The 57,671-nt window shown below is 40.0% G+C and carries 58 protein-coding genes, 1 pseudogene and 1 other annotated feature (1 of these 60 running past the window's edge); of the genes and pseudogenes, 19 read left to right on the top strand and 40 right to left on the bottom strand.

Annotation, left to right across the window (positions count from 1 at the left end; genetic code table 11):
* Positions 1-70 precede the first annotated feature (70 nt).
* Together CVD28_RS10550 and CVD28_RS10555 are read right to left on the bottom strand one after the other, a co-directional pair.
* Complete coding sequence (locus tag CVD28_RS10550) at positions 71-2,791, bottom strand: dynamin family protein (RefSeq protein ID WP_101592344.1); 2,721 nt, start codon at positions 2,789-2,791, stop codon at positions 71-73.
* 263 nt (positions 2,792-3,054) lie between these two features.
* Positions 3,055-3,669, bottom strand: coding sequence for a CGNR zinc finger domain-containing protein (locus CVD28_RS10555; protein ID WP_101592345.1), 615 nt, complete (start codon positions 3,667-3,669; stop codon positions 3,055-3,057).
* A 459-nt stretch (positions 3,670-4,128) separates the two neighbouring features.
* Between CVD28_RS10555 and CVD28_RS10560 the strand changes: the two genes are divergently transcribed.
* On the top strand, positions 4,129-4,482 hold the full coding sequence (locus tag CVD28_RS10560) for a hypothetical protein (RefSeq protein ID WP_374702519.1): 354 nt from the start codon (positions 4,129-4,131) through the stop codon (positions 4,480-4,482).
* A 159-nt stretch (positions 4,483-4,641) separates the two neighbouring features.
* Here the strand turns inward: CVD28_RS10560 and CVD28_RS10565 are convergent, their stop codons facing one another.
* Positions 4,642-5,199: a CotY/CotZ family spore coat protein gene (locus CVD28_RS10565; RefSeq protein WP_101592346.1), complete on the bottom strand. Its 558-nt coding sequence runs from the start codon at positions 5,197-5,199 to the stop codon at positions 4,642-4,644.
* 357 nt (positions 5,200-5,556) lie between these two features.
* On the opposite strand from CVD28_RS10565, the gene CVD28_RS10570 reads away from it, so the two are divergent.
* The 3 genes from CVD28_RS10570 (at position 5,557) to CVD28_RS10580 (ending at position 9,432) form a co-directional block, all read left to right on the top strand.
* Positions 5,557-6,519 (top strand): D-2-hydroxyacid dehydrogenase, encoded by a 963-nt coding sequence (locus CVD28_RS10570; RefSeq protein WP_101592347.1) that lies wholly within the window; start codon positions 5,557-5,559, stop codon positions 6,517-6,519.
* A gap of 76 nt (positions 6,520-6,595) precedes the next feature.
* Positions 6,596-6,844, top strand: a binding site (T-box leader).
* A gap of 50 nt (positions 6,845-6,894) precedes the next feature.
* Positions 6,895-8,220: a branched-chain amino acid transport system II carrier protein gene (gene brnQ / locus CVD28_RS10575; protein WP_101592348.1), complete on the top strand. Its 1,326-nt coding sequence runs from the start codon at positions 6,895-6,897 to the stop codon at positions 8,218-8,220.
* Between the two features lie 327 nt (positions 8,221-8,547).
* Positions 8,548-9,432, top strand: coding sequence for a glycerophosphodiester phosphodiesterase (locus tag CVD28_RS10580; RefSeq protein ID WP_101592349.1), 885 nt, complete (start codon positions 8,548-8,550; stop codon positions 9,430-9,432).
* Positions 9,433-9,471: 39 nt separating this feature from the next.
* Here CVD28_RS10580 and CVD28_RS10585 read toward each other — a convergent pair whose 3' ends face one another.
* The gene (locus CVD28_RS10585; protein ID WP_101592350.1) at positions 9,472-11,697 is read right to left on the bottom strand and encodes a sensor domain-containing protein; all 2,226 of its coding nucleotides are present in this window, start codon (positions 11,695-11,697) and stop codon (positions 9,472-9,474) included.
* Positions 11,698-12,109: 412 nt separating this feature from the next.
* Entirely contained in the window at positions 12,110-12,919 is an 810-nt protein-coding gene (locus CVD28_RS10590; RefSeq protein ID WP_101592351.1) for a uroporphyrinogen-III synthase, read from the bottom strand.
* Between the two features lie 216 nt (positions 12,920-13,135).
* On the opposite strand from CVD28_RS10590, the gene CVD28_RS10595 reads away from it, so the two are divergent.
* Positions 13,136-13,321: a hypothetical protein gene (locus CVD28_RS10595; RefSeq protein ID WP_101592352.1), complete on the top strand. Its 186-nt coding sequence runs from the start codon at positions 13,136-13,138 to the stop codon at positions 13,319-13,321.
* Between the two features lie 420 nt (positions 13,322-13,741).
* On the opposite strand, the gene CVD28_RS10605 is transcribed toward CVD28_RS10595, so the two are convergent.
* Both CVD28_RS10605 and CVD28_RS10610 read right to left on the bottom strand, forming a co-directional pair.
* Entirely contained in the window at positions 13,742-15,424 is a 1,683-nt protein-coding gene (locus CVD28_RS10605) for a glycoside hydrolase family 13 protein (RefSeq protein WP_101592354.1), read from the bottom strand.
* Between the two features lie 151 nt (positions 15,425-15,575).
* Positions 15,576-16,589 carry a LacI family DNA-binding transcriptional regulator gene (locus tag CVD28_RS10610; protein WP_101592355.1) on the bottom strand — a complete coding sequence of 338 codons (1,014 nt, stop codon included), beginning with the start codon at positions 16,587-16,589 and terminating at the stop codon, positions 15,576-15,578.
* Between the two features lie 420 nt (positions 16,590-17,009).
* On the opposite strand from CVD28_RS10610, the gene CVD28_RS27505 reads away from it, so the two are divergent.
* Positions 17,010-17,666: a hypothetical protein gene (locus CVD28_RS27505; RefSeq protein WP_142384758.1), complete on the top strand. Its 657-nt coding sequence runs from the start codon at positions 17,010-17,012 to the stop codon at positions 17,664-17,666.
* 106 nt (positions 17,667-17,772) lie between these two features.
* On the opposite strand, the gene CVD28_RS10615 is transcribed toward CVD28_RS27505, so the two are convergent.
* The 6 genes from CVD28_RS10615 to CVD28_RS10635 all read right to left on the bottom strand — a co-directional run bounded on the left by CVD28_RS10615 (position 17,773) and on the right by CVD28_RS10635 (position 22,098).
* Entirely contained in the window at positions 17,773-18,540 is a 768-nt protein-coding gene (locus CVD28_RS10615; RefSeq protein ID WP_101592356.1) for a VOC family protein, read from the bottom strand.
* 308 nt (positions 18,541-18,848) lie between these two features.
* Positions 18,849-19,016, bottom strand: a complete 168-nt coding sequence (locus CVD28_RS28030) for a hypothetical protein (RefSeq protein ID WP_180954108.1) — start codon at positions 19,014-19,016, stop codon at positions 18,849-18,851.
* A 43-nt stretch (positions 19,017-19,059) separates the two neighbouring features.
* Positions 19,060-19,974, bottom strand: coding sequence for an ABC transporter permease (locus tag CVD28_RS10620; RefSeq protein ID WP_101592357.1), 915 nt, complete (start codon positions 19,972-19,974; stop codon positions 19,060-19,062).
* The gene (locus CVD28_RS10625) at positions 19,971-20,717 is read right to left on the bottom strand and encodes an ABC transporter permease subunit (protein ID WP_142384759.1); all 747 of its coding nucleotides are present in this window, start codon (positions 20,715-20,717) and stop codon (positions 19,971-19,973) included. The genes CVD28_RS10620 and CVD28_RS10625 overlap by 4 nt, the downstream gene beginning before the upstream one ends.
* Before the next feature lie 198 nt (positions 20,718-20,915).
* Complete coding sequence (locus tag CVD28_RS10630; protein WP_101592359.1) at positions 20,916-21,566, bottom strand: hypothetical protein; 651 nt, start codon at positions 21,564-21,566, stop codon at positions 20,916-20,918.
* Positions 21,559-22,098: a sigma-70 family RNA polymerase sigma factor gene (locus CVD28_RS10635; RefSeq protein WP_101592360.1), complete on the bottom strand. Its 540-nt coding sequence runs from the start codon at positions 22,096-22,098 to the stop codon at positions 21,559-21,561. Before CVD28_RS10635 ends, CVD28_RS10630 begins: the two co-directional genes overlap by 8 nt.
* Before the next feature lie 166 nt (positions 22,099-22,264).
* On the opposite strand from CVD28_RS10635, the gene CVD28_RS10640 reads away from it, so the two are divergent.
* The 3 genes from CVD28_RS10640 to pepT all read left to right on the top strand — a co-directional run bounded on the left by CVD28_RS10640 (position 22,265) and on the right by pepT (position 26,128).
* Entirely contained in the window at positions 22,265-22,573 is a 309-nt protein-coding gene (locus CVD28_RS10640) for a hypothetical protein (RefSeq protein ID WP_101592361.1), read from the top strand.
* Between the two features lie 612 nt (positions 22,574-23,185).
* Positions 23,186-24,811, top strand: coding sequence for a PAS domain S-box protein (locus tag CVD28_RS10645; protein ID WP_101592362.1), 1,626 nt, complete (start codon positions 23,186-23,188; stop codon positions 24,809-24,811).
* 84 nt (positions 24,812-24,895) lie between these two features.
* Complete coding sequence (gene pepT, locus CVD28_RS10650) at positions 24,896-26,128, top strand: peptidase T (protein ID WP_101592363.1); 1,233 nt, start codon at positions 24,896-24,898, stop codon at positions 26,126-26,128.
* 226 nt (positions 26,129-26,354) lie between these two features.
* Here the strand turns inward: pepT and CVD28_RS10655 are convergent, their stop codons facing one another.
* Positions 26,355-26,783, bottom strand: a complete 429-nt coding sequence (locus CVD28_RS10655; RefSeq protein ID WP_101592364.1) for a VOC family protein — start codon at positions 26,781-26,783, stop codon at positions 26,355-26,357.
* 893 nt (positions 26,784-27,676) lie between these two features.
* Positions 27,677-28,465, bottom strand: coding sequence for a potassium channel family protein (locus tag CVD28_RS10660; protein ID WP_180954109.1), 789 nt, complete (start codon positions 28,463-28,465; stop codon positions 27,677-27,679).
* Between the two features lie 313 nt (positions 28,466-28,778).
* Here CVD28_RS10660 and CVD28_RS10665 point away from each other — a divergent pair, with 313 nt between their 5' ends.
* The 4 genes from CVD28_RS10665 (at position 28,779) to CVD28_RS10675 (ending at position 31,865) form a co-directional block, all read left to right on the top strand.
* Positions 28,779-29,624 (top strand): STAS domain-containing protein, encoded by an 846-nt coding sequence (locus CVD28_RS10665; RefSeq protein WP_101592366.1) that lies wholly within the window; start codon positions 28,779-28,781, stop codon positions 29,622-29,624.
* Between the two features lie 144 nt (positions 29,625-29,768).
* The gene (locus CVD28_RS10670; RefSeq protein WP_101592367.1) at positions 29,769-30,164 is read left to right on the top strand and encodes a (deoxy)nucleoside triphosphate pyrophosphohydrolase; all 396 of its coding nucleotides are present in this window, start codon (positions 29,769-29,771) and stop codon (positions 30,162-30,164) included.
* A 182-nt stretch (positions 30,165-30,346) separates the two neighbouring features.
* A complete protein-coding gene (locus CVD28_RS28735) occupies positions 30,347-30,478 on the top strand; it encodes a hypothetical protein (RefSeq protein WP_257985830.1) in 132 nt (43 codons plus the stop codon).
* A gap of 325 nt (positions 30,479-30,803) precedes the next feature.
* Positions 30,804-31,865, top strand: coding sequence for a M14 family zinc carboxypeptidase (locus CVD28_RS10675; RefSeq protein ID WP_101592368.1), 1,062 nt, complete (start codon positions 30,804-30,806; stop codon positions 31,863-31,865).
* Between the two features lie 115 nt (positions 31,866-31,980).
* Here the strand turns inward: CVD28_RS10675 and CVD28_RS10680 are convergent, their stop codons facing one another.
* From CVD28_RS10680 to CVD28_RS10700, 5 genes are all read right to left on the bottom strand, one after another.
* Entirely contained in the window at positions 31,981-32,661 is a 681-nt protein-coding gene (locus CVD28_RS10680) for an LrgB family protein (protein WP_101592369.1), read from the bottom strand.
* A complete protein-coding gene (locus tag CVD28_RS10685) occupies positions 32,658-33,026 on the bottom strand; it encodes a CidA/LrgA family protein (protein ID WP_101592370.1) in 369 nt (122 codons plus the stop codon). The genes CVD28_RS10680 and CVD28_RS10685 overlap by 4 nt, the downstream gene beginning before the upstream one ends.
* A gap of 146 nt (positions 33,027-33,172) precedes the next feature.
* Positions 33,173-34,048: a LysR family transcriptional regulator gene (locus CVD28_RS10690; protein ID WP_101592371.1), complete on the bottom strand. Its 876-nt coding sequence runs from the start codon at positions 34,046-34,048 to the stop codon at positions 33,173-33,175.
* Positions 34,049-34,519: 471 nt separating this feature from the next.
* The gene (locus CVD28_RS10695) at positions 34,520-36,034 is read right to left on the bottom strand and encodes an acetyl-CoA hydrolase/transferase family protein (RefSeq protein WP_101592372.1); all 1,515 of its coding nucleotides are present in this window, start codon (positions 36,032-36,034) and stop codon (positions 34,520-34,522) included.
* Between the two features lie 127 nt (positions 36,035-36,161).
* Positions 36,162-36,806, bottom strand: coding sequence for a LytTR family DNA-binding domain-containing protein (locus tag CVD28_RS10700; RefSeq protein WP_101592373.1), 645 nt, complete (start codon positions 36,804-36,806; stop codon positions 36,162-36,164).
* 195 nt (positions 36,807-37,001) lie between these two features.
* On the opposite strand from CVD28_RS10700, the gene CVD28_RS10705 reads away from it, so the two are divergent.
* On the top strand, positions 37,002-37,154 hold the full coding sequence (locus CVD28_RS10705; RefSeq protein WP_101592374.1) for a YpzG family protein: 153 nt from the start codon (positions 37,002-37,004) through the stop codon (positions 37,152-37,154).
* A 167-nt stretch (positions 37,155-37,321) separates the two neighbouring features.
* Positions 37,322-37,660 (top strand): YrdB family protein, encoded by a 339-nt coding sequence (locus CVD28_RS10710; RefSeq protein ID WP_101592375.1) that lies wholly within the window; start codon positions 37,322-37,324, stop codon positions 37,658-37,660.
* Here the strand turns inward: CVD28_RS10710 and pdxR are convergent, their stop codons facing one another.
* Positions 37,661-39,073, bottom strand: coding sequence for a MocR-like pyridoxine biosynthesis transcription factor PdxR (gene pdxR / locus CVD28_RS10715; RefSeq protein WP_374702518.1), 1,413 nt, complete (start codon positions 39,071-39,073; stop codon positions 37,661-37,663).
* 100 nt (positions 39,074-39,173) lie between these two features.
* Between pdxR and CVD28_RS10720 the strand changes: the two genes are divergently transcribed.
* Entirely contained in the window at positions 39,174-39,710 is a 537-nt protein-coding gene (locus tag CVD28_RS10720; protein ID WP_101592376.1) for a pyridoxamine 5'-phosphate oxidase family protein, read from the top strand.
* A 311-nt stretch (positions 39,711-40,021) separates the two neighbouring features.
* Here CVD28_RS10720 and CVD28_RS10725 read toward each other — a convergent pair whose 3' ends face one another.
* On the bottom strand, positions 40,022-40,537 hold the full coding sequence (locus CVD28_RS10725) for a hypothetical protein (RefSeq protein ID WP_101592377.1): 516 nt from the start codon (positions 40,535-40,537) through the stop codon (positions 40,022-40,024).
* A 160-nt stretch (positions 40,538-40,697) separates the two neighbouring features.
* Entirely contained in the window at positions 40,698-40,862 is a 165-nt protein-coding gene (locus CVD28_RS28035; protein ID WP_180954110.1) for a hypothetical protein, read from the bottom strand.
* Between the two features lie 132 nt (positions 40,863-40,994).
* Here CVD28_RS28035 and CVD28_RS28040 point away from each other — a divergent pair, with 132 nt between their 5' ends.
* A complete protein-coding gene (locus CVD28_RS28040; protein WP_180954111.1) occupies positions 40,995-41,162 on the top strand; it encodes a hypothetical protein in 168 nt (55 codons plus the stop codon).
* 144 nt (positions 41,163-41,306) lie between these two features.
* On the opposite strand, the gene CVD28_RS10730 is transcribed toward CVD28_RS28040, so the two are convergent.
* The 8 genes and pseudogenes from CVD28_RS10730 to CVD28_RS10765 form a co-directional block, all read right to left on the bottom strand.
* The gene (locus CVD28_RS10730) at positions 41,307-41,852 is read right to left on the bottom strand and encodes a response regulator (protein ID WP_101592378.1); all 546 of its coding nucleotides are present in this window, start codon (positions 41,850-41,852) and stop codon (positions 41,307-41,309) included.
* A 92-nt stretch (positions 41,853-41,944) separates the two neighbouring features.
* Positions 41,945-42,976 carry a fatty acid desaturase gene (locus tag CVD28_RS10735; protein ID WP_101592379.1) on the bottom strand — a complete coding sequence of 344 codons (1,032 nt, stop codon included), beginning with the start codon at positions 42,974-42,976 and terminating at the stop codon, positions 41,945-41,947.
* A 461-nt stretch (positions 42,977-43,437) separates the two neighbouring features.
* A pseudogene (locus tag CVD28_RS10740) lies at positions 43,438-44,845 on the bottom strand (LysM peptidoglycan-binding domain-containing protein).
* Between the two features lie 226 nt (positions 44,846-45,071).
* A complete protein-coding gene (locus CVD28_RS10745) occupies positions 45,072-46,385 on the bottom strand; it encodes a uracil/xanthine transporter (protein WP_257985832.1) in 1,314 nt (437 codons plus the stop codon).
* Positions 46,386-46,613: 228 nt separating this feature from the next.
* Positions 46,614-47,399 (bottom strand): TerC family protein, encoded by a 786-nt coding sequence (locus CVD28_RS10750; protein ID WP_101592380.1) that lies wholly within the window; start codon positions 47,397-47,399, stop codon positions 46,614-46,616.
* A 26-nt stretch (positions 47,400-47,425) separates the two neighbouring features.
* A complete protein-coding gene (locus tag CVD28_RS29085; protein ID WP_308315077.1) occupies positions 47,426-47,581 on the bottom strand; it encodes a YkvA family protein in 156 nt (51 codons plus the stop codon).
* A gap of 133 nt (positions 47,582-47,714) precedes the next feature.
* On the bottom strand, positions 47,715-48,104 hold the full coding sequence (locus CVD28_RS10760; RefSeq protein WP_101592382.1) for a sporulation protein: 390 nt from the start codon (positions 48,102-48,104) through the stop codon (positions 47,715-47,717).
* Positions 48,105-48,161: 57 nt separating this feature from the next.
* A complete protein-coding gene (locus tag CVD28_RS10765; RefSeq protein ID WP_308315078.1) occupies positions 48,162-48,281 on the bottom strand; it encodes an FbpB family small basic protein in 120 nt (39 codons plus the stop codon).
* 371 nt (positions 48,282-48,652) lie between these two features.
* On the opposite strand from CVD28_RS10765, the gene CVD28_RS10770 reads away from it, so the two are divergent.
* Complete coding sequence (locus CVD28_RS10770) at positions 48,653-48,892, top strand: YkuS family protein (RefSeq protein WP_101592384.1); 240 nt, start codon at positions 48,653-48,655, stop codon at positions 48,890-48,892.
* 213 nt (positions 48,893-49,105) lie between these two features.
* A complete protein-coding gene (locus tag CVD28_RS10775) occupies positions 49,106-49,351 on the top strand; it encodes a hypothetical protein (RefSeq protein WP_101592385.1) in 246 nt (81 codons plus the stop codon).
* A 61-nt stretch (positions 49,352-49,412) separates the two neighbouring features.
* Here the strand turns inward: CVD28_RS10775 and CVD28_RS10780 are convergent, their stop codons facing one another.
* From CVD28_RS10780 to hxlB, 9 genes are all read right to left on the bottom strand, one after another.
* The gene (locus CVD28_RS10780) at positions 49,413-50,924 is read right to left on the bottom strand and encodes a UxaA family hydrolase (protein WP_101592386.1); all 1,512 of its coding nucleotides are present in this window, start codon (positions 50,922-50,924) and stop codon (positions 49,413-49,415) included.
* Positions 50,925-51,025: 101 nt separating this feature from the next.
* Positions 51,026-51,934, bottom strand: coding sequence for a dihydrodipicolinate synthase family protein (locus CVD28_RS10785; protein ID WP_101592387.1), 909 nt, complete (start codon positions 51,932-51,934; stop codon positions 51,026-51,028).
* Positions 51,935-51,946: 12 nt separating this feature from the next.
* Entirely contained in the window at positions 51,947-53,221 is a 1,275-nt protein-coding gene (locus CVD28_RS10790) for a TRAP transporter large permease (protein ID WP_101592388.1), read from the bottom strand.
* Positions 53,218-53,736: a TRAP transporter small permease gene (locus tag CVD28_RS10795; RefSeq protein ID WP_101592389.1), complete on the bottom strand. Its 519-nt coding sequence runs from the start codon at positions 53,734-53,736 to the stop codon at positions 53,218-53,220. Before CVD28_RS10795 ends, CVD28_RS10790 begins: the two co-directional genes overlap by 4 nt.
* A gap of 76 nt (positions 53,737-53,812) precedes the next feature.
* The gene (locus CVD28_RS10800; protein WP_101592390.1) at positions 53,813-54,826 is read right to left on the bottom strand and encodes a TRAP transporter substrate-binding protein; all 1,014 of its coding nucleotides are present in this window, start codon (positions 54,824-54,826) and stop codon (positions 53,813-53,815) included.
* Between the two features lie 63 nt (positions 54,827-54,889).
* Positions 54,890-55,531, bottom strand: coding sequence for a bifunctional 4-hydroxy-2-oxoglutarate aldolase/2-dehydro-3-deoxy-phosphogluconate aldolase (locus CVD28_RS10805; RefSeq protein ID WP_101592391.1), 642 nt, complete (start codon positions 55,529-55,531; stop codon positions 54,890-54,892).
* A 15-nt stretch (positions 55,532-55,546) separates the two neighbouring features.
* Positions 55,547-56,497 carry a sugar kinase gene (locus tag CVD28_RS10810; protein ID WP_101592416.1) on the bottom strand — a complete coding sequence of 317 codons (951 nt, stop codon included), beginning with the start codon at positions 56,495-56,497 and terminating at the stop codon, positions 55,547-55,549.
* Positions 56,498-56,512: 15 nt separating this feature from the next.
* Complete coding sequence (allD, locus tag CVD28_RS10815; RefSeq protein WP_101592392.1) at positions 56,513-57,526, bottom strand: ureidoglycolate dehydrogenase; 1,014 nt, start codon at positions 57,524-57,526, stop codon at positions 56,513-56,515.
* 32 nt (positions 57,527-57,558) lie between these two features.
* Positions 57,559-57,671: the 3' end of a 6-phospho-3-hexuloisomerase gene (gene hxlB, locus CVD28_RS10820; RefSeq protein ID WP_101592393.1), read on the bottom strand. 439 nt of this gene lie beyond the right edge of the window; only the last 113 of its 552 coding nucleotides appear in the window; its start codon lies beyond the right edge, outside the window; its stop codon occupies positions 57,559-57,561.

A 57,671-nucleotide genomic window follows, 5' to 3' on the forward strand; every position in this document is an offset into this window, starting at 1 on the left:
AAAAAAAAAAAAAAAAAAATCAGGTATCGGCGGGTTCCCGATAGCCTGATCTTTACTAAAAGATTGTATTCTATTGGACGTTCATCCATTCAAATTGTCGCAGCCTTACCTCAAACAATGTTAATGGATCCCGGTAGCTCTCAGGGTTAACATTCATTTCACGCAGGGCTTCTTTGCCCTCCATGATTTGCTGCCCGGCCTGCTGAAGTGTCTTATCCAGTTCGATTTCCGGATTTCTGAAAAACATGGCTACATCTCGTTCGATAGCTTTTTCAAACATTTCAAATTGGCGCAGGAACTTTGTCGTAAACGAGATAGCCTGCTCCTGATAATCCTCGTTTTCCAAAAACTTTTTATAGCTGTTATAAAGCATTGTATTATTTTGCGGTAGCACTCCAAGCAGCTTTCCGGCACCCTTTAAGAGCAGCTGGGCTGGGGTATGGCGGAGAAGGATATTCATTTCTTCTATATGGACACCATTTGCCATTCTGTCTGCATCCCGGCGCCAATCATCTAAAACTTTGAAATCGCAATCAAGAGTCATCTTTTCTTCCCCGAAAAGATTGTTAAATCCTTCAGCCATATCCCACAAAAATTGCTGGCTATGCTTGAATTCTTCATGAGATGCATCAATCCAACTCTGTAATGAGCGGTAAAGCTTTGGCAAAATCGTGACCTTTACATATTCCTGAATTCTCACATTCATTTCTTTATTTAGCTGAAGATGGATGTTTCTAAAATCACTGTCCTCTGTCACCAGCTCTGTACAGCTTCGCAAAATCTCAGGTATTTTCGAGGTTAGTTCATATTTAATTTCCTCTGTACTTTCTGCGAAGCCTGTTTTAATCGACTTTGCCTTTTCCTTCACCAAATCTTCCAGTTGGTGATTCGCTCCATTCAGCTTTGTTGACAGTTGTTCATTCCATTCAATTAAGTTAGTCAAATTGTTTTCCGCATCAATTCTGCGCTGGAATAATTCTGAAACAATCTTACGGATAAAATAAAGCAGCTTATCCGTACGTGACGACTTGATATCCCTGTTTACAAACACATTATTCAGGAATTCAGAGAAGTCACCAAGCTGTTCCATGCTCCTGCGAGTTGCAGAAAATGGGAAAACTCGTGCACTCGGGAAGTATTCCCGTACTACTGAAGAAGTCTCATCGGCAACCTTCTGAACTTCTGTGCCGCTATATAAAGCATCCATTTTATTTATAAGGAAATGGATGGGCAGATTCGGCGCTTGTTTTTGGATCTGAAGCAGGGCGTCACACTCTGTTTCAGTGAACGGTTTCGTGGCATCAAGGATAAACAGCAAACCGTCCGCACCATGTATGTAGCTGAAAAGTTCATTCTTTGCGGAGCTGCCTATCAAACCGGGTGTATCAATAAACGCAAGTCTATTCCTTTGCAGAAAATCAGATGGCAGTTTTACCTCCAGGCAGGTTTCCCTCTGCCCGCGAATGACCGGCATCTCTTCCTGCAGGAACTCCTCCCGGGCTCTTACGTCTGTTTCGCTTATTTCCCGAACTTCAAAAACATCCCCATCCTTAACCATTACAGCCCCTGTAGCTGCTTCACCAAGAATCTGCTCCTGCAGAACTGAATGAATAACGGACGTTTTTCCGCTTTTTTCAGAACCAGCTATCAATAATTTGCGTTCTTTCAAATCAGCGAGCTGACTGACAAACCATTCCAGCCTCCGATCAACATCAAGACCATGGCTGCCAGCCCATTCCGCGACCATCTTAAACAATTGAATTCTTTCTTCAAACCCAGCTTCTGCTTCAACGGCATTCATTATTTTAAATTCCGCATCTTGTACGGCAAGTGCTTCAATCGTCCCCGCGAAATGTTCGTTCCATGATAAAACAGCTGCCGCAGCAGCCAATTCATGCTTTTCGTCAGCAACCTTAAGCCATTGGATCAAAACAGGCGGTACCATGCCCTGGATCTCTTTCACAAAATACTTTCCGCTTATTAGATCAAGATAGGCTTGTTGATAGCATCGTGACAATTCCTGCGATGTAAGCAGAGTGTCAGCTTCTGTGTTCATAAATAGGCTGTTGATAGTGTGAAGCCAGGAAAAATAAGAATCAGTTTCTTTGTAACTCTGCCATAAGGCAACAGCCAGCTTTTCAAAACGGTTAATATCCAGATGGTATAAAGAAAACAGTACGCTTGAAAAATACTCAGGTGCAATTCCGACTGTCAAGCCTCGATCAATATAGCTGGTTAACAATTCAAACCAATGGAAGGATTCTGATCTGACTCCTTCTTTAGCTGCCAGTTCTACAGCATTTACCCAATCCTTCTGATCTTCAAAGAAAGTTTGGGCTATTTCTGCAGCATTAGGGTAATCCGGATTTACTTCCATAATTCTTTTAATTACATCTGTTGCATGTTCCATCCGGTTTTCTTCTATGTAAAGTGAAAATAACTGCAATGATGCTTCTGTATGCAGAGCAGGAATTTCGGAATCTATACTTTTGTAAATCTCTTCTGCAGCAGATAAAAGACCTAGCTCGTAATAGGCATCCGCTGAATTCTTCTTGGCCCACATCATCTTTTCATCAAGGATATTTTCCCACTTAAAAATAGCTGTTTCATAATCCCGGCAGTGAAAGTAAATTTCACCCTGGGCATAACGGATTGACGACAGCTCCGCCATTTCCTTTTTTTGCTCAGAAGCATACATTTCACCCAATATCTGTACAGGATGGCCGGCATCTTCTTCACTTAATAACGTTTCATAGAAACGTTTCTCAATCATTGTTTTATCTAAAGTCATTATGCTCCCCCAATTACTCTTTTTCTATTTCTCTTCCCTTTTTTCATTTATATGTAACCCACCAATCATTATTTTAACAAACAAGCAATCTGCAAAGATTTCAGTTTGCTTACAAATGAAAGACAAGAATTTACTAAACTGTAATGATAATTTCCTTTATGTGGTAGTTAATGTAGTAATAGTATTCCTATAGAGGCAAAACAAAGGAAAAAAATCGTGGACTTGGTATACCGTGCGCTTAAAGGCAACCCATCACAAAATAGTTATCTTATCTTTTTATAATGTCGTCTTGCTTTCGCCCTGTTGCCGCAATCATCCATAGAGCACCATCTGCGGCTGCGGTTTTTGCTTGTATCTAAAAACAGCCAGCCGCATCCTCCGCCTTCACATTGTTTTAATTTCGATAAATCCAAGCTTGTAAGCAACGTGGAAACTGACTGAACAAGCGGACACAAGACTGAATCTAATTCAATTGATTCTTGAAAGGACAATTCAAAAGCAGATCCGCGTTTCTGCAGCTTCAAGCGGCTGAATGCTTTGCCAATATATTGATTCAATCTATCCATATCAGCTTGTTCAGCCGAAGTGCCATTGATAATGCTTACGTAAAGCCGGTAGATAACTTCTCGAAGAGCAATCGCATTCCTGTATACATCCATAGCTTCCTCTTTTTTGCTGAGCGCTTCTTGAATTAGCATTTCTCCATTATCAACTGGAATAATCTTCGCCAGGATGGACCACCTTACTAAAGTTTCATAGTTATGAAGCCATTCCTTCGGATCATCTGTGGCATGCCAGCCGACTGTATTGCAGAAGTCGAGGCTTAGGTTCTGGCCAATAAAACTTATTTGATTTATATCACGTCTCGTACTATTCACATTTGTCCCTCCTTTATAGAAACATTATAACTCTGCTGTCCGCCTGATGCTAATGACGTCCGTTCTGACATTAAAGCAGAGTTTCAAGGAATGGAAAACCTCCTCATAAATTTAAGCCGGGTTGTCACTGGGCATATGCCGTGTCGGCTATCTCCTTCCAACATATTTTATAGGGTATTTAACCTGAGAGAAAAAAAGGAGTGTATCCCTATGAATATGAATTCATTTGGTTATCAGCAAGGATATTTCCCGCAGCAGTCGCAATTCAATTTATCACAGCCACAAAGACAATTTGACCCGATGATGCATCAACAAAGACAATTAGAGCCGATGATGGAACAGCAGCAATTCAATCCAATAATGGAACAGGAGCAATTCGAGCCGATGATGCAGCACCCTTTTGAGCAGCAAAATTCATTTGAGATGAGACAGCCAAATTATCTCCCTATGGAAAACCATATGGATCAGCAGCAAATGTTCATGCCTCAACATGATGATGCTTACAGCATGCCTGTTCAATCCGAACATCATGATTACTATAATATGGTTCAACAGCAGCAAGACGAAAGACAGCCACAGCTTGAAAGAAGAATTAGAGAACTTGAACGGCAAAATGAACAACAAACACGGGAACTAACTCGGCTAAGCCAGGAAATTAACCGCATCAACAGGGAAATAAACAGGATTAATCAGGAAATCTCCCGCCTTAACCGGAACGACGAACAGCATACACGCCGCATCCAGCGTTTAAACCAGCGGCTTCGAGCTGTTGAAAATAGGCTGAATATCCCTTATGTTGGCACTGATTTCTAAAAACAATATCTTAATCTGAAAGAGGCAAATGGCTACCCGTTCTGCCTCTTTCTGCTGGAGCTAGAGATAGATACACTTCTTCCGTTATCGGCACCCTGGATTTTTTATTCCTTAACAACAAGAAAAGGGCAGCCCTCCGAAGGAAGAACTGCCATTAGCTTATTTCTTTTCAGCAACTAGGTCAGGATCGAAGCATTGGAATGCACATAAACAATTGCCGTCAACATGGATAAATTTATTAGTTTTCAGCAGGATTAGTTCATTCTTTGCTAATGTTCTAACAACACTTTTAATTTCAATGCAGCACTCATCGTCATTAAAATCGCGAATTGTAGTACTGCTGCCTTCTTCTACCTTTACTGGCCTTAAAAGCTCCAATCTGATGATGCCTTCTTTTTCATTGACTTTGTTAATAACAAAGAACGGAGTTGCAAAGGATTTAAATTCGTCTTCGCCATTACTATGTTTTATGTGTCTACGGCCAAAAGCGAACAATAAAGTATTTGCCTTCGTAGTAAAAATTAACGGAACGGACTTACTGCGTCTTTCTTGATATACAGGCTGAGTGAGAGCTTTTATACAATTATCAACACTTCCATGCTTTTCTTCTTTTAATTCCTCCTGGATCTTTGCAATTTCGGCAAGTTGTCTTAAAATCCCCCCCAATTCATGCTTATTATGTTCATGCTCCTTGTCTTCGTAAAAAACTTCTGACATAATGTTGTTCCTCCTTGTTTATATAAAGTCAATGTATGAAAATTTACCGATTTCGCTTGTACAAGTTCATTACTTTTTAAAAAAATACCTTATCCAATAAGGAAGATAACTATGCCGTCTGTTCAATATTCTGTTGTTGTCCAATAAAACCAGATAATCGGGACTTTCAAATAAAACAATGCTGCGTGGTAATGGCTCATTAGCTGGTAATACGCTATATTTAAAGAAAAGCCTATGTAAAAGCTCATTGTTTGATTTTGCCTATGTTGCTGTCTGGCTGCAGCACCCGAACCGCCACTAGAGCGGACATCAACTGCCAAGTTTAACAGAGCCAAAGAAAAAGAAGGGGGGATTTATATGAAAAGAAGAAAATTAATTATCACCCATGACATCAGTCAAAAGCATATGGACGAAATAAAAGGGATTGTTCCTGAGTGGGATATTATTGCTGGCAAGGATAGCAGCAGCTGGCAAAACCACTTAATGGATGCTGAAATTATAGCAGGATGGAAAAAAGGAATTGACCAGCAGTGCCTTCTTAGTGACTCCCCTTTACGCTGGGTACAGTCATGGAGCGCAGGAGTTAACAGTCTCCCGCTAAAGGAATTGGCTGCAAGAAATATTTACTTAACAAACGCCAGTGGTGTTCACGCTTATCCAATATCCGAAACAATTTTTGCCCTAATGCTATCCTTAACAAGAAAAATTCATGCATATGTAAGAAATCAGCAATCCAAAACCTGGAACCATTCAGGTATGAAACTTGAGATTCATGAAAAAACAATTGGAATTATTGGAGTCGGGGCGATTGGCAGGGAAACAGCGAAGATTGCAAAAGCGTTTGGAATGAATGTTATTGGAATCCGCCACTCAGGACAAAGCGAACAAAACGTAGACGAAATGTATAATGTCCAAGAACTTGACGCTATTCTTCCTAGGTGTGACTATGTGGTAATCACATTGCCTCTTACGGATGAAACCCGCCATCTGATTGGAGAAAAGCAATTTAATATAATGAAGCCCTCTTCGTTCCTTATCAATATAGGCCGCGGTGAAATTGTAGTGGAGAAAGATCTCATTGAGGCATTAAGTGAGGGACAAATTGCAGGAGCTGGACTCGATGTGTTTACTGTTGAGCCATTAGAACAGGACAGTCCGCTATGGGAAATGGAAAATGCGATTATTACTCCTCACACAGCAGGCTCAACCGAGCATTATAACAAACGGGTAATTGAAAATATATTTATTCCTAATTTAAAAAGGTATATACAAGGAGAATCACTTACGATAAATTTGGTCGATTATTTAAAGGGGTATTAATAACAAGTGCTGAATTATTAAAAATATCAAAAAATATTGACATGTCTAATTTCTTCTGATAAATTATTTTTAAATAATAAAATCAATGACGAGAACGAGTAAGATGGGAACCCTGTTCTACAGAGAACCGGCGGTTGGTGGAAGCCGGTGTCCAGGCCTTGTCCGAAAATCATCTCTGAGATGCAAAGCTGAAAGATGCAAGTAAGCTTTGACGGGTTATCCGCCGTTACAATGGAACACGTATGATTGTACGTTGACTGAGAGCCGTATGCTTTTTTGATATGCGGAATAAGGGTGGTAACGCGAGCACAAACTCGTCCCTATTTTAGGGACGGGTTTTTTTGATTTTATTAAAACAATAAAGGAGAGATTACTTTGAGAAAGCTAGACACCTTATTTATTGGATTAATGTTATTTTCTATGTTCTTTGGAGCCGGAAACCTGATCTTTCCTCCTTTCCTGGGAGCTGAATCCGGAACCTCATATTGGGTTGCAATGGCAGGCTTCATTGTAACTGGAGTTGGACTTCCCTTTGCCGTCCTGCTTGCCGTTTCCCTTGTAAACGGAGGTGCTCAGGCAATCGGGAACCGGGTCCATCCTCTTTTTAGTACAGTTTTTATGGTGATTGTTTATTTATCCATCGGGCCCTTCCTCGCCATCCCAAGAAATGCCAATGTAGCTTTCGAGATGGGGGTAAAGCCTTTCCTTAATGAATCTGGGAATGTTTCAGTTGCCTTACTTATCTTTTCTGTCGTATTTTTTGCCCTGTCTTACGCAGTAAGCTTAAATCCATCAAAAATGGAAAAATACATGGGCCGCTGGATTACTCCTGCGCTGCTGCTGTCAATGGTGGTGCTGTGCGTTGTTGGATTTGCCAAATTAGACGGCCAGCTTCCATTTCCTTCAGAGGCCTATCAGTCCGGCGCCTTTTTCAAAGGCTTCCTTGAAGGCTACAACACAATGGATGCCCTTGCTTCATTAGCCTTTGGTATCGTCATCCTTTCTGCTATCCAGCAAAAAGGAGTAAGTGACAGAAAACAATTAACTAACTATACATTTAAAGCTGCTTTGATTGCTGGCGTATTGCTTTCAGCAGTATATGTAAGTCTGGGGCTGATCGGCGGAAAAATGGCCGCAGCTGGAACGTTTGCCGATGGCACTCAAATTCTTTCGGCTGCTTCTACACAATTATTAGGAAAAGGCGGAGTAACTCTCCTAGGGTTTATTTTCACTCTTGCTTGTTTCACTACAGTAGTTGGTTTAACAACTGCTTGCGGCCAATATTTTTCAAAGCTCATGCCTAAAGCGAACTATAAGATGATCGTTTTAACAGTAACTGTTATCGGATTTACACTGACCAACATGGGACTTGCTCAAATCCTGAAAGTTTCTGTACCATTCTTAGTTACAGCGTACCCGCTAACAATTGTGCTAGTTGTACTTACTTTCTTCAATCGATTTTCCAAAGATTCGAAAAAAGTATATGGCAGTGCCATTCTTTTTACCGCTGTATTTGCCGTGATGGATGGATTAAATACCTTCGGCCTTGATTTAGGGCCACTGCAAAACCTTAAAGAAATATTGCCGCTTTCTTCAGTAGGCCTGCAATGGATTGTACCTGCTCTCGCCGGAACAGGAATTGGCCTTCTGCTCAGCAGCATGGGCAAGAAAGCTCCTGTAACAGAACAGGTAAAAGCATAAAAATGTTTCCACAGGATGGCTGGCTCTGATATACCTGAATAAAATGGATATGTACGTAACCAAGCAATGATGATTAAATTTTAATTAGCCAAATCGCTAATAGTATTAAGACACATATTAATAGCAGAAGCAGGAAATATTATGATTCCTGCTTCTTTTTTATTGTACCTAAGAAAGTAATTAGCGACCAAAGGACTAAATAAAAGGAAGCAGATAAATAGAAATACTTTACGATTTTGTAATTCTACTTTAATGGTTTATTTAAGTTAACTTTACATTGGCCTTTTATAATAAAGTTGATTTTAATATGAAAGGGGAAGCAGGAAATTGAGAGGACTGTTACGAAATGTTTTCTTGTCGGCTGCACTAATAGGAATCGGATCAGGTGTGGTTGCCCATGCAGAGGCGGCTGAACCTGCTGACCCATCGCAGAATAAACACAAAGTGTTAAATATTTCACACCGTGGAGCTTCAGGTCATGCCCCCGAGCACACCCTATTAGCATATGAGCTAGGGGAAAAGATGAAAGGCGATTACATAGAAGTCGATCTTCAAATGACCAAAGACGGTGAACTAATCGCTATGCATGATGAAACTTTGGACCGTACCACAAATGGAACAGGACTTGTAAAAGACTACACATTAGAAGAAATTAAGCAGCTGGACGCCGGTTCTTGGTTTAATGAGAAATATCCGGAATTAGCTAAAGAAGAATATGTGGGCCTAAAGGTTCCTACTCTTGACGAAGTAATTGAAACCTTCGGGCAAGGCGACCGATACTATATTGAAACGAAATCACCTGAAGTGTACCCCGGAATGGAGAAAAAGCTTCTAGAAGTGTTAAAAAAGTATAATTTAACAGGAAAAAAAGCTTCCGATAAAGTACTTATCCAATCGTTCAGTTCGGACAGCTTAAGGATTGTACATGAATTAGATCCCAAGATCCCGCTTGTGCAATTATTATGGTACGATCAACCCGCAACTATTACTGATGCTGAGTTAAACGGATATAAAGAGTACAGCATTGGGGTTGGGATGAACTCCGATATGATCGATAAAGCATACGTACAAAAGGTACGGCAGCATGGGCTGGAAATCCACCCATATACGATCAATGAAAAAGAAGATATGCGCAAACTGATTGATTGGGGAGTAACTGGTCTGTTTACCAACTTCCCTGACCGCTTACAAGAGGTATTAAAAGAGAAATAAAAAATGGTGCCTGCCCTGCAATCTGCTGGGGACCGGCACCTATTTTATTAAAAACTCCGAAAAAATGGTCTCAATCTGTTCAGGAGGCACAGGTTTACTAAAGAAATATCCCTGTCCGATTCTGCAGGCATTTTCAATTAAAAATGTTACTTGTTCCTTTGTTTCAATTCCCTCAGCAACCACTTGAAAGTTTAGATTATGTCCCATATCAATAATTGTTTTTACAATTGCACCTTGTGTATTATCCTGTGTAATGCCATCGACGAATGACTTATCAATTTTAAGAATATTGATCGGCAAATGGTTTAAATAACTAAGAGATGAATATCCTGTTCCAAAATCATCAATAGACAATTTCACTCCCAAATCTTTTAACTGATTCAAAATCATGCTGGATTTTTCTATATTTTGCATAATACTTTCAGTTATTTCTAGTTCTAAAAGATTCGGTTCTAGCCCGGAATATGCTAGTTCCCCTTTTACCGATTCGACAAACTGATCATCCTGAAATTGGCGGACGGAAATATTCACGCCAACTGGGACTTGCATTAGGCCAGTATTTTGCCAGGTTTTGTTTTGCTTACAGGCCGTTTGTAAAACCCATTTTCCTATAGGTATAATTAGCCCTGTTTCCTCTGCCAGAGGAATAAACTCAGAAGGCGATATCCATCCCAGCTCAGGGTGCTTCCAACGGATTAATGCTTCAATCCCTACTATTTCTCCTGTGGTTAACTCCACTTGAGGCTGATAAAACAGCTTTAATTGGTTCAATTCTACTGCCTTTCGCAAACCATTCTCCAATTCCATCTTTCGGGAAGCAAGCATATTTAAATGCGATGAATAAAATTTGAAGTTATTTTTACCGTGTTCTTTAGCAAGATACATGGCTGTATCGGCCAGTTTTATCAACGTTTCCTCATCATTTCCGTCATCCGGGTATATGCTGATTCCAATGCTTGGTGTTACATAAAACTCCTGTCCGCCAAGTTCTATTGGATGGACAAACTGATCTACAATACACCCGGCAATCTGGGCTGCTTTTTCTTTATCTGCGTTTTCCAGCATAATGATGAACTCATCGCCGCCTTGTCTCGATACCATACCGGCTTGGAATACAGCCTTTGACAAACGCTCCGCTACTTTTTTTAATATAAGATCTCCGATAGTATGACCCTTTGTATCATTGATGATTTTAAACCGGTCCAGATCGAGGAAAAGTACCGCTAATTTATGGCTGTCCGGCTGATTTAAAACTTTAGTCAAGTGTTTCCTGAACATGTTTCGATTGGGCAGGCCAGTTAATGTATCATGATAGGCCATAAACTGAATTGTTTTTTCTGCCCTTTTACGCTGTGAAATATCCCTGCCTACTACCTGGTTGACAACCCTGCCTTCATAAAAGATAGGCATAGCCGACGCTTCGATATCAATAGCTGTTCCGTCGAGCTTTATTGCCTGGAATTGCCCCCCAAAAATTCCTTTCTCGCTAGATTCTATTCCAAGTTCGTTGTCCTTAATTTTTTGGAATATATCCGGCGAAATAAATCTTGAGATAGGCTGCCCCACAATTTCATCTATTCTTTTTGCCCCAAAAAGCCGGCATCCCGCTTCATTTATATAGTCGATTTTCCCCTTGCTGAAAACGGCAATAATATCAGGTGACATTTCGACCAAGCTTCGGTAGCGGCCCTCACTTTCTTTACGGTCGGTAATATCAAATAATACGCTATTAAAATCACTAAATTGGCCCTGTTCATTTATTGTCGGTATTCCTCTGTCCTGTATCCAGCGCACTTCCCCGTCAGGACGGATAATCCGATATATACTGGTTATGATTTCACCTCTTAAAAACTGCTCATTTCGTTCTGCGATAACAGGTAAATCCTCTGGATGAATAACCTTTTTCCAAAGCTCATGATCTTTGTAGAAATCGATGAGCGGATATCCATACAGCTTCTCTATGCCCGGCGTTATCATTAAAGTATCGGCTTTCAAATCATGGGACCATATAGCGACATCAAGGGTATCAAAAATACTATCCAATCTTTGTTTATCCTTCTGCAGATCAATTACTGTTCTATCCATCCCTCTAAAAAAAAGGAACAAAACAAACAAGCTGCATAGAAAGCAAAATACGGAAGCTCCTTTGATATAGGCTGCATTAGGAAAAAGAACATCTCCTGCCACAATCAAACACTCTGTCAAAATAATTAATCCTAAAATTAGAAACCACATACGTTTGTATACATTTTTTTCAGTTCTCATTTAAATTTTCCCTCGAAAAATGTTCTAAAAAATTCTATTATTTTACAAACAATTCTATCATAAACAAGATAATTACAGATATAATAATTAGCTTAAATTATCATAGTGTTTAGACATAAAACGGGCCGTTCTTAACCTGACTTCTTTAATCAAGCGATTGATTAAAGGGAAAATCATAGGTAGTAATGAAAAAAAGAGTGAACCGCAACGGGTTCACCCGCAAAAGCAATTATTTGTTATTTGTCTGGAAAAGAGACCAATCTGCACCAATTTGTTCGGCATAAGAAAGATAATTAACTTAAATGCAAAATAGAAAGTTGTATCCTTTAGCTTCGCTGACACCGCCTTTATTATGTTAGCATGTGGTAACTAATTATTCTTATTTCCATGTATGTTGCGGGTGTATAAACTCCTAATTGTTTTTCTGATAGTACTGGCCTAAAGCCATTACCGCACTTCCCATCCGTTCATTTTCGGGTACAACCACCCGTTCAATTCCTTCTTCTTTTAAAGCCTGGGCTGTCACTTTTCCCACGGCAACGGCAACTACACGGGAAGAGAAGAGTTTCTGTATTTCTTGCTCCACTCCTTTCTCCCTTGCAAAGCTCATAAGAAATCGGCCTTGAGGTGTACTGGTAAAATTCACCGCATCAATTTCTCCATTCAGTAATTCAGAAATTAGTTGATCCATCACTTCAGGCTGCGGCGGAACATGTTTGTAAGGAAGTATCTCTCTGTAGTCACAGCCTTGTTCATCCAGCCAAGCGATTAATTTTGGTGCTGGATCTCCATGTAATTGCAGTGCGACTTTGCCCCCCCTTAAGCTATGGGCAGCAAGTTCACGAACCAAACCCGCTGTGCTCCCATCATCATCTCGCACAACTGGTGTGATCCCCAGCTTTTTAAGGAAATTAACCGTTTTATAGCCCCGTGCTGCTATATTGGCATTTTTTAGTGAATGAATAAATTCCTTATCCTTTCCCAGCTTACCCGCCAGATTATACAGAGTCTCCATACCAAGTCCGGTCGTACAAATAATCCAGTCAAAATTCCCTTCCACTAATGCCGCTATATCTGACTCGATATTTGTTTCATCTAGAAAAACGGTTCCCTGGGCCGGACGAAGAACCGGTGTCCCTCCCAAATTTTCAACTAGCTTACTAAGCTCCTCAGTTTTGCGCTGGCTTACTAAAGCAATTTTTTTACCTTCTAAGCTTTTCAAATTACTTCCCCCGTCCTGCTTTTTAAGATAGTATACATCATCATTTAGGTATTCCTCTATAAATCTTTGACAGGGCAGCCGGTTCTATTTGCAAACAAAACCAATTTTCCAAAAAAACATGAAGCATTTCTCTCCATTCTGAGTATTATAATACTTCCGATTCATATCACACTATATCGATGATGCATATAATGACATTGAAGGAGGGGAAAAATAATGGATCGAACCATCCTGACATTATTAGCGGGTGTTTTAGCCGGATTTTCACTTTTAAAGGTTTCTTTCGCAGACACCTTCTTATACAGCTTCCAGCCAGTTTTCACGATTGTAGGAGTATTGGCTGTTACAGTATTTTCATTAGTCCTAATATATAAAGGCGTTATGGTGCTATTTAATAAATAGCATTAGGGACTCAGTTTCACACTGAGTCCCTTCTCTTTAATAAAGCTTATTAAATATTACTGTTGAATATTGTCGGAATTTTCTATACAAAAGCAGCAGGTTAAGTAAGTATTTACGGAGAATAATTATTTTAAACACGAAAAGGAGGAGATATAAATGAAACGGATTAAATCCCTTATCTGCTTTTTTAAGGGCAATCACAAGCTTAACATTTATAATCGGACATGCCTTCGTTGTGGATGTAAGAGTGTAATGCAGTAGCCGCAATACATATTTATTTTCCAATTTTTAATGGCAGGTTCCCCTGCTGGAAATAGCCTGTCGATTAACTGCGGCAGGCTTGCTTATTTTCCATGCAGGCTTTTGAAAAAACTTGTATCTGCCGCAAACCTAACCGAAATATCCTAAAACAGCACCTTCTCACTTTAAGCGGTAAACCCTAGCCTCATAAGGTTTAAGAACGATATTTTTTATCGATTGCTCTGCATCGGCCTCATAGTTTGAGACTAACAATTCTTTTTCAGAGAATTGTATGGTTGCCGGAAGAGTAAATTCAGGGTATTCCTGGCTGAAATTACAGATAACCAACAACTTTTCATTTCCTAGCGTTCTTGTGAAGGCATATATCTGCTCATCATTTTCCATTAGCAAATCGTAGCTTCCATATACAATGATCTCATTTTCTTTTCTTAGCTGTATCAGTTTTTTATAATAATGGAAAATTGAATTTCCATCTTTCAATACAGCTTCAGCATTGATAGTTTTATAATTTGGATTTACGCTGATCCACGGAGTACCTGTTGTGAAGCCTGCGTTTGGGCTTGCATTCCACTGAACCGGAGTTCGGGCGTTATCACGGCTCCGTTCATGAATCCCCTTAAAAGTTTCTTCATGCGACAGAGAGCCATCTGTTAAATCGCGGTAAGCGTTAAGTGTTTCTATATCACGGTATTCACTTATATTTTCAAATTTAACATTCGTCATTCCTATTTCTTCACCCTGATAAATATAAGGAGAACCTTGGAGCATATGGAGGCATGTGGCAATCATTTTTCCTGAAATCTCCCTGTATTGTTCGGAATCGTTCCCCCACCTGGATATGGCCCTTGGCTGATCATGGTTACTCCAGTACAAGCTGTTCCAGCCGTCTTTTTCTAGTCCCTTTTGCCATTTAGTGAATATTTCTTTAAGCTCAGTCAGCTTCCATGGGTTTGGATCCCATTTTCCAAACTTGCCATCCCCCAAACCCACGTGTTCAAAATGGAATACCATGTTTAACTCATTTCTATTTTCCCCTGTGTACAATTTCCCTTCCTCAACGGTTACTCCCGGCATTTCACCAACCGTTATTGTGTCATAATTGCTCAAGGCTTCCTTGTTCATTTCCCGTAAAAACTCATGAATTCGCGGGCCATTCCTAAAGTACTTGCTGCCATTGCCGTATTTTAACCCTTCAGTCACTTTTCCCTGCGGGTAGCTTGTATCCTTTGATATAAAGTTGATTACATCCATACGGAATCCATCGATGCCCTTTTCCAGCCAAAAACGCATCATCTCGTACACTTCTTCTCTAAGTGTTGGGTTCTCCCAATTTAAATCTGGCTGTTTTTTACTGAACAGATGCAAATAATATTCTTCTGTTTGCTCATCGAATTCCCAGACGCTTCCCCCAAACGCCGCCCCCCAATTCGTTGGCGGTTCTCCGTTTACAGATTCCTTCCATATATAGTAGTCCCTATATGGGTTATCCTTTGATTTACGAGATTCCTTAAACCATTGATGCTCGTCGCTTGAGTGGTTGACAACTAAATCCATCATGATTTTGATTCCATGCTGGTGGGCCGTTTCAAGCATTCTGTCAAAATCCTTCATTGTTCCAAACTCATCCATGATATCCCTGTAATCTGAAATATCGTAGCCATTATCATCGTTTGGCGATTTGAAAACCGGCGATAACCAGATTACGTCTATTCCTAATTCCTTGAGATATGACAGCTTTGCCGTAATACCATTTAGATCGCCAATTCCGTCACCATTGCTGTCATGAAAACTTCTTGGGTAAACCTGATAAATGACACTTTCCTTCCACCATGCTTTGTTCATCTTCTGCTCGCTCCGTTCCATATTCTCTTTTTTTCAAAAACCAGTATTATTAACCAAAATTCCCCTTAATAGCAGTTGCAGCACATAGCAAAAAAAACTGTTTAAAAAGCAGATTTTGCAAAAACGTTTACTTAAAAGCTGATAAAAGAGGCTATTCCTTTTCTTTTACGCTTTGCCTTTCAATTATTTGGTGCTCTACTAAACGGCTTTCCGCTATTTCTCCGGTTTCCAGCATTTCAAATAACATCTTTGCCGCCCTTTCACCCATTTCACTTAACGGCTGTCCAACAGTAGTTAACGGTGGGACCAGCATTTCAGCCAAGCTTAAGTTGTCGTACCCTATTATAGAAAGTTCTTCGGGAACCTTTATTCCGAGCTGATACGCCGATGATAAAGCTCCTGCTGCAAGTTCATCGCTGGCAGCGAATACAGCAGTTATTTCTGAAGCCTGTTTCAGCAGAATTGGCAAGCTTTCCACACCATCATAAAAAGTAAACCCGCCCTTACTGCTGCATACAACGTTCTTTTCACTATACGGGAGGTTATGATCCATCATTGCTTTTGCGAAGCCGTTAATTCTCGGTTTTCCCGCAATCGGATCAACCTTGCTGCCGCTTATCATCCCGATCAAGCTATGGTCCTTCTCGATTAAATATTTTGTTGCTGCATAAGCCGCATGAAAATCGTCCACCTTTACAAAAGGAACAGGAAAAGATTCAGATTCCGTTGCTAATAAAACTAGCGGAACTTTCATTTTATTGATGTATTCATAATATGATTCTTTTAGTATTTCACTGGTGAAAATAAGTCCATCAATTCGTTTTTCATTTAATAACTGAAGGTACTTCATCGTTTTCTCACCGGTTGATTCCGTATGGCAAACGATAACACTGGAGCCTGCTTCATGGGCTGCCTTTTCAATTCCATTTAAGAGAGCTGCTACTAACATACTTGACAGTTCTGGAAACAACACTCCAATTGTATGCACTCTCTTGTTAATCAATCCCCTTGCAACTGCATTAGGGTGATATCCCAATTCGTCAATAACCTTTTGAACCTTCTCTTTTGTCTTTTCCGAATATCCAGGCTGGCCATTAAGGATCCTGGACACAGTTGCAATAGATACATTCGCTTTTTTTGCTACATCCTTGATCGTATATGCCATATCCCGCCTGCTTTCATGATATAGTTCCGAAAATAAGATTTTTTAGTCCCAATTTTTACTATAAGTTACGAACTCCCTCTAAAAAGGCATTTCTGTTCTGCCGGGAGCTCTATATTGCTATAAAAGAATTTTCTGCCTTCCTGCGCTGGACAATAGTTAACAATTTACAATAAATTCCATTAGTGTGCATTTTAACGAAAACGTTTACGTTGTGATTTTAACATATTACCATTATCCCCACCAACAGCTAACACTCCTGCTGGAATCATCTTTCCAATGAACACTTTGGTTTCTGCTAATCTTCCTTTCAATTCTGCCAACAAGTACCATAACATTCGCTTTATAACATTGCTATAATTTTACTTGGATTAAATCCGCATTACTTTTTTATCAAAAATATTACAGGTAAAGGATGAGAAAATGTTGCAAAAAGTTTTATCATTTGCGAAAAGAAGATGGAAATACATATTAATTGCTATAATTGCATTAATTATCGGAGCGAACTCCGGCCCTTCTCAGGCTGAAGTAGACGCAGCCGTTGATAAAAATATCGAACTCAATGGAGAATTGGATAAAAAGCAAGAAGACATTGCTGAATATAAAAAATCTATAAAAGAACTTAAAGCAGAGGTTAAGAAGGCTGAACCTTTCCTAAAGCTATCAGCTGCTGAACTCGAAAATGCCCAAAAGGAAGCTGAAGCTAAAGCTGCTGAATTAAAAAGAAAAGAAGAAGCAAAAAAAGCTGAAGAAGAAAGAATAGCTGCCGAGAAAGCCGAAGAAGAAGAACGAAAAGCACAAGCTGAGGCAGCAGCGGCATTAGAGGCTAAAACAAAGACTCTTGCTGCAGGTAAATATGTAGTTGGCCGTGATATTGACGCTGGCCTTTATGATACAAAAGCCATTTCGGGGCAGGGTAACTTTGTTGTTACTGGCGGGCTAACCGGATTGAAAGTAAATGAAATGTTCGGTACCGGCGGCGGGTTCTACAATGATTCCTTTAATAATGTGGAACTTGAAGATGGCGATGAAATTGAAATTAACAATGATTTGAAAGTAAAGTTCCTGCCAAAAGAATAGTTATAATAAAAAGCAGACGGGTTCCATCTTGCCTTCAGTTTGATGGATCTGTCTGCTTTTTTTGTTTTCTATATTCATAGATTGTGTGAAACTCTGCATAAAACCATTATTTAAAAACGTAATCAGCTTCCCCTATCGTAATTGTTGTTCCTTTCAGAACCCGCGCTTCAGTCCGAAAGGTGAGTTGCGTCAACCGGTTTTCTTTGCCTTGTTTAAATATAAAAGACTTGCCTTTAATGTCCAGTTTGGCGGAGGAATCAGCGACTCCTGCTGGCATAAATCTAAATAACTCCTGCCAATGGGCAGCTACAGCGCCGGGATTTGGAACAGTGAAGACTGCAGCCTCTATTGTTACATCGCCAGCCGGGTGGGACTGGATCAGCCCGGAAGCTGTTAATTTGTCCAAACGCTCTTGGTCATTGCCTTTCCACTGGATTACAAAGGGATATGCAAGTCCGTGAAATTCACCTGCAATAGTCAACATCCGCCATTCAATTAATTCCCCAAGAGAGTTGAGACGCTTTCCATCCATAATGGGGGAAAGTTTCAGGCCCCTTGTCTTTAGGGAAGCAGCAGTTTCCTCAATATCATCCGAGCGGAGTGCAACACGGCTAATCGCTTCTTTTGCAGGCAGCATAGCGACAGCATCCTTTACAAAACAAACCGATCCATCAGTGTTCTCAGCCAGCTTTCGGTCCTCAATCCCTAAAAATTCAAGATATGTCAATCCAAAATAACTCAGGGCATTATGTGTGCCCCACTGTTTATGCGATCCGCCTTTAAATGCACTCAAACCATTCTCCTTAAATCTGGATATCACATCTTCTAAATGATTAACATTATGTACCGTATGGTCCCATTGTATTGTCGTCATTTTTCTCCTCAGTTCCTATATAGTTTTTCTTTAATATCACTAAAAATCAGAAACAGTAACCTACTTCTGAAAGTCATCCAACATAATAAAGAAGTCTTTAAGAAACTCATAAAATAACTTTTCTGTCGCAGCAAATGGCGTTATGCGGGAATAACGGGCTAATGGAACCCCGCATGCGCAAAGCGCCGAGGAGGCTCCCGAACCGCCACTAGAGCGGAAATCAACAGCCCCAAAAAAAGAGCCTATATATTAAAAGCTTCTTATTTCAGAGAAAATATAAAGGGAATCCAAAAAGGGATTCCCCAACTTTATCTTCCCCTGGTATCACCGCTTCCGAGGCCTGCTGGACCTGCTGCATTCCTGTCATCGAACCTGCTTTTACCTTGATTCTGGCCTTGGCGGGATGTGTTTTCATATTTTACATCCTGATCCATGTCTCTTGCTTTTTTTAGTAGCTCATCATTTCCATTACTCATGGGATTTTCACCTCCGCCTATATTTTGCCCCGTTATTAGTATGCTAAGCTTTTTCCCTTTCAAAAGCTTTTTTTACCGATGCAAGAATGAGCGAGAGGGCAAGGATGGTGAGCGAAAAAAAGATGATCGGGGTCATGGCTATCCATGGATAGCCAACTAAATAGCGGAAGGCCACACCTATTTGCCCTGACCATTCATAAGTAACCGAAGTCATATCTTGAGTTTTTGTACCCCCCAAAAACAGTGAAAGCACTCCAAGGTGTGCCATTAGCCCAAGCACTTGAATGAATTGCTGAAGAAACAGCAGGATAGCACTATCTCTCATATTTGGGATGATATGCTTGATTAGAATATGAAATTTGCTTCCCCCAAGAACTCTTGAACTTTCAATAAACTCCTGGTCCCACTGCTTTTTCATCAAGCTCGCAAATTGGCTTGTCAAAACAGGCAAAGATACCAGACTCATAACTGCAGTTTGGAAACCGAGTCTGGCCCCCAACGAATGGGAGAACTCACTGGTAAAACTATCATTAAAAAGCACGCTTACAAGCAAGAAATACACTATAATTGTTTGCGGAACAATTGTAAAGGGCTCTGCAATCATTTTTCCAATAGGTATAAGTCTGGGTGTATATGCAGAAATAAACGAGCCCAATAAAAAACTCAGGCTAATCCTCAAAAGCGTGATAAGCAGTCCGAACCCGATAGTATATTTCGACCCCTGGATGATTATGTGAAGCATATCATATCCATTCTTATCCGTACCAAAAGGATGATTCCAGGATGGCGGGAAAGGAGGAGAACCAATAATGTCCCGTGTTTTTTCATCAATTAATAATCTTGTAACCCATATCTCCCCATCGTTAAAAAACGAATTCAAAACGCTTAATATCAGCAACAATGACAAAAAACCTATGCTGAAAACAAACGCTCTATCTTTCCATAATAACCGCATCATGCTCTCTCCCCCCTGACCATTCTTGGCACCAGGAGTTCATATAGCTTATACACGAGAAATACAGGAATAAAAAACGCTGTGGCACCCAGGAAAAACATTTCGGGAGTTGGATATTCGTAGATTAACATGGTTATTCCATGGATGTTATATAGCCTTTCGATAATGAAAAGGGTAGAAAGCATCGTCCAAACCACCGTTTTCGAATTAATGACCAGTTCATCAACAATATTCCTTAAAATATGCCTATTTAAGATATACCAATCTGAAAAACCTACTGCTTTTGCAAATTGGGCATAATGTTTTTCTTCCTCATGCAACACACCGAACATAAATGATTTGATAAAATAAAAGCTGGCCGGCAGGCTCAGGCTTAACACTGGCAGAAGAAGGCTTCGCTCTTGTCCGAATGACACAACCTGAAATAGATGAATTCCTAATTTTTTATAGAGATAGATTACCGCAAGCTGAAGCAGGCAAATAACAAGGATATCCGGAACAGCTTCCATCAAATTGAATAAGCTGCTCAGTTGCGGCACCCATTTTCTTAACAGAAGAAAACAAATATAAACGACTATGGCCGAAAACAGAAAAGCAGTTAAAAAGGAATACCCCAAAATGTAAAAGCTTTCCTTAATATTTAATAAAACCCGTGGAAAAACGGCAGAAGCTTCCCAATAACTCTCATTATCAAAGAAAATAATCTTCCTTAACAGTTCATAAGCAGAAGCGAAATAAAGCTTCATATTAAGTGATAAGTCCCTTATCAGGACAGGAAAAGTGCTTATGCAAACAATTATAAAAAGCGAAAAAATAAGTTGAAGCAGGATTATAATAAAACGCTTGAGAAACAGCATAATTTTCACCTCATCCGCAGAACTGTTTCCTTCATTTTCTGTATAATTTTTTCTGATTCTAACCGTGTAATTAAAGCTAGAACCCTATTACTCTTTTGAAACCAGGCTGACAGATTGGCCAGTATGAAAGACTGTAACCGGTGATGGATTATGAAGAAAACCGTATAACTCAATCGTTGCATTATCAACATTAACTTTTGTACTGTCAAAAATGGCACTAGGAACGATTGCTTCATATTCTGCTGTTTCCATTGCAGGAAGATCTTTTTGCATTTTTATCTCTACTTTAAAAGGGTTTCCCGTGTAGCCATCGTGAACCTTGAGATCGTGACTAAGATAAAGAACTCCTTCTTTAATTGGATCCCTCGTACCATTTTTTACTTCAATGATGTATTTAATATTTTCTTTATCTATTGGTGCTACTTGTTTAATACATAGTTCGATTTTACTTACTTCACTTGCCAGTTCCTTGTTCGCTTCCCCGCCATTAGATTGAATAGCAGGTTCCGGATCTATTGCATTACTTTTATGAGTCAGTTCGCCTATAAATGGAAAGCTCAACATTAGTGCAATAAGTCCTGCAAAGGACAAGATTGTCCAGTACACCAGATTAAACCTGGGAGTTTTGTTTTTATGAATTTTTCTATGGATAGTATTACGCTCATGATCAGTAAAACCCACATTATTATGTAAATATATACTCAAATCTTTCTTCATTCGTTTATCAAAACTATCCAACCGTATGACCCCTTTCCAGTTTATTTTGAAGAAGCTTCTTACCTCGAAGCAGCCTTGATTTTACTGTGTTTATGCTGATATTCAGAATTTTGCTGATTTCATTCATATTCATATCCTGGTAATAATATAGAATTAACACCTCTTTATATTTTCCTGATAGTCCGGAAATTTTCTCTGCTATTTCTTTTCCGGTTTCCTTATGGAAAAATCGATCTTCCGCTGATCTATCAGTTTTTATTAAATTTATCACCGGTTTGTAAATCAGGTTTTTAATGCTCCAACGTTTTCTATAATCCTTGCATTTATTGATTGTCACGCGGATCAGCCATGTCTTGTAGCTTGCTTCTTGTCGAAAGCTGGACAAGTTCAGATAACAGGTTAGAAAAACTTCCTGGATGATATCCTCGCATTCATCTATGTCATTTACATATAAAAACGCAATCCGTTTTAAATCCGAACCGTATTCGTTCATTAACTGGTTCATCAGAAATTCCTTGGTGATTTCAGATTCTTTAAGTGCACTGTTTAACACAATTCGCCTCTCCCTTCTTAAATTAGACGAATGTCAAAACGGTTTTGACCCATCTTTTAAAAAATAATTTATTTTCCAGTTTTCCATAAATTAAGTTTACTCCTCCTTGGTTAAGTGAAAAAACATTATATAAAAACCAAAAATTACTGGATATGGAGGAGACATCATGAAACTTCAAATGAAATCCAAATTTCTTACAACCGGGCTGGCTGCAGGTTTAGCATTAGGATTAGCTGCATGCGGAGAAGGTCAAGATCCTTCACCTGAAGAACCAAAAAGTAAACAAGAAGACCAAAAGCTTCAAAAAAGTGAAAAAAAAGAGTGGAAAGAAGACCAAAAAATGATCGAAAAAGAGGAAGAGAGCTTACACAAAGAACATAATGATTCAGATACTAAAAACCCAAATGTGCCAAACGACCCAGCTGAGCCAGAAGAAAAGCAGGAGATGGAGGAGAAGGAGGGTTATGCTGGCTAACAAATCTTATTTTTGCTTATGATAAATCAATATAGTTATTAGGATAATGAATAGTCATATACCGGTGGTAAACCCTGCCCAATAATTTCAGAAAGACCCTAGTTTTGGTAAACAAACTTGGGTCTTTTTTCTGTATACAACCGGAGCCGTATACCAAAACTCTATTATGTTTTTCCGGTTTAATTGTTTTACCAATAAAAACTATGAGCAATTCCAGGGAATAAGATACCCGTCCTTCACTTGCTCCGGATTATCACCCCCCTAATTTTTTCCACCAAAATTCTCCCCAGCTAATTCTCTATAACATTTGTATTTTTAAAATTAGCCAGAAGCAATGCTGCTTTAACATCTAAACCGTTTTTATGTTTAAACAATGTTTTCCACAGCTTAATTAAATTAGTGCAGATACATTATTCTCATGGCCTTAAACATAGAAACAAATTTCATATATGTTATGACGATTTTTTGATATAATTGTACATTGGCATGTCTTTAATCAAAAAGCTGTTTTATACCGATTTGGCTGAACTCATAACTCTCTGACAATCATTTTGAAGATTAATACAAGCTCTTTTAAAGAAATTTTAATCCTATATCAATGAGGGAGAACTGATGTCTAAAGAAAAGATTATATTAATATACATTTGTTTTGGGATTGTCTGGGTTTTTGGCACAGATTTTCTTATGGATAAATTATTTGCAAACCATAAATACTTTTTGATTGTTCAGGAATTAAAAGGATTATCTTTTATTCTCCTTACTGGGTTGCTGCTTAATTTATATCTTACTAAAAGCGAGAAACTGTCGAAATTAAAGGAAGAGGAACGCCGGCTTAATACTTTGATAAATTCCATGGTTGACTTTGTCAATTTTAAAGATGGAGAGGGAAAATGGATTGAAGCAAATGAATTTGGCCTTAACCTATTCCAATTAGAAAATGTTGATTATAAAGGAAAAAAGGATTCCGAGCTTGCCAAATACTCTGAATTTTACCAAGAAACCCTAAGTTTTTGTGAGATTTCAGATGAAGAGACATGGCAAAAGAAAAGGATAACCCGGTGTGAAGAGAATGTACCTCTGCCAAATGGCGATATAAAAACATTCGATACAATCAAGGTTCCCTTGTTTCACCCAAATGGATCCAGAAAGGGACTAGTAGTAATGGGCCGCGATATTACCGAAAGAGTGGCGGCGGAGAAAAAATTATCCGAGAAGCAGCAGAAATATCAATCACTGTTTAAATATAATCCGGATCCAGTTTTTATGATGGATTTAAAAGGGTTCATTACAAACATTAATCCGCAATTTGAATCCATATTTGCCCTTCCGCATGACCAGTTGGTCGGAACATCTATTTCAGATTATATTTTCCACTCTGAGGAAGAAAAAGAAAAGCTAATGGAATCATTCCTATATGTAATAGATAATAAAACAGGAATAAATACCGGTGATATTTACCTCCAAACCAAAAAAGGACCTGCGATATTTTCCTGCACATTCGTACCAATGATGATAGATGGTCAATTAGCAGGTATAATCAGTTATGCTAAGAACGTTACACAAATCCGGGAGACGCAAGAGGTTCTTCGAAAAACAGAAAAGCTTTCTGTAGTGGGGGAGCTTGCCGCCAGTGTGGCTCATGAAGTGAGAAATCCGTTGACCTCCCTCAAAGGCTTTGTGCAATTACTTAAAACAAGTGAAGATGAGTACCAGCATTATTACTCGATCATGCTGAGCGAGCTTGACCGGATAAACTTGATCGTAAGTGAACTGCTGGTATTGGCAAAACCTCAGGATCTCCAATATAAAAAACATAGTTTAATACCTCTCATGACAGAGGTAAAGATACTGCTTGAGCCCCAAGCCAACTTTGACGGAGCAAGGATATCCATGGACATTAAAGACCCGCTTCCACTGATATCCTGTGAGGCAAATCAATTAAAGCAAGTGTTTATAAATATTATAAAAAACTCTATAGAAGCCTCCAGCAAGAATATCGATATTACTTTTGAACAGGATGAAGAATGGATTGCCGTTAATATTAAGGATGACGGCTGTGGAATGGAAGCAGGCAGGATAAAGCATTTAGGCGAACCCTTCTATTCATCAAAAGAAAAAGGCACTGGTCTCGGCTTAACTGTCACCTACCGTATTATTGAAGCCCATCACGGAAAGATTACCTTTAATAGCGAACTTGATCAAGGCACGGAAGTGAAGATTTTATTGCCAATCTGCTGAACATTTCTAACAGTGCGTCCACACATTCTGTATCGTGTGGACGCTTATTTTTCATGATAAAATATAGAAAAGGAGTTGAGATAAGTGAAAAATGAAATGATTGAAAGATTTATTTCTTATGTAAAAGTAGATACGCAATCAGATGAAAATAGTGAAACAACCCCTTCTACCCCAGGGCAGCTTACTTTAGCACGTAAGTTGGTTGATGAATTAAAAGCGATTGGAATGCAGGAAGTAACGATTGACGATAACGGGTATGTCATGGCTACTCTTCCTGCCAATACGGAAAAGCAGGTTCCTTCAATTGGATTTTTGGCACACTTGGATACTGCTACAGATTTTACAGGAGCAAACGTAAATCCTCAGGTCATTGAAAAGTATACCGGAGAGGATCTCACTTTAAACGAATCACTACATATTGTCCTTTCTCCAAAGGACTTCCCTGAACTGACAAATTATAAGGGCCATACATTGATTACAACAGATGGTACGACACTGCTCGGCGCTGACAACAAGGCCGGCATTGCTGAAATAATGACAGCGATGGCATATTTAATTAATCACCCGGAAATCAAACACGGCAAGGTAAGAGTTGGGTTTACACCGGATGAAGAGATTGGCCGCGGCCCACATAAATTTGATGTCTCCTCATTCGCGGCCCAATTTGCATATACAGTGGATGGCGGTCCGCTCGGCGAATTGGAATATGAGAGCTTTAACGCTGCTGCAGCGAAAATTACTATTAAAGGCAACAACGTTCATCCAGGAACAGCGAAAGGAAAAATGGTGAACTCTGCAAAAATAGCTATGGAATTCAATAGAAAGCTCCCTGCTGAAGAAGCTCCGGAATTGACCGAAGGCTATGAAGGATTTTATCATCTTAGTTCAATAAACGGGGATGTGGAGCAAACAAAGCTTAACTACATCATTAGGGATTTTGATAGAGATAAGTTCAATGACCGCAAAGAGACTATAGAACGAATTGTGGATGAACTGCGCGAACTGTATGGAAAAGACAGCATTACTCTAGACATGAAGGATCAGTATTACAATATGAGGGAAAAAATTGAACCGGTAAAGGAAATCGTCGACATCGCTTATGAGGCAATGGAGAAACTTGATATCACGCCCGACGTCAAGCCTATCCGCGGCGGCACCGACGGTTCCCAGCTATCCTATATGGGACTTCCAACACCGAATATTTTCACAGGCGGCGAAAACTTTCATGGCAAATACGAATATATTTCTGTCGAAAATATGATTAAAGCCACCAATGTAATAGTGGAAATTGTTAAGTTATTTGAACAAAGAGCATAACCATGAGGTTTCAGGTACCCGGCGGCTAATGAGACGGCAGGTACCTGTCGCCCATTCACATTTTCATTTCCCTTGCAAGAAAACTCTTTGCTTAATTTCGGATCAGCAGCATGTAAGTCATTTTTTACAAACGCCTCCCTCAAATTTAATCAAACGTTTGATTAAGACTTATCCCTATATTATTAGAGTAATTATAGACACACTTGATTTAAAAGCTCCTTTGCAGTTACTTTTCAGCAGCTTCTGTGGAAACTTGCCAGGTTATCCCGAATTTGTCTGTAACTTGCCCATATGCTGGACTCCAAAACGTTTCCTGAAGCGGCATGTTAACTTTTCCGCCTTCTTGCAGTTTCCCGAATACTTCTTTTGATTTTTCTGCATCGTCTATTGTGATAGCTATCGTTACTTGAGAGCCAAGCTGATACGGGTTACCCGGGAATGTATAGGAAAGCATGAGATCAGTATTGCCAACCTTTAAATGGGCATTTAACACACGGTTCCTAGCTTCAACTGGAGTAGGGAATTCCGGATTTTCAGGCATATCGCCAAAAGTTTGAACCCCAAGTACTTTTGCATCCAATGAATCTTCATAAAATTTAATAGCTTCATGTCCATTACCGTTTAAAATTAAATAAGGATAAATCCCTAAAATCATACTGCACACCCCTTATAATTTGATTTACTAGTGAAATTTCTCAGTTTTAAAAGAACAAATGTTCTTATTGATATTACCATTTTCTTCTTATTTATGCAACAACCTGGCTTATCTTGTTATGGCGGAAACTAACTACTCTACACTGTTATGTTGAATTTCAAAAATTTTGAATCAGGCGGAATAGAGAACGCAAATCTCTAGTAAAGTTGAATCTTCTGTTGCTTTATCTCATTAGTCTAACCAGCATATTCAATTCCTGCTTATAATGGCTAAAGACGGATTTTTGATTTTTTTATTATTTTAAATTAAATGGTTTTATTTATGGAAACGCGGGGTAAATAAAGAATGTAGCGATACAAAATAGAAAATACTGAGATGCCAAAGTGTTGCAGTGAAAATTCCTAAGGAAACACTGAAAAAACTTGCTGGAGGATCAGTAATTTCACGTATTTGCTACTTTGGGGAAAGATTTGCTTTCCCGACGTACGAAGGAAACTTCGTCCATCATATATTTAGTGGTTTCTGCTAAGTATAGGCAGAGTAGACTGCTAAATAGAGCAGGTCTTGCTCCATAGTTCCCTTAGATGGGAAGAGGAAAGCCTATACCAAGCCGGTACAGGCTTTTTTCTTATCCGCGGCTGTTACTCCAATGTTAATTCATTCTACTATTTAATTCCCTCATTTATCATAGTGCCCCCGAAGAATTCCAAAATAAAAACGCCTGCAAATAGATAGACGCTAACTATATAAGGATGGATTCAAGCGATTCTTTTCTTTCCAGTAACGTAAGATATTATTTGCTCTTAATTTTAAAATTTTCAACTCACAATTTACTCACTGAGTTATAAACTTGTATTTTCACTTCGTCATTTTCCTGGTTGTGAGTTTTGATTCTACATTTCAAATTCAGGAACAATTTTATTGATCAAACTTTTAACCATTAATTCACTAGCGAACCTATTTGTCTGAATAATACCATCGGCGCCTGCCCTTAAAGCATTGGGGATGTATTCCTTTGTTAGTATTTCCACAAGGCAGAAAATATCCGGGTTACAGCCCTTTACTGCTAATAGGACTGTAATGGAAAACATATCTGTTTGAAATTCATCCTGGTTTAAATCCGCTGTAATCAAAACCTTTTCAGCGTTCTTTATGTTAGCCTTAACAAGGATTTCATCCAAGTTGGCATGTCCGCGGATAAAATGAACTTTCTCTGGAAGCGGATGCCTGCCCAACGTTTCATCAATCAAGACAATGGGGGTTTTTGGCTGTAAGATTTTCAGCTCTCTAATTATTTCTTTAGCCCGTTCATTCCATCCAACAATAATTATATGTCTATCTTGTTTAAAATTCATTTTTCCCTCCATATAATTATGTTCGGATGACACAGCCATTGCTGCGATGGTAGCAAAGTAAGAACTGACAAGACCGGCACCAGAAAAAATCAACAAAATCCCAATGGTTTTTCCCAGCATCGTGGAAGGGGCAAAATCTCCATAACCAACAGTAGATATCGTCACTACCGCCCACCAAATCCCATCAAATACATTTTCAAAAGTTTTAGGTTCGGCCAGGTGTATAATCACCCCAAAAGACATGAAAAAAATGAATATCATAATTAACAGTCTCATAAGTCTTTCATATCGCTGAAAACCTCTGCTCATTCTCCTAACTCTTAACATAGGATCACTCCTGGTATTTGAAACGTGTATAAATCCATTTTTTATTATTTTACTTACAGTCTGTATCCATGTGTAGTTAATGCTGGAAAAGAAACCCCTCATTTCATTTCCCCGTATTCTGCCGTTCTTAGCTATGCAGGATGATCAAAATGACTCAGCTGATTTAATAATCCGTATGCCCCTTTATACGAAAGCAGATCATCGGTGCACAAATCCATTTCACGCCAAATCTCAAATACTAATTTCGAGATACTTTATTTTGAACCTTTAAAAAAGATATAATTGATTTATCACATTTGTCGGAGGTAAAGAAATGACTGATAAAGATAAAGCATTGTATGAATATATAATAGACAATTCGGCAAATATTAGTTCGCAGTGGTTTAGTGAAAGAACCGTTATCGAAGGATCGATATATTCGAAAGACGCTGATTTATCAGTTGAGCAAAAACTGAAAGAGCAGCATAAATACACTGTTGACTTGATAGCAAGCGGTTTCTTGGAAAATAAGAGCGTATTTAAGGATAAAATGAAAGAATGGGCTAAAGTTGTTGTAACAAGCAGGATAGAGTATGATACGCCCATATTTGAAGTGCTGCAAGCTCTAAGCAAGACAAGAAGAATCATTTGGGGATTTGTAGAGGAATATATCAAAAAAAATGATGAAATTGACAGACAGGATGTACTAAGGTGGAGTTTTCTTTATAACACTACCATGGACACGTTAATCAATGAATTTTCAAGGACTTATTATAATGCCACAAGAGAAAAATTAAAGGTTCAGCAGGAACTGATAGATGAAATTAATAGTCCGGTAATTCCCGTAGTTGACGGTGTAGCGGTTTTGCCTCTGATTGGCCTTATCGACGAGTCACGAGCGGAATCTATCCTTCAATCAATACCAGTTAAATGCGTGAGAAAAAATGTAGCCCATCTGGTTATCGATGTATCAGGAGCAAATTATTTAGATACGGCGGTAGCACACAAGCTATATCAATTAACAAATGTCATTAGTTTATTGGGCATAAATTCTATTATTGCGGGCGTCCGTCCCGATATGGCTAGAACTGCCATAAAATTAGGCGCAGACTTTACCCACTTAAAAACCTTTGGAGACTTGAAACAAGCACTGCGGCATTTTGGGGTAAAAAGAAGTTAATGTATGGTTTGTATAAATGCAGTTGAAAAATGAGCTGTTCAAGCTCTTTTTACTTTCTGAAAAATTGATACAATTACTAACTAAAGATTATGGCTTTTAAAACACTTGGGTTAAGGACAATGGAGTTATTAACTGGAGGATTACATGAAAAAGACCGTTAAAGTAGTGGCAGCTATCATAGAAAACGAACAGAATGAGATTCTCTGTGCGTTAAGGTCCTCCAACATGCTGATCCCGAATAGGTGGGAGTTTCCGGGCGGCAAGGTTGAAAAGGACGAGGATATTTACACTGCAGTAGTGAGAGAAATTAAAGAAGAACTGTGCTGTGTGGTGGAAGCAAAAAAACTATTCCATGAACATACCCATGAATACGATACATTTATCATTAATCTGCATGTAATTACCTGCAATCTTATTGAAGAAACTCCTGTTGCAACTGAGCATTCAAAACTGACATGGCTAAAGCGGGAAAATCTCAGTTCATTAGAATGGGCTCCTGCAGATATTCCAGCTGTGGAAAAATTGATGGCTGGAAAATAACGATTCCTCCAGACGGAATATTGGATTGAAAGTCGACACATGATTGGAAGTCCTTTAGCAGTTTTTTCCGCCTCAATTATTTAATTTACAGGTATTCAAATTAGCCTCCCCCTTTTTACGTGCTCTAGCATTTGAACATAAACAAAGCTTGAGGAGGACAAAATAAGACAGGAGGTGAAATAATGAAAACAAAAGATAATTTTTCTGAGGGAGCTAAAGTTACAAAGGATAATCAAACCTTTGCTCCTGATAGCGGAAATGAGAAAAATAAAAGTAATCGACCCGCTGGCGGTTCCACAGAGAGGCGGCACTAATATCTCCCTGTTAAACAAAGGCTAGATTGAAATGAAGTCTATCATTGGATAGACTTCAAAAAATTCTCTTCATATCTAGTATTTTTATCTTATAAGCCGTATGCTGACTCTTGGATTTGGCACAGCTAAAATAACCAAAAAGACCCGTTTTCCCGCTTCCCTCCCGCTCTTCTTAATTCAAACCACGTATATCTTCCTGTTTTCACACCGCGAAGAATGTCAAAACAATAGATATTTGTTTCTATTAACCCCTTCAAAAAAATAGAATAAGATATATTCAATAGTCCGTTTATTCAGACTACTAATATTTTATTGGAGGGATATTATGAATTTAAAGAAAAAAGTTATTGCCTTTTCATTATCAGGGATAATGGCATTTGGCGGATTAACAGGAGTTTCAATGCCGGTCAGCGCCGTTGGCGAGGGTCCGGGCCCAGGTCATGGTTCCATCCAAACATCCATTCTACATACTTATGACAGCATGGTCGACTATCTTAAGACCCAAGATAACAAACAAGATGCAATGAAGCTTGAGGTGATTGGGAAGACGGAAAAAGGCCGTGATATTTACCTCGCCAAATACATTTCAAATCCGGAGAATCCTACCATTCTCTTCTTAACCCAGCAGCACGGAAATGAACAGCTTACAACAGAGGGCGCTCTTGAGTTTATTAAGCACCTTGGCACAAGTAAAACTAAAGGCTTGCTCGATAAAGTAAACGTTCTTGTAATCCCTATGCTAAATGCCGATGGTGCGATGGGTGACGTCAACTTCCCTCTTGATAATTATCACGCTGACGGCGATCGTCACTTAACCCGATATAATGCAAACAATGTCGATTTAAACCGAGAGCATGATAAAGAAACCAGCGAGATGGAAATTGAAGTTAAATCTTTGCATGAGAATGTTTTTGCAAAATACAATATCGATTATATGATCGATTTACATCATCAAGGTTCATTAAGTGAAACGGACGGTGAGCTAGTTTCGGGTTCCATCCTTTATCCAACAAACGCAAATGTTAAGCCTGAAGTTTTAGAACGGTCCAAAAAACTTGGATCTGTCGTCTATCACTCCATTGAAAATACTGGCTGGGGCCATATCGGAAAATATGTTGGCGGTTCCGAAAAGAAAATTGGCCGCAATGGGGCAGCAGTACGCTACGGTATCTCAACTCTTCTATTTGAAATGCGCGGAATGTCCGACCACTATATCGAGAGTTATGCTCTGGGTCAAAAGAGCAATGGCTATTTAATAAAGCAAACAATTACGACACTAGATTCTACCGTGAGAGCAATTGCGGATGGATCAATCGAAACAGCTGATACAGGCTTTTGGGATACTCTTCCTGAGCAAAAAAGCCGGCCAAGTGAAGAATCCGAATAAAAAGGTTTATTACCCATTCTCACGTCTGTGCGGATGGGTAATTTTATATATAAAAAAACTCACTGAATTGTCAGTGAGGTACCTTAAATTATATTAACACTCGATACTAAAGTTGTTATATATGAATTAAAACAGGAATGAGAGAAAATCCCCATAGCAAAGTAATCCACGCTGCAAAAATCATGGCCAAAGAAGAAAATGTAGCTTCTTGTTCCCCATAATCCAGCGCTTTATTTGTTCCTGCTCCATGCGCTCCCATCCCAAGCGCAAGCCCTTTGGCTATTGGAGTTTTAATTGATAGCCACTTAATCACCATTGGACCGACAACAGCTCCAATTACCCCGGTCAGGATTACAAAGACAGTCGTCAATGTCGGCAAACCGCCAATCTCCTTAGAAACTTCAATTGCAAATGGAGTTGTAATGGATCTAGGTAGAATGCTTGTAGTAAAATCGTATTTTAAATGAACCAATTTGGACAAACCGTAGGTAGAAAATATTGCGACAAGTGTTCCCGCCGTAATGCTGATAAGGATCGTTCCTATATACTTTTTAATGATAGGAAGATGTTTATAGATTGGAATGGCGAAAGCTACCGTTGCGGGAGCCAGCATATGAGTAAGCCATTTAGAGGCTTCCAGATATTGATTTGCCGATACGTGCAGCAGGCTAATAAGACCAATTAACACAATAGGAGCAAGCAATAATGGCTGAAACATTGGAAACGCCCATCTGGAATACGCTTTTTTGCAAATACGGTAGACTAGGTAGGTAACAATCGTAAATAACAGCATCATAAAGCATCACTTCTTTTCCGGGCAGAAATTTTTTCTGCGGTAAGGGAAGTTACACCCATCACAATAATGGTGCTGACTCCAATCAGCAAAACGATTCCGATTCCCTGTATGCTTAAAATATCATCATAATTTACAATTCCAACTGCTGAAGGAATGAAGAACAGCAATAATTCTGCCATTAGCCAGTTTGCACCTTGTTCAACCCATTCCAGTTTAATCAGTTTCAATTGCAGGGCCAGGAAGAGAAAAATCAGCCCAAACATGGAGGCTGGAATAGGAAGCGGAACTAGGTGTTTAAATAGAGCGCCAACAAAAAGAAAAACATGTATAAATAATACCTGAATGATAATAGCTCCCAATTTCATCGTTTCTGTCCTTTCTGCAAATAGGAAAAACTACTGCATTTTTCCCAATTCGAAATTTGAATAGAACATAATAGTACGATGATTATTACCATTCGTAAAATACATATTCAGAATAAAAGGCATAACCACTAGTTATAATGGGAACACTACTTTTCATTCAAAATAAAGTCGATGAATGTTCTTGCTGCATAGGAAAGGTACCGCTTCTTTTTTGTAATCACTGCCAATTTCCAAAGTACAGATGGTTCAAGGCTAATAATACTTAACTCCTTGTTAAATACCCTGTTACATATAGGTTCAGGAAGAATCGTGATCCCCAAATTGGCAGCCGCCATTTCGGACATGAAGTCCCATTGAGAACTTTTAAATAAAACCTTCGGCTCAAAACCCTCTGAGATAAACAAATTTCTCATAATATCATGTAAGGCAAATTCTTCACTGTAGAAAATAAATTCTTCGTTAACCAAGTCCTTAATCTCAACTTTCTTCCGGGAAGAAAAGCGATGCTCCCTATGAACAAGCAGCTTCATTTCCTCTTCGACAATCGGATAGACATCGAACTCCAGTTCATCAATCGGCATTACTGCAACTCCAAGCTCAATCTCGCCTTCCTCCACACTCTTTACTAATCGGGCACCGCCATACTCAGTGATATTCATTTCTATATTTGGAAATTCGTGGTGAAATTTTGCCAATACCTTAGGAAAAAATAAACTGCCGATAAAAGGCGGCAGCCCTATATTTATCTTGCCTCTTGTTAAGTTTGTCATATCATTCAGTGTTGTAGACATTTCATCAAGGAGAGCTGACATTTTCAATGCATACTCCATCACAACCAATCCAGCATCTGTAATATCACTTGTTTTATTGGTTCGGATGATTAATGTCATCCCCAGCTCTTCCTCAAGAGCCATTATCATTTTACTTAAGGCAGGCTGTGAAATATGCAGGGATTCTGCGGCTTTTGTAATACTCTTATGCCTCGCCACTTCAAGAAAGTATTTTAGCTGTCTTAATTCCAAGTCAGCACCTCCGTTGATTTCAATTTGCTTAAATCATCTCACAATTTTACGCATAAATGATACAGAACTCATCTTCTTTTAAAATCTCAAAAACTGCTCATTCGGAAAGAACATTATGCACTTCAGTAGGGAGATTGATCCTTGCCCTTCTTAACCAAGATTACTCTCTTCTACTGCCTTTTTATTGCTTGTTAATTTGCTCGTATCACTGATGGAATATGTAAATTATTGCATAACCCCTGGCAATCCGTCAGTAATCCATATTTAATCAAACGTTTGATTAAATAAAATTAACAGGCCTAGTTAGGTTTTACCAATATTAAAGAATGAAGGGAAATCTAATTCTCCTCTGGTAAGGAAGCAGCTGCTCCTTTTTTCATGTTTTCCCTTTCTAATAACTAAAAAATACCCTGCTGCACTGCTGCAACAGGGTACCTACACATTTTACCTTCAATTCTGTCTGCGATATTATTAAACAGATTGGACCGCTTTTTCTAGCATGGTTCCATTCTTTGCAAAATTGGTATGCCAGGAAAGAGCTTTTTCCAGGATATGCGGGGTTTGGCCGCCTCTTGTGAGGGCTTCTTGATAATAGTCCCATAATTGCCTGCGGTACATTGGGTGAGCACAATTTTCAATAATTAATTCTGCGCGCTGCCTCGGCGCAAGGCCACGAAGATCTGCATAGCCTTGCTCGGTGACTATAATGTCGACATCATGTTCTGTGTGGTCCACGTGGGAAACAAACGGAACGATGCTGGAAATTTTGCCATCCTTGGCAATGGATTTTGTAACGAAAATGGCGAGCCGTGCATTACGGGCAAAATCCCCAGATCCACCGATTCCATTCATCATTTTTGTCCCCGAAACATGCGTTGAGTTTACGTTTCCGTAAATATCTAACTCAAGAGCTGTATTAATGGAAATCAAGCCGAGGCGGCGGATGATTTCAGGATGATTGGAGATTTCCTGAGGCCTCATGATTAATTTATCCCGATACTTTTCGAAATTGGAAAAAACCTGTTCCATTTTTGATTCTGAAAGTGTGATTGAACAGCATGACGCAAAGCTTACTTTACCCGCATCGATTAAATCAAAGACTGCATCCTGCAATACTTCGGAATACACCTCTAACCCTTCAAACTCTGAATCCAGCATCCCATGCAGAACCGCATTAGCTACCGAACCTATGCCTGATTGAAGCGGAGCCAGCCGTTCTGTTAATCTGCCAGTACTTATTTCGCTGCGAAGGAACTCAAGCAAATGCTGAGCCATTATTTTTGTTTCCTCATCAGGAGCCACAATTGTTGATGGAGAATCCAGCTGGTTCGTAAACACGATCCCTTTAACCTTCTTAATATCGATTGGAATTCCTGCTGTTCCTATACGGTCGTCTGCTTTCGTGAGCGGAATCGGTGAACGGTCCCCTTGTTTGCCGGGCTCATATAAATCGTGCAGCCCTTCTAACATCTCGGGCTGTGCCGTATTAATCTCGATGATTACTGATTTTGCATGCTGAGCAAACACCATCGAGTTGCCAATCGATGTAGTCGGAATTAGCATTCCATCTTCCGTTATAGAAACCGCTTCCAAAATGGCGTAATCAATCGGCTCTAACACTTCAGCACGTACCATTTCCGCCGTATGAGAAAGATGATGGTCAACGAATAGCATGTCTCCCCCGTTAATCTTTTTTCTCATAGTAGCATCTGCCTGGAACGGCAATCGTTTATTAATAATTCCAACTTCTGCAAAAAGCTTATCAACATCTGATCCCAAAGAGGCTCCGGTAAAAACATTTACCTTAAATTCTTCTTGTTCTGCCCGTTTTACAAGTGCGAATGGAACCGCTTTCACATCTCCAGCACGAGTAAAGCCGCTTAATCCTAATGTCATGCCATCCTGAATCCATGACGCCGCCTCATCCGGTGAAACTACACGTTCCCTTAGGCGAGGATCCCTAATCCGTTCAATTCTCTTTTCCATGTGATTACCTCTTTTATAATATTTAGAATTATTTTACCCTTCAGACATATCTAAGTAGAGATAAAAGGATACGTTTATGTAAAATTAGGATAAAGCAGCATTTTTCATGTCTCAGCCAGCATTTCGCTTAGAAACCCAACAATTTCCGAAAATAACTTGAGTAGGACTGGCTGACCGGGATTCTTGCTTCATTTTTCATTGCCAACAGGAACGTGGAGTGTGTGTCAGGGAAGATCTCTTTAATATAATTTACATTGATGATGAACGAGCGATGGCACCTGATAAAGGAATCCTTTGGCAGAAGATGTTCAAACTCCTGCAGTGAATTTTTATGTGTACCTGATAATTTTTGTGTACAGACATGTGTTTTGCGGTCTTTTGCTTCCAAATATATTACCTCCTGAAACGGAACAGGAGTCCAGCCATCATTTGTTTTTACGGTTACAACTGCCTTTCCATCCGTAAGTGCTGGATAAATCGCTGTAACGCAGCCTTGAATAGTGCCATCGTTCAGAAGAGGAACAGCCATGCCATGATACGGAACTCCAAATAAGTCCCGGTTAATGAATTCCGAAACTTTTTGTTCACTGAGTATTGCCTTATGGGCAATGGTACCTTCCTTAATCGGGTCACCGGGCCTGATCTTTAAATCAATCCGTTTACTGGGCCGATAATAGATATATTCCTTTGTATTACATACAGCAATAGATATTTCATCTGAAAACAACTCACCGATAACCTCTAGAAGAGATGCCTCTGTTATTTTTTCCATTCAATAAAACATCCTTTATAATATGTCTAGGGCAAGTGTACAACTTTTTCCGGAGGGTTTCTAGCCGCAAATATTACTCCTTCGCCTTCTGGCCGTTCAGGTATTTTTTTACACAATTCATCAAATACTTTAAAAGATATTCCTGCAATATCATCTTCTCAGAGTATCTTATCCTAACTATGAGGTGATTCCATAATGAGTTATCGCGGTCAGTTAGATCAAAATTCTCTGCTGTTTCACCATAACTGGACAAGACCTAAGCGTTTTAATTCTCAGGTAAATGGTCATACCGAAATGTCGAGATCAAATATTATCTTAAGAAGAAATGCAAAGGCTCACAGGTGGTAAAAGGTAATTCTGAGAACAAACGGAGGAAGGCTTTCACTGGCCTTCCTCCGTTTTTGATGTGAATCAGATAGAGGTTTTGGAAAATTAGTTATATGAATCATTATGTTTACTAAATGTAATTATATGGACTATATTTAGAATAACATTGCTAAAAAGGAGTATAAAAAATGGCGATTATTAAAAACGCAAATTTATTATTACGTCTCATCCTGGAGCTGTGTGTGCTTCTGTCAGCCGGTTATTGGGGTTTCACGGCACATAAACAGGCGATTGCTAAATTCGGATTGGGAATTGGCGCCCCTCTCCTGCTGGCGACTATATGGGGAACTTTTGTCGCTCCGAAATCTGCCTATCTGCTGCCTATTCCTTATCGGCTGATTTTGGAGTTTATCATTTTCGGGCTGGCTGCCGCTGCGTTATGGAAGTCGGGATTTCCGCTATTAGGCAAACTATTTATTGCGGCAGTGGCAATTAATATCTTTTTGCTGCTGTTGTGGAAGCAATAATTATATTAAGAACTTCCAGATGATGGCCAGCTGTTTAATTCCTTTATGAATTTTTTCTTTAGTAAGCCCGCCAAACCCAAGCATCACATAACAATCCGGTGCCTGATCTTGTTTTAGCCAATTCTTGGCGGGTGAGTATACGTGTATCCTATGTTCGGATGCAATATTTATCAGATTGCCAGCATTTCCATTCCTTAGCATTATCAGCAAATGCAGTCCGGCCCGCTGACCAATGACCTTCACATGATCACCCATAAACTCATCGATCGCCTGCAAAAGCACCTGATGCTTTTGCTGATAGACAGTCCTCATTCTGCGGATATGCCTTTCAAAATATCCTTCCTTTATGAAAATTGCCAAGGCTTTTTGTAAAATCGGCGAGGCTGACTGACTGTATGCCTTGATTCCCTGAATGCCATTTTCTACAAGGGAAGGAGGCAAAATCACATAGCTAATACGCGCAGCTGGTAAAAAGCATTTGGAAAAGGTTCCGCAGTAAACGACCCTTTCTTCCTTATCCAGAGATTTGAGAGAAGGAATTGGCTTCCCAATATATCGAAATTCACCATCATAATCATCCTCAATGATGTAAGAGTTTGCTTCATTTGCCCAATGCAGAAGCTGGTTCCGTTTCCCGACAGAGAGCACCATGCCCATTGGAAATTGATGGGACGGGGTAACATATAGGGCCCGTGCAGAAACATCTTCCAGCTTATAGGTGCAAATACCATCTTTTTCAAGTGAAATGGGGATAATATGGCTGCCCTCATCAAGAAATACAGAGCGCACACCTTCATATCCAGGGTTTTCCATGGCTACGTTTTCGCCGCGCAAATTCAGCAGCCTCGAAAGAAACCCTATGGATTGCTGGGTACCGCCGAATATAAAAATTTGCTCGGTTGAACATGAAATTCCTCGAGCTTTACGTACATACTTTCTAATTTCTTCCCTCAATTCAGCGCTACCTTGATGCGGCCCGTACAGGAGAATATCTTCTGCAGCACCATCCATAGCTGCATTGATACATTGCTTCCAAATCTTCTTCGGAAAAAGCTCCAGTTCTATATCTCCATACTTAAAATCATATTCAAACTTAGGAGCTGCTTCTGGCCGCGGGGAATCTTCGGGTGAAATATGAGCCTGAGCGACCGCTTGTTCCTCAATCGGCAGCACAATAAAACCGCTTTTAGGACGGCTTTCCACATAACCTTCCGAAGCCAGCTGCTGATATGCATTTTCTATCGTTTGTTTACTCACATGGAGTTCCTTTGATAAAAAGCGGATGGATGGCAGCTTTTCTCCTGCATGGATCCTGCCTGACTCTATTTCCGTCTTTATGTAATCATATAATTGAACATATAAAGGCTTGGTTGCATCTTTATTTAAAAAATAGGTAAATATCAAATTGAGCACCCCTTAATCTGACCAGGTTAAAATTCCTTGAACTGCACCTTTTTAGCAGGACAGAAAAGGAATAAGATAATTTTAACACATCAACTTGGAGGATTTATATATGAGACAAGAAGCATTAGCTTGCAATGATCAAGAAAAAATAGAATCTTTTCTAACTAATGCCCAAACAGGATTCTTAGGTTTGTCCGATGGGCAGTTGCCATATGTCGTTCCAATGAATTTTATCTGGCATAATGGGGCAGCTTTCTTTCATGGGGCAGGTGAAGGAAGAAAAGTTGAAGTAATGAAACAAAATCCAAATGCAAGCTTAGTAGTATGCGAAAACTTCGGCACCATTGCAAATCCGGTACCTGCAAAAACTGATACTTCCTACATGAGTGTCATTATTTCCGGAAATATTGAATTTGTTACAGATCTAACTGATGCAACGGAAGTCATGCAGCTTATGCTTAATAAGTATGTACCTGGCTACTACGATACACCGCTTTCAAAAAATCATGTTGAGAAATATCGCTCTTCGCTTGGAAGCAAGACATTAGTAGTCAAGCTGGTTCCCCAGAGCGTCTCTGCCAAGGAAAACCCGATGAATGAAGGGATGAAATTTTATCCCGGCCGGTCTATTAAAGCTGACTTATAAGTAAGCGAAAATAGAATAGAAGAAAGCAAATATTACTCTGCTTTCTTCTATCCTTAAACGAACGGTTATCTTTTAAATCTGAAAGTATAAGTCAAATTCTGAATCCTCGGATTCGGGATTATGGCGATTGTCATAATGCTCAAAACGCATCATTAACCAGTGTGTAACCGTTATTTTTTGATTTACGTGATTTAACGATCGATTCTCCTGATTTATTTGCAGAGTCTTTATGTTTAAATACGGCATACGTTTGGGCTGGTCCCTTATGACCGTCACCCTTATGGTACACCCGACACTTTACTTAAGAGAAACTAGTCAAAAAATATCGAATTAAGATTTCTAATTTCTTTTTTAGCCTCTTCTGTTAAAACATACCCCTTTTGATTTTTAATCCCATCTCCTTCTTTGATTCCTGCTTCTTGCTGTTGGATTCCTAAAGTATAATTTTCAAGTGACTTCTTTATTTCTTTTTGCAGATTTGATAAATCATTATTATTTATTTTGGAATCACTTTTAAATTCCAAGAGAAGTTTATTCACTTCTTCTTTGGAAATATTCATAATGTCCAAAGCCCCTTCAAGGTCATCAGAACTTTGGGCTTCTTTTATAATAGAGTCTGACTCTTTTACTATTTGGTTTGCCATTTTAATCATTTGCTTCATGCTTCCCAAAATCGCCTTTTCACTAGCTGTTAGCTGGGATTCATTTATTTCCGAAAGTCCATTCTTCTCCGTTTCACTTTTAATGGCAGCCTCTCCATTGTTACAGCCTATTAAAATGAAAGCTAATAAAGAAATTATCAAAAGTATCCTGCTATTTCCTGCCATATGTCCCTCCTATTTTAAAAGATTCTTAAAATAGTTTATGAAGTATTTTATTAGATATGACATTTACATAGAGGATGGCGGAATTCATGCCTTTTCCCAAATAAAAAAACTCGAACCATTTGATTCCTGGATTCGGGTAAATATTGAAAAAGTCTTTTAACTATGTTCGTTCAGATGTTCCGCCCATTAAATCATTTCCAGAACGATTGCTGTCCAATGTGGTTCTGTCATCCAAACCGGCTAGTTCAGGTGATGTCTTGATTACTTTTTGACCGCCTTTAATTTCAGGCGTAGAGTCAGAACGATTTTTATTCCGCCCACTCATCTAGCTTCCCCCCTATATTCATGTAAGTTTATTATTGTCGAGAAGCCAAATCCTATACAAAGAAATGCTTGATGGATAGGAAACACATGAACGGCAGAACATATAAAGAAAACTTTAAAGGAGGCATCCTTGATGGCCAAAGATAACGACAAAAACAGAACAGCGCCAGTTTCTGATGATGAACCGGCAATAAAAGGGGCTTTAGAAAGTGATAACGCTTATAGCAGCGCTGGCTTGGAGAATGCACGGCAGACTCGTGAAGCAATGAATCGAAGTAATTCAGGCGATCAACCAGAATAAAGGCAGCCGTATGATTTGGCTGCCTTTTCCTCATCCTGATCATGTTTTATGCTAATTAAGAGGCGGGATTCGACATCACAAAACTTAAGTATCATTCCTACTAGAAGGCATTTAATTGCATAAGAATGCACATCAAAAATGTATCTAACCGGTTGGTAACTTCATTTTATCTATTATTGTTGAAAAATATTTTCTGAACGTTCTAATTGTGTTACTTTGCTGATATGAGGTTTCCATTGTGGTTTGACCCTTGGCCAACAGTTCTATCACTTTAATTTTACGTTCGTCATCGCTGTAATCATCGTCGATTAGTTCGGGGGAGTAAATTCGCTTTCCATCCATAATGCTGCGAATCGAGCTGGCTAACTCCTCGCTCGGGCTGTCCTTCAATAAATACCCTTTTACATCAGCTGCTAATGCCCGTTGAAAATAACCAGTCCTTGCAAAGGTTGTAAATATAATAACTTCACATCCAAATGGCTTTAAAGCTTCTGCGGCATCGAGTCCACTCTTTTTAGGCATCTCTATATCCATTATGCAAACATCCGGCTGTAATCGGTGCACAAGAGCTAGTGCCTCCTCTCCATTGCTCGCCTGCCCGACCACTTCCATATCATCTTCCAAATTGAGTAAAGAACCAATTGCCCCTAACAGCATTTCCTGATCCTCTGCAATTACAATACGAATCATTTAAGTTCCTCCTTATTGGGCAGCTACTATTAAGCAAAGACTCCCCTTAATCAAGGAATATTAAGGGGAGTCAGCCATAAGTGGAGTGCAAATTATAGTTCCGGTTTTACTTTAATAGAAACACTGTCTTCCGATAATTTTTTAACGTCTTTAAAGCCAACAAAATTCTTGTTTTCCTCATCCCACAGGCGGAAACGGATTGACCGCAAGCTTGTAGCAAGAGAAATAGTTGGTACGTTCTTTAAAGGAAGCGTATTATTATGTGCCTCCTCCAGTTTATAGTTAGGCACTCTTGGACTTAAATGGTGAACATGATGGAATCCAATATTGCCAGTAAGAAATTGAAGGAGTTTTGGAAGCTTATAAAAAGAACTTCCTTCTACTGCTGCTTTCACATATTCCCACTCTTTATCTTCTTCAAAATAAGAATCCTCAAATGTGTGCTGTACGTAAAACAGCCAAATGCCTACTGAACCTGATATTAAGAATATAGAACCTTGTACTAAAAGAAACGACTGCCATCCGAGTGCCCAGCAGAGTAATCCAACTAAAGCAGCGATTAGAACATTCGTCAAATAGGTGTTCATGCGTTCCTTCTTTCTAGCACCTTTTCGGTTAAATCTATTTTTTAGAAGGAAAACATAAATCGGGCCTAATCCAAACATAACGAAAGGGTTACGATAAATACGATAGGCTAAACGAAGTCTAAGTGGTGCCGCCAAATATTCGTCCACAGTAAGGGTCCAAATATCTCCTGTACCTCGCTTATCCAAATTACCACTTGTAGCGTGATGAACGGAATGCTCATGTCCCCACTGATCGAACGGAAATAAAGTTAAAACACCCATAAATGTACCAACTATTCTATTTGCACGGCGGCTTTTAAAAAAGGAATGATGTGTACAATCATGAAAAATAATGAAAATTCGTGTCAAAAAGCCAGCAGCTATCACAGCAGGAACTAATGTCAGCCAATAAGAAACGGAAAGGCTTAAATATGCAAGGTACCATAAAATAAAGAATGGCACTAATGTGTTGATAATCTGCCATACACTTTCCTTTGTCGTAGATTGTTCAAAAGGAGCTACTTGTTTTCTCAGTTGTTTAGTATTTTGTACGGTCATTATTCGAATCTCCCTCCCTTTGTATTGTTGATTCAAATTATAAAGGAAGGATAATCACATTGTTAGTACCAGCTGTCATGCCTAGAGTATGATAAATGTCATATATAAGTTATTTCAAACTACATTTTATGTAACCCATTCCCATACAACAACTAAAGTTTTCTTACACATTAGATTCAACAGACTAGATAACTTATTCCTATATTTACAACATTTCCGCTTCCTCTGGGCGGATGCCTGTTAAAATGGATTCGACTCCATGCAGCAGTTAAGCATTGATAATTTTAATAAGCTGATCGCCACAATGGTTCCACTACCAATCACCATGAATATCAGGGAAAGCTAAAAAGCAAAACCCAATTCCAACCAGCACAAAAAGCACTCCCAATGAGTGCCTTGTCGATAGCTTGCCATTTCTGTCACTTAGGCGACCCTTACCAGGCTCACTACCTGCTGTTACACTACCGTATTTTGCGAAGCGTAAAATTGTCTTCAAGCAGCACCCAATTTTGCGGGAATGGATAACCAAGCACCCAGTAACTAATTCCGCGCAAATCATATTCTTTAACTGTATTAAACTTGGCTTGGGCGCTGCGGGCATCCTCAAACCAAACTTCATGCCTGCGCCCCTGGGCGTCAGTGTACCGGAAAAATGGGGATTGGGACACCGGGTCGTATTGAACGGAGACTCCATATTAGATGGCACGGCGTATTGCTTCCTGCTGGCTGAATGTTTCCGCCTCCTGTCCTTGAACATGAGGAATAAGCCAGTCGCGGGCATAAATTTGAAAGCCAAAGAAAATTTTATTTCTTGGTATGACAGTGACGGCATAATCCAGCACCCTTCTGATCTGGTTCAGCGGTGAAATCGCCTGCGGAGGGCCAAGCCTGTAACCCCACTCATAGGTCATTAAAACAACAAAATCTACTATCCGGCCATGCGCAGCGTAATCATGGGCTTCATATAGTAATCCCTTCTGTTCCCCGCTTACTTTAGGCGCTAATGCTGTTGAAACAAAATAGCCTTCCGGATGAAGCCGGTCCACTGTCCGCTGTAAAAATTGATTATATAGCTCCCGGTCAGCAGGCAACACATTTTCAAAGTCGACATTTAAACCAACATATCCCTTTTGTTTCATGGTGCTAATAATATTCGTTATCAGGCGTTCCCGAATCTCATTGCTTGCGAGGATTGTATGTGCAAGCCTGGACCCCGGGTCTGTAGCCGTGAAATTGGTGATGCACAGCACAGGAGCAACCCGCTCTGCTACAGCAGCCTGTATCATTGGAGTATCATTGATAGGATTCAATCCGCCATCTGCCCGCATGCTATATGCAAAAGGCATCCAATAGGTTAAATAACGGCCTGATTCCCGGATCTCACGGGCTCCTGTTTCACCCGCATTGGTCGTATAGGCATTTACCTCAATCACTGGCTTTCTAGGAGGAATGACCAAAACTGTACCAGGATTAATTGAATTTGGATTTTGAATCTGATTTGCCCTGACGATATCCTGGACCGTGGTGCCATATCTCTGAGCAATTTGCCATAACGCTTCCCCTCGCTGAACGGTATGGGTCCTTTCCGGTATGGCTAAAACCATTCCTGGCATTATTCGGGATGGGTCACTAATTCGATTCGCCTGAACGATTGCCTTGACAGTAGTTCCATATCTTTGGGCAATCGCCCATAATGCTTCTCCGGACCGGACAGTATGAGTCGTGCGTGGGAATTACAAGGGCCAGACCGGACACTAACTTATCGGGATTTTCAAGCTGATTTGTGGAAACAATTTGAGGAATTGGAACGCCATACCGCTGGGAAATAGACCACAATGTGTCTCCCCGCTGCACCACATGAATTTGCATCATAACGCCTCCTTGAGGTTCGCTTCTTTTACACTATATTTTCGGGGAATCATACTATTCGATGACAAGCAGCCAAAAAGTCCGAAAGTCTAAAAGAATCGAAGGAAAATATTAAGAAGCCCGTCCGAACCAAGGATAGAAGACTTTGCTTCACAAAAAAACAGGATGACGTTTACCACATAGCGCTATGGGTAAAAATCATCATATTCATAGTAGTTAATGAGGTTTATGTATTCTCAATTTCATAGGCGCGCCAGCTTACGAGCCGCTCCAGCAGCATCGATAACAGTACACCGATGATAAGACCGTTTGAGATGATTGGCTGGATCACAACGGGAAGATCAGTGAACAGAGCGGGAGAAGAGTTCATTAGACAAACTCCGATCAGGACAGGTACTGCAAGCCTGAAGATTGTATTGGAATTAAATGTATACCCGCTTAGGCTGCTAAAAGAAGTCCCAAATAGCTGCAGGTAAGCAACAAATAATACCGCGTTCCCAACCGTGATTGGCATAGTGGCCAGGAAAGAGCCAAACAATGGAACAAGGCCAATGAGTGTCAGCAAGCCGCCTCCCAGAAAGAATGGCAGCCGTTCAAAAATCCGGGTACTCTGAAGAAAACCGATTGACGACGTAAAAGGAGTGTACGGAACAAGCCCAAAACCTGTTCCCACTGCAGTAAAAATGGATGTGATGGCCATTGATTTCCGATATTGCTTATCTGCTGGTTCCTCCTGAAGCAATTCTGCTCCCGCCTTTATAGAGGTGATTGTGTTACTTAAGTTAATGACTACCGCGAAAAAAGACACCGCAATAATTCCGATCTCCAAATTCGGTTTTCCCAATGGAAATAACACAAACGAAATCGCTTCTTGCACGGGCTGTACCCTTTCTTCAGGAAACAGCAAGGAAAATCCAAACCATCCAACCATCAATCCGATTAATATAGAAAAGTTGCTTATCGTTTTATTCCCTTTGATTTTCAGTACTATGACAAGGACTACGATCGCAATGGAATACAAGCTGATAGCAGTATCCAGCGTCCCGGTTTCATTAACTTTAATCATTCCTTTAAAAAATATAAATATCAGCTGGAAGGTCAGCAGAAAAAGATAGACCGACATGACCATCTTGCTAAATACGTACTGGAGGAGTCTCATTCCATTAAAGACGGCAAGAAGCAAGATAAATAAGCAAGCCAACAGCACACCTGCAGCAATCCCTCCCCCAACGGCCGGCAAACTCATCCCCATAGCAGGAGCTGACAGGCCCAGGTTTAAAATAACTCCCCATAACAACCCTGAATGGCCTTCCATTAAAGGCAGCCGGTGGCCCAGCCATCCTTGAAAGATACAGGCAAGCCCCGTAACAATAAGGGAAATTCTAAGCATCATTTCCAAAGTTTCAGGGGGAAGCTCAAAAGCAGCAGCAATTGAAATAGGAACAACCACCGTGTTGGCAAATATAAAGAAAAGCCACTGAATGGACGAAAAAATGGTCAAAGTGGAGAACCAGTTTTTCATAAAAACACCACGTTTCACATGTAAATTTCCTGGCATTGGCAAATATGTTATTCCCAACATTAATTTATTAATTATATCATTTTCTTCCCAGAGCTTATATCCCGGTTTGTTTTTTTCGATACAGAACAAATAAAAAAGCTCATTCAGCAAAAAAACTGAACAAGCTTTTCTAATCCAAAGGAAGGTACTGTAATAGCTACGGCAAACTCCGCTGGAAGCTTTAGTACCATCAAGAGATGTAATAAATTAGGACTCCATATTAGCTGAGGAAATCTCATTTTTCTTATCCTTTGATAAAAACCAGCCGCCTAATGCGATTAAAATGAGAACTGTATAAAAAGTCGCTTTCCATCCGGCAGAGCTGGCGAATCCTTCAGGCAATACAGCCAGCTCAGGATGTGACAGCGTGTAGACAGAGAGCTTTACGCCTACCCACCCAACAATCATAAAAGCTGCAATTTCCAGTCCCGGCTTTGTATGAAGCAGTTTGACAAAAAAGTTAGCGGCAAATCGCATGATTAACAGCCCGATAAATCCTCCGGCAAAAATGACCAGGAACTTACCGCCATCAAGCCCGCCAATATTAGGAAGGGCTGTATTCGGAAGCGCAACAGCCAAGGCAACGGCTGCCAAAATAGAGTCAACCGCAAACGCTATATCAGCCAATTCTACTTTAAAAACAGTAACCCAGAATCCAGATTTCTTTTTTTCTTTTGAATCCTTACTGTCTTTCTTGCCCTTATTAACCAGGACTTTTCTAAAGATGTGGTTGAACGCAATAAATAGGAGGTATAGCGCACCTATCGCCTGAACCTGCCAAACATCAACGAGAAACGAAATGGCAAATAAAGATGCAAAGCGGAAAATGAACGCGCCTGCAAGTCCGTAAAACAGCGCCTTTTTTCTTTCTTCTTCCGGAAGATGCTTAACCATGATTGCCAGCACAAGCGCATTATCAGCTGCCAAAAGTCCCTCTATCGCAATAAGCAGCAATAGCACCCAGCCGTATTCCATTAGTATCGATAATTCCATCTCTTAAATCCTCCTTTATTTATCTATTAGATAAGGCGATGTTTTTGTTTGAGCGACTCAGGTGCCAATGCCACCATTCGTTCCAGAATGAATCCAGCAATTACCACATCATCCACTATTCCAATAAAGGAAAGGAAATCTGGGATTAAGTCAAATGGAAAGAAAGCATAAGTCAGGATCATTAACACGCCCAAAACCTTCTTCAGAGGTTGAACCTCCCTTGATATGAAAAAGTCTTTCAAAAACGGTATGAACTTCCAAAACTTGAGAATAAACTTGACTCGCTTAGCAAACTTGAACAAGATATTCACCTCTTTATCCGACGATTTGAATTACATCCTGGTCAATACTTTTGACTCCCTCATTAAACGTAAGCCTCGTTGTAAAACGGTAAGAAATTTCTTCGGTTGAAGCTTCGAGGAAATCCGGAAGCTGAAAAGCAAATGGAATTATATTTGTTTCTTCGGAGTGAATCTTTGATGTTGAGAGCATGGTTGTTGTATCGATAACCATCTCCGCACCCTCTGTTGTATCTGTCATCACAAGGTCACAGTCGATTCGTTTGATTTGCTGCTCGATGGTGCCTCCTTTAATAATGAAATACCCGTGAACCGGATTTCCCGCCTTATAAGTGTCCTTTTCTAGAATAAGATCGATTTTCGCTGAACCTATTCCTAATAGCGACATGTATTTCCTTAATATCACTTAATACCCTCCTGAAATGATTTAATTTATAACCACTGTGGTTTAACGCCCCATAAATTAGTTTTTGGCCTTCACATGTTTATCATCAATCCGTTTTTCGATCTTTTCGAGCTGTGCCCTGTCTTTTAAAAGCTCATCTTTATTTTTCTTAATCAGTTCCGCAAATGACATTCTCATTTTTTTCAATGATTATCTCTCCATTCATCGTTTATTTAAATGGCCAATAAAAAAACCTTCACCGATATTCGGCAAAGGTTTTAAATACAAATAAAGACCTTTACCATTGGTAAAGGTCTTGCTAACAACAACGGTCATGTTGCCAACAAAGCCGGGAGCGGATACTCCGAAATGACGACTCTGCTGTAAAAGCTACTCCCCTTTAGGAGACTTCTATTCAACTATTTATATTTACTATATTATATTGGCTATTCTATTATGTCAACAGTTTATTTGTCTGTATCCCTTCAGCCAATCATAAAAAGCTCAGGAAGCATAAAGAATAAGATAACTCTTTTAGGTAAAGGATATTTTTCGAGGAGGTGTTATACATGGCTAAGATTGGTGTAGAACAATCATTAACTAACGTCCAGCAAGCCTTGCGTGACAGAGGTCATGAAGTAGTCCAGCTAAGACAAGAGTCTGATGCAAACGGCTGTCAATGCTGCGTAATTTCAGGTCAGGATGAAAATGTGATGGGCATGCAAGCCACTTCTGTTCAAGCTTCAGTTATTGATGCAAGCGGCCTTACGGCAGAAGAAGTATGTCAGCAGGTGGAAAGCAGGATTTAACAAAAACGTAAATTTAGAATGTGATCTGGGTTAGATCCCATGTGAGAACTTTTATTTATCTGCATTAACAGCAGCAGTTCCTTAACATTTTGAAGGATGAACTAACTGTATTTTGAAGGGGAGCATTGCTTCCCTTCTTACTTTGATTCAAGATTTATCGTTCCTTTCTTGCTCACTTCCATTCTCAAAGATGATTTAAAGGAGGAAATCTTAATGCCTGATCGAAACCCGCTATCCAATGAAGGCAATTTAGATTCAAGAAGCGATAACAATGCAGATTTAACGCATGATAATGCTGTGGATGTTTCCAATTTATCAACGAATCGTGATAAAAATCCTAAAATAGGCTCACGTGGCCGCGGGCCCATCATTATAAATGATCCGGATGCTACAGTGTTAAATGAAGCAATTTTTGAAAACTCTGACCGTGAATATTACGATCGCGATCTTTTCCGATAGGAAAGTTACAACCTGGGTCAAGGAACAGGCGTTTCTTGACTCTCTTAACTGCGAATACCGATTACATTGTTACCCCATCTTTAAAAATTGCTATCTCTTTAAATCCAAACCGCTCATTATTTGTTATCCTCTTTCCTGATGCTACATCCAAGATATATTGAAAGAAGTGATCAGAAAGATTATCCATTCCTTCATCACCGATCAGGACACCTGCATTATAATCAATCCAGTTTTTCTTGTGTTCAGCCAAAGCTGTATTTGTAGAAATTTTGACAGTCGGAACCGGTCCTCCAAATGGAGTGCCCCTTCCAGTAGTAAACAAGACAATCTGGCACCCGGCAGCAGCCAGGGCAGTGACAGACACCAGATCATTTCCTGGACCTTGCAGCAAGTGTAATCCGGTTTCCCTGAGCCTCTCTCCATAATCAAGGACATCCAGTATAGGGGCAAAGCCTCCCTTTTGTACACAGCCAAGTGATTTTTCCTCTAGCGTAGTAATGCCGCCCTTCTTATTGCCTGGCGATGGGTTTTCATAAACAGGCTGTTCATACTTAATAAAATATTGCTTAAAGTCATTTACGAGATGAACAATTTTTGTAAAAACCGCCTCATCCTTGGCCCGATCCATCAAAATCGTTTCTGCTCCAAACATTTCGGGTACCTCCGTTAAAACTGTTGCACCTCCAACTTTCACCAGCATATCTGAAAAGGCTCCAACAAGAGGATTTGCAGTTATCCCGGATAAACCGTCTGAGCCGCCGCATTTGAGACCTACCTTTAATTTTGAGACTGGTACTTCTTCTCTTGAAAAAGCTGATGCATACTCAGCCAGCTCAGATATCAACTCCAAGCCCAGCTCCATTTCATCCTCAACCTGCTGTACGCTTAAAAACTTAACCCGATTCGGATTATAATCACCAATTTCATTCTTGAACAAATCAATATAATTATTTTCACATCCAAGCCCTAAGACCAAAACTCCGCCGGCATTGGGATGGTGGATTAAATCCGCCAGAATCTTTTGTGTATACTTTAGGTCATCCCCCAGCTGAGAGCAGCCGTATGGATGTGAAAAATGTTGAATCCCATCAATATTTTCTATTTTAATCTGTTTTTCAGCTAATATAGCGAGGTTTTCAGAAGTCTTATTTATGCAGCCAACCGTATTAATAATCCAAATTTCATTGCGGACTCCTACGTCTCCATTTTCGCGGGTATATCCTAAAAAAGTTGGAATATTGGCCTCATAAGCATCAAAGGCTTTATTCCCTTCAGGAGAGTATGTATATTCAAGCTGCCCAGATAAATTTGTTCTCATATTATGGGTATGTATATGCTCTCCCGCTACAATATCCCTTGTAGCATGTCCAATCGGGTAGCCGAATTTCACAACATTTGAACCGTTCATTATTTTAGAGGCTGCCATTTTGTGGCCGCTTGGAATATCTTCCTGTACCTCAATTACAACACTGTTTACCTTTATCTGTTCCCCCTTTTTAACATCCTGGAGGCTTACGAATACATTGTCTGAGGGATGAATTTGTATTGCTTTTTGGGCTGTAGAATTTGACATAAAATCTTCCTTCCAAGCTTAAATTTTTGATAAGCGATAACCTGCTATCCTGCTTTCCCTACAGCTAAGAGGCTGGCTTATTGGCCAACCTCTTAACAATCTTATATAATGCCAGCGTCTTTTAATATCCGCGTCAGATGAGCCTTCTTCTCTTCTGACAGCTCCCTTGCTGGGGGCAGTACATGCGTAGAAATATCAAGCCCAGTTAACTTTGTTGCTTCTTTAACTACATTTACAAAAGGAGAATCAAGCTTATACATGAGCGGAAGCGGTGCCAGCTGCTGATGAAGCTGCATTGCTTTCTCAAAGTTATTTGCTTTAACTGCCTGATAGATTCCTATCGTGAGCTGAGGTGCAAAGTTGGCACTGGCCGAAATAGCACCATCTCCTCCCAAAGCCAGGGTGTTCAGCAAATGGTCATCATATCCGCAAAAAACCGAGAAATGAGGATGCTTCTTTTTTACTTTCAATATCATTTCCCGAATATGTCCCGCGGTGTCAACCGTTTCCTTAATCCCTACTATATTTTCATGCTCCTCAACCAATTGCAGCACAAGCTCAGGGCTTAAATCCTGGCCGGTTAGATTTGGGAAGTTGTATAACAAGATCGGGATATTAACGGACTGGGCAATTTGCCGGTAGTGCTTCAATAGATTTTCCTCAGTCAGTACCCAATAGTAAGGATTTAAGACAACTACTGCATCTGCCCCGATCTCTTGGGAATGCCTGTTTAGTTCGATTACTTCCCTAGTATTGGTGCTGCCTGTTCCGATCAGAACAGGAACACGATGATTCACATAAGGCACTGCAAATTCAGCAACTTCTTTTCGTTCTGCAATAGACATTTGTGAAAACTCTCCGCCTGTACCCAGGAAAAAGAGGCCGTTCACTCCTGAATCTATTAAAGAATCTATTAATAGACCCATGCCTTTTTCATTAAGGCTGCCATCACTATTTAATATCGTTGAGACCGGCGGAATGATACCTTGGAACCTCACTTGATTTGTCATATGAACTCACCTCTATTTTATGAACCATTCCATCGGTACTGTTACTAGCCCCGGGAATAGTACGAGTAAAATCAAAATACCAAATTGAACAGCCAGGAATGGCCAAATTCCTTTTGTTATTTCTACCATACTAATTTTACTGATTCCAGCTCCGACATATAATACCGTTCCTACTGGAGGGGTGATTAATCCAATTGATAAGTTGATAACCATTAACAATCCGAAATACACAGGGTCAATTCCAACTGCCTTAACTACTGGGAGCAGGACAGGTGTAAAGATTAGGATCGCCGGTGTAAGGTCCATTACACAGCCTACGATTAATAGGAATAGCATAATGATTAACAGCAGAAGTGTTGGGTTTGTGGTCATCCCGGACAGAAATTCTCCTAATTGTCTTGGAATTTGTCCCACTGTAATTGCATATCCTGACACGATTGCAGTCGCAGCAACAAACATTGTAATTCCTGTAGTTTTGGCCGTTTCAACAAATACTTTTGGTAGTTCAACGAGTTTCATCTCGCGGTAACCAATTGAAATAATCAAAGCGTAAACAGCAGCTACAACCCCTGCTTCAGTTGGTGTAAAAATACCCCCGCGAAGCCCTACAATAATAATAACCGGGAGCAATAATGCCCAGAATGCCCGAACAAAAGCAGTCCATCTTTCTTTTCCTGTTGCCTTAGCCATTGTTTCACTTTCATCCCGTTTTGCAACAAAGAACCAAACAACCATTAATCCAAGTGCGATCAATATACCCGGAACAATTCCTGCCATAAATAGCTTGGTAATCGAAACACCGCCGACTACTCCGAATAAAATCATTGGGATACTCGGAGGAATAATAGTTCCAATAATACCTGTTGCAGCCGTTAAGCCTGTTGCACGATTTTTGTTATAGCCTTTTGAAATCATCATTGGAATAAGGATTGCACCAAGTGCCGCTGTATCTGCAACAGCCGAACCTGATAAACCGGCAAAGATTACACCGGCGATAATAACAACATAACCTAATCCGCCGCGGATATGCCCCACAAGCGAAGTGGCAAAATCAACGATACGCTTTGAAACTCCACCGACATTCATAATCTCACCTGTCAGGATGAAAAAAGGAATGGCCATTAAGGAGAAGCTATTAGCCCCTTTGATTAAATATTCTCCCAGTATCCCTGTATCGAATAAACCAAGAGTAACCAGCAAAACTACTGCACTGATTAGCATGGAGATGGCAACTGGAACTCCAATTAGCAGCATGGAGAATAGGGATGCAATAAACAGCCAAATCATTTTATTTTACCTCCTTCGATGTCAGGATCCCCGGTCATAGGAAGGTCACCCTTGTTCAAAAAAACAAATTGAATGGTTTGTACAGCACTAAAGATTATCATTAGCACGCCAGCCACTACTCCTGCCAGATAAAAGACTGCTACCGGCAGCCCAGTTGCAGGGCCAGAAACCACACTGTTTAAATCAATCATTTTAAATAGACCATCGATAAACAGAGTTAAGACAAAAATGGTTACTGCACTAGCCAATAAAGATAAAACTTTTTGAACTGGTTTTGGAACATTCGAAGTTAATATATCGACACCCAAATGGGCTTTATCTTTCGCTGCCACTATAGCGCCTAAAAAGATGATCCAAACAAACATATATCGCGCCAGTTCCTCTGACCAGGTAATCCCTGAGTTAAAGAAATATCGAAGAACAACATTCAGGAATACCAGGCCTACCATACCCGCCAAAATGAGTATGATGGACCAGTTGAGAATTCCATTTAATACTTTTAAAAATTTCCCCATCTTTTCCACCTCACGTAAGATGATTTATCGATTAGCTGAACTTTAATTAATGCCATGCCTCATTTTTTTAAGAATCCTATTTTTGTTCTTTGATTTTATTGATAAACTCTTCTGCCCAATCGTATTTTTCATATAGATCCTCATATACTGGCTCTACAGATTTTCTAAGCTCTGCCATGAATTTTTCATCCGGCTCAGTAAATTTCAAGCCTTCTTTTTGAAGGTCCTCTTTTACTTTTGCTTCTGCTTCCTGCAGCAACTTCCACTCAAGGTTAGCGGATTCTTTCGCAGCCTTTTCGATTACATCCTTTGTTTCAGGATCCAAACCATCGTAAAATTCCTTATTCATTAAATAAACGTTCGGGCTGAACATATGCCTGGTTTCTGTTACATGACTCTGCACTTCATATAAACCTGATTCTTTTAACGTAACGATCGGGTTTTCCTGGCCATCGATAACTCCTTGCTCTAATGCAGTAAATACTTCTGACAGTGCAAGGGGCTGAACAGTAGCGCCAAGTGCCTTACCTGTATTAATAAAGATTGGAATATTCGTCATTCTTAAACGGAAGCCCTTAAAGTCTTCCATTGAAGCAATTTCTCTATTGGCTGAAACCGTCCTGAAACCGTTTGCAGTCCAGGCTAAAGGTTCAACCCCTAGTTTACGGAACTCTTTACCAATTTCATCGCCGACTTCACCATTCAGAATTCGGTTCGCCTGTTCATAGTCATCAAACAGGTATGGCCATTCTACGGCACCGATTTTTGGATTAGCAGTCTGCAATCCCATCCCTGTTATTGCCATTTGTATGGAACCAATCCGGGTACCGCTTGTAAACGAATCTTCATCCCCTAGCTCATTACCAGGATAAATTTCAACTTTATACTTACCATTCGTTCCTTCTTCAACAAGAGGCTTGAACTTCTCTCTTAATGCAATATTTTGCGGATGTGTATCAGAAAAATAGTTCGCAATTTTAATAGTGGTTACACCATTTTTCTCTTTACCTGCTGTCTCTAGCGCATTGCAGCCCGTCAGCATTATTAATAGCGAACCAAGAATAACAGCGATAAGCGCTTTCATTTTCATCAAGTATTTCCCCCTTCATTACTCAATGGGAGGGCAGCGGTATTCCGCTGCCTTCCATGTGAATTAGTTTGATCTAGCTTCTTTAACAGCCTGTGTAAAACGCAAAGCCCTAGCTTCAAGATCCTTTAAATATTCGTCAGTTACCGGTATCTTTGTATTTACAAGTGAGCTTCCGACTCCTGCAGCAACTGCCCCATTTTTGATGTAAGCCCCTACATTGTCAGCGTCAATTCCGCCGGTTGGCATTAATGGAATATGCGGCATTGGGCCCTTAAGATCTTTAAAGTATCCTGGTCCAAAGACATTGGCCGGGAACACTTTAATCATGTCGGCACCATTTTCATAGGCTGTAAGGATTTCCGTTGGCGTTAACGCACCCGGAATGCTTACAACACCGTAGCGTTTTGCCATTTTAATTGTTTCTGGATTAACCGTTGGTGAAAAAATGAACCTTGCACCTGCCATAATGGCTGCTCTTGCAGTTTCAGGATCTAAAACGGTTCCAGCCCCCACTATCACTTCATCGCCGAGCTCAGCTGAAACATTTTCAATCAGAGATAATACCTTTGGAGTTTCAACTGTGATCTCTAATGTTTTTACTCCGCCATTTTTTAATGCTTTTGCTATAGATACAATTTTTTCAGGAGAAGCGCCCCGGATTACGGCCACTATTCCATTTTCTGTAATCTGTTCAACTAAATTCATATGATAACCACCTTTTTATCGACTGACATCTTCGTCTGAATTATTTATTAGTGATTCTATCTCATCTCTTTCGGGCAGCCCTTCGACATCTCCATTAACCATTGTTACAAAGGCACCGACCGCATTTGCTCTTTTCACTGCCTTATTTAATTCGAGCCCGTCAAGAAGGCCTGAAATAAATCCGGCAGCAAAGCCGTCACCTGCTCCCACCGGATCCACAACTTGTTTAACAGGGAAGCCTGGGACAGTTCGCTGTTCATCTTTTGTGAAATATATGGCTCCTTCAGCTCCAAGTTTCAGAACTACTGTTGAGGCACCATGCTCAAGAAACAAGCTTCCGAGTTTAACAGGATCGCTTTCACCGAACATAAACTTTCCTTCAGAAACCCCCGGCAGGATAATATCAGCCTTTGAAGCAATTTCGAGCAAAGTATTTCTTGCCTTCTCTTCACTCCAAAGCTTCTTCCTTAGATTAGGGTCGAATACAATTTTTACATTATGCCTTTTGGCAATAGCGATTGCCTCATAAATAGTTTCAGCACAGCTGTCACTTAAAGCAGGAGTAATTCCGGTAATATGGAGATATTTTGCCTTCGCAATATATTCCTCATCTAAATCTTCCTTTGTGAGCGTGCTTGCAGCAGATCCTTTTCTGTAATAATAAACTCTAACATCATCTGCTCTTCGCGGTTCTTTAAAATAAACTCCTGTAGCGGCATCCGCAGAAACTATTACTTGGCTGACGTCTACTCCCTCGCCGCTGATAAATGCTGTCATGGCTTTGCCAAATTCATCATTCCCGACCTTGCTGATCCATCCGGCATCATGTCCAAGCCGGGATAGCCCGATGGCGACATTTGACTCAGCGCCGCCAAATTTCATCGAAAATTGTTTTGCATATCTCATTTTTCCTGATGTTTCAGGTGTAAAAAGGACCATCGTTTCACCAATTGTAATTACATCCATTGATTTCACTGCTTTCTATTCCTGCGTTAAATAGTCATATACGGTTTGAGTAACCGGAACACCATCTTTAAGCCTGGCTTCTTCTTTTAATTGTTCAGGCTCGCCAGGTACCATTACTTTTGTAAAGCCTTCTGCTGGCTGTGACGCATGGATTTCCTCAATCATCTGATCCATATTTGAAAGGAATGCTTCCTTATCTGTAAACACAGCCGGGTTAATGGCACAAATGAAATGGCCCAGCTTGCGTTTCTTACTGTAGTCGCCATACATTGTTGTGATGTGAGGGCCAAATGCTGCGCCAGTTAATAGTCCTGATAGAACATCGACTACCATCGCCATACCATAGCCTTTAGGGCCAGCAAACGGAAGCAATGCAGTTACTTCGTTAGGATCTGTAGACGGCTTGCCGTTTTCGTCGACGCCCCAATCAGCAGGGATGCTTGTGCCGGCTTCCCGGGCATGCAAGACCTTTCCAAATGCTACATTGCTTGTTGCCATATCAAGGATGACAGGCTTGTTTTCTTTTGCCGGAAAACCAAAAGCAATTGGGTTTGTTCCGAAATAAGGCTTGGCACCGCCAAAAGGAACGACAACTTTATCCGTATGAGTAACAGCCATTCCAACCATATTCTTCTCGGCAGCCTGCTGGACAAAATAAGATAGTGCTCCGCAATGGCTGCTGTTTACAACTGCTACCATAGCAATTCCATTTTTCTCGGCAAGGCTGATTGCGTAATCCATTGCCTCTTTTGCAATCACGTGCCCAAGGCCATCATCACCATCAAAAATAGCTGAAGATGGGCCAGTTTCTTTTACAGAGAACTTTGGATCAGGATTTAAACCGCCTTCATTTAAGCGCTTTACATAATGCTCTGTCCGCAGAACACCATGTGAGCTTACTCCTCTTAGGTCTGCGTGAACTAGAACATCTGCAACAACTATTGCATTATCCTCGCGAAGGCCAGCGTTCGTTAATTTTTTTACTACTAATCCCTTTAATTCTTCATGATTTACAATTACATCTGCCATTTTTCTTCTATCCCTTCTATGACTGGATTCTTTTATTCTAGGTTGGTGTGCCGATTACGCATTTCTTCATTCATGTCTTGCTTGTCTTGAAGGCTATGGATGATAATTCCATCCAGAACAAGATGAACGCTTTGATCAAATTGAT

Origin of the sequence: Bacillus sp. M6-12 (assembly GCF_002860285.1) — a bacterium.
In the GTDB taxonomy this organism is placed as follows: domain Bacteria; phylum Bacillota; class Bacilli; order Bacillales; family DSM-1321; genus Peribacillus.

What these genes read in the sequence shown, in the direction of transcription:
- CVD28_RS10685 (WP_101592370.1), bottom strand. Translation starts at nt 33,026, where the DNA reads ATGAAATTGGGAGCTATTATCATTCAGGTATTATTTATACATGTTTTT.
- CVD28_RS10720 (WP_101592376.1), top strand. Translation starts at nt 39,174, where the DNA reads ATGAGACAAGAAGCATTAGCTTGCAATGATCAAGAAAAAATAGAATCT.
- CVD28_RS10550 (WP_101592344.1), bottom strand. Translation starts at nt 2,791, where the DNA reads ATGACTTTAGATAAAACAATGATTGAGAAACGTTTCTATGAAACGTTA.
- CVD28_RS10800 (WP_101592390.1), bottom strand. Translation starts at nt 54,826, where the DNA reads ATGAAAATGAAAGCGCTTATCGCTGTTATTCTTGGTTCGCTATTAATA.
- CVD28_RS10735 (WP_101592379.1), bottom strand. Translation starts at nt 42,976, where the DNA reads ATGACCGTACAAAATACTAAACAACTGAGAAAACAAGTAGCTCCTTTT.
- CVD28_RS10655 (WP_101592364.1), bottom strand. Translation starts at nt 26,783, where the DNA reads ATGATTTTAGGGATTTATCCTTATTTAATTTTAAACGGTAATGGACAT.
- CVD28_RS10565 (WP_101592346.1), bottom strand. Translation starts at nt 5,199, where the DNA reads ATGTCAGAAGTTTTTTACGAAGACAAGGAGCATGAACATAATAAGCAT.
- CVD28_RS10640 (WP_101592361.1), top strand. Translation starts at nt 22,265, where the DNA reads ATGAAACTTCAAATGAAATCCAAATTTCTTACAACCGGGCTGGCTGCA.
- CVD28_RS28040 (WP_180954111.1), top strand. Translation starts at nt 40,995, where the DNA reads ATGGCCAAAGATAACGACAAAAACAGAACAGCGCCAGTTTCTGATGAT.
- CVD28_RS10560 (WP_374702519.1), top strand. Translation starts at nt 4,129, where the DNA reads ATGGATCAGCAGCAAATGTTCATGCCTCAACATGATGATGCTTACAGC.
- CVD28_RS10585 (WP_101592350.1), bottom strand. Translation starts at nt 11,697, where the DNA reads ATGAGAACTGAAAAAAATGTATACAAACGTATGTGGTTTCTAATTTTA.
- CVD28_RS28030 (WP_180954108.1), bottom strand. Translation starts at nt 19,016, where the DNA reads ATGAGTAATGGAAATGATGAGCTACTAAAAAAAGCAAGAGACATGGAT.
- CVD28_RS10660 (WP_180954109.1), bottom strand. Translation starts at nt 28,465, where the DNA reads ATGTTAAGAGTTAGGAGAATGAGCAGAGGTTTTCAGCGATATGAAAGA.
- CVD28_RS29085 (WP_308315077.1), bottom strand. Translation starts at nt 47,581, where the DNA reads ATGATCCTGACTTATGCTTTCTTTCCATTTGACTTAATCCCAGATTTC.
- CVD28_RS10605 (WP_101592354.1), bottom strand. Translation starts at nt 15,424, where the DNA reads ATGAACAAAGCATGGTGGAAGGAAAGTGTCATTTATCAGGTTTACCCA.
- CVD28_RS10795 (WP_101592389.1), bottom strand. Translation starts at nt 53,736, where the DNA reads ATGGGGAAATTTTTAAAAGTATTAAATGGAATTCTCAACTGGTCCATC.
- CVD28_RS10790 (WP_101592388.1), bottom strand. Translation starts at nt 53,221, where the DNA reads ATGATTTGGCTGTTTATTGCATCCCTATTCTCCATGCTGCTAATTGGA.
- CVD28_RS10775 (WP_101592385.1), top strand. Translation starts at nt 49,106, where the DNA reads ATGCCTGATCGAAACCCGCTATCCAATGAAGGCAATTTAGATTCAAGA.
- CVD28_RS10680 (WP_101592369.1), bottom strand. Translation starts at nt 32,661, where the DNA reads ATGATGCTGTTATTTACGATTGTTACCTACCTAGTCTACCGTATTTGC.
- CVD28_RS10665 (WP_101592366.1), top strand. Translation starts at nt 28,779, where the DNA reads ATGACTGATAAAGATAAAGCATTGTATGAATATATAATAGACAATTCG.
- CVD28_RS10610 (WP_101592355.1), bottom strand. Translation starts at nt 16,589, where the DNA reads ATGGCATATACGATCAAGGATGTAGCAAAAAAAGCGAATGTATCTATT.
- CVD28_RS10770 (WP_101592384.1), top strand. Translation starts at nt 48,653, where the DNA reads ATGGCTAAGATTGGTGTAGAACAATCATTAACTAACGTCCAGCAAGCC.
- CVD28_RS10695 (WP_101592372.1), bottom strand. Translation starts at nt 36,034, where the DNA reads ATGGAAAAGAGAATTGAACGGATTAGGGATCCTCGCCTAAGGGAACGT.
- CVD28_RS10725 (WP_101592377.1), bottom strand. Translation starts at nt 40,537, where the DNA reads ATGGCAGGAAATAGCAGGATACTTTTGATAATTTCTTTATTAGCTTTC.
- allD (WP_101592392.1), bottom strand. Translation starts at nt 57,526, where the DNA reads ATGGCAGATGTAATTGTAAATCATGAAGAATTAAAGGGATTAGTAGTA.
- CVD28_RS10700 (WP_101592373.1), bottom strand. Translation starts at nt 36,806, where the DNA reads ATGGAAAAAATAACAGAGGCATCTCTTCTAGAGGTTATCGGTGAGTTG.
- CVD28_RS10765 (WP_308315078.1), bottom strand. Translation starts at nt 48,281, where the DNA reads ATGAGAATGTCATTTGCGGAACTGATTAAGAAAAATAAAGATGAGCTT.
- CVD28_RS10625 (WP_142384759.1), bottom strand. Translation starts at nt 20,717, where the DNA reads ATGAAGCTTTATTTCGCTTCTGCTTATGAACTGTTAAGGAAGATTATT.
- CVD28_RS10670 (WP_101592367.1), top strand. Translation starts at nt 29,769, where the DNA reads ATGAAAAAGACCGTTAAAGTAGTGGCAGCTATCATAGAAAACGAACAG.
- CVD28_RS27505 (WP_142384758.1), top strand. Translation starts at nt 17,010, where the DNA reads ATGTTGCAAAAAGTTTTATCATTTGCGAAAAGAAGATGGAAATACATA.
- CVD28_RS10705 (WP_101592374.1), top strand. Translation starts at nt 37,002, where the DNA reads ATGAGTTATCGCGGTCAGTTAGATCAAAATTCTCTGCTGTTTCACCAT.
- CVD28_RS10805 (WP_101592391.1), bottom strand. Translation starts at nt 55,531, where the DNA reads ATGAATTTAGTTGAACAGATTACAGAAAATGGAATAGTGGCCGTAATC.
- CVD28_RS10595 (WP_101592352.1), top strand. Translation starts at nt 13,136, where the DNA reads ATGGATCGAACCATCCTGACATTATTAGCGGGTGTTTTAGCCGGATTT.
- CVD28_RS28035 (WP_180954110.1), bottom strand. Translation starts at nt 40,862, where the DNA reads ATGAGTGGGCGGAATAAAAATCGTTCTGACTCTACGCCTGAAATTAAA.
- CVD28_RS10810 (WP_101592416.1), bottom strand. Translation starts at nt 56,497, where the DNA reads ATGGATGTAATTACAATTGGTGAAACGATGGTCCTTTTTACACCTGAA.
- CVD28_RS10750 (WP_101592380.1), bottom strand. Translation starts at nt 47,399, where the DNA reads ATGGAATTATCGATACTAATGGAATACGGCTGGGTGCTATTGCTGCTT.
- CVD28_RS10615 (WP_101592356.1), bottom strand. Translation starts at nt 18,540, where the DNA reads ATGACGACAATACAATGGGACCATACGGTACATAATGTTAATCATTTA.
- CVD28_RS10780 (WP_101592386.1), bottom strand. Translation starts at nt 50,924, where the DNA reads ATGTCAAATTCTACAGCCCAAAAAGCAATACAAATTCATCCCTCAGAC.
- CVD28_RS10675 (WP_101592368.1), top strand. Translation starts at nt 30,804, where the DNA reads ATGAATTTAAAGAAAAAAGTTATTGCCTTTTCATTATCAGGGATAATG.
- CVD28_RS10570 (WP_101592347.1), top strand. Translation starts at nt 5,557, where the DNA reads ATGAAAAGAAGAAAATTAATTATCACCCATGACATCAGTCAAAAGCAT.
- CVD28_RS10620 (WP_101592357.1), bottom strand. Translation starts at nt 19,974, where the DNA reads ATGATGCGGTTATTATGGAAAGATAGAGCGTTTGTTTTCAGCATAGGT.
- CVD28_RS10645 (WP_101592362.1), top strand. Translation starts at nt 23,186, where the DNA reads ATGTCTAAAGAAAAGATTATATTAATATACATTTGTTTTGGGATTGTC.
- CVD28_RS10710 (WP_101592375.1), top strand. Translation starts at nt 37,322, where the DNA reads ATGGCGATTATTAAAAACGCAAATTTATTATTACGTCTCATCCTGGAG.
- CVD28_RS28735 (WP_257985830.1), top strand. Translation starts at nt 30,347, where the DNA reads ATGAAAACAAAAGATAATTTTTCTGAGGGAGCTAAAGTTACAAAGGAT.
- CVD28_RS10730 (WP_101592378.1), bottom strand. Translation starts at nt 41,852, where the DNA reads ATGATTCGTATTGTAATTGCAGAGGATCAGGAAATGCTGTTAGGGGCA.
- CVD28_RS10785 (WP_101592387.1), bottom strand. Translation starts at nt 51,934, where the DNA reads ATGACAAATCAAGTGAGGTTCCAAGGTATCATTCCGCCGGTCTCAACG.